The organism is Leptolyngbya sp. AS-A5 (assembly GCF_039962495.1).
GTDB lineage: Bacteria > Cyanobacteriota > Cyanobacteriia > Leptolyngbyales > Leptolyngbyaceae > Leptolyngbya.
The window spans coordinates 1-52506 of sequence record NZ_JAMPLL010000025.1 but is presented as its reverse complement, the minus strand read 5'-3'; the positions used below and the strand labels follow the sequence as shown (position 1 = coordinate 52506).

The following is a 52506-nucleotide window of genomic DNA, read 5'->3' as shown; positions in this document are numbered from 1 at the left end:
CGCTTTCGCATTGAAGATGGCTTCGACCTGAGTGCGCGTGTGGCTCCCGATCTGATCTGCCCAAGCCAGAAAGCGCTCTTTTGATTGACGTTTGTATGCCCAATGCTCTGGGGGCATATGGTCAGCGACCGTGGTGTGACGATATTGCACACGTGAGCGTTCGTGAACTGCAATCCGCTGATGATCATGAAACACCTCAATCAGATGCTCTGAAATCTTGACTTGCACTTCTCGTTGCACATACCAGTAAGGCACTGAATAGTAGTGCTTTTCAACTTCGAGATGATAGTCAAGATTCACCCTGGCAGTTTTCCAGCGGGCAAACACAAACGGCTGACCCGGTAACGGTTTGAGGGCAGGTTTGTCCACTTGCTCAAACAGAACGCGATGGGAGACTCCATAGCCGCTCATCACCCGGTCATTGAGATGCTGCAACCGCACCCGAATCGCTGCATTCAAATCCGTAAAACTGGTGAAGCGTTCATAGCGTAACGGGGCAAGAATTTGTCGTTCGACTTCTTGAACGGCTTTTTCGACTTTCGCTTTATCCTTGGGCTTGTTCGGACGAGCAGGGAGAATGACCAGATTGAAGTGCCGAGCGAACTCTTCGTAGCTGCGGTTGATTCCGGGTTCATAGCGGCAAGGGTCGGTCACGCCGGATTTGAGATTATCCGGGACAATACACTCTGGTACACCCCCAAAAAACTGTAAGGCGCGTTGATGGGCACCAATCCAGTGCGGCAATTCTTGACTCGGTGTCGCTTCGGCATAGGTGTAGTTCGAGGCACCCCAACAGGCAACAAAGATTTGGGCTTTCGTCACCGCGTGAGTCTCTGGATGAATCACCTCAACGGTCGGACCACAATAGTCTACAAATAGCTTCTCGCCTGCTTTGTAGACTTGTCGCATCGTCAATTGCTGGCGGATTTTCCATTTGTTGTAGCGCCGACAGAATGTACCATAGCTGCATTGCCATTGTTGTTTGTCGATGCCTTCCTGCCACAAGAGCGCGAGTGTCACTCCTTTGCGTTGCCGTTCTATCTCTAGCGTTGTAAAATCAATTGTCTCTGGCTGTTCTTTGGCTTTGCGTTTTCCTTTGCCTAATTGTTCTTTCGCTTCACTATCACTCAATTGTTGAATTTGTTCATAGCTTAATCCTTTTGCCGTTGCTCGACGAATGTAATCTTGTACTGTTGACCGGGCAACCGCACAACTTTGTGCAATCGAACATTGGCTATACCCCATCTCATGCAGACGGATGATCTCGCGAAACTTGTCCATCGACAGTAACTCTCCTTGTTGCGTTCCTTTGCTCACGTCGTTTACACCTTCAGGTCAACAGTGACCGCAGTGTAAAGCGTGGTGCCGAAGTTCGATGAGAATTACCTGCCGAAGATAACTGAGAATCGGGTGCCGAAGTTACGTGAGAATCACCTGCCGAAGTTTATGCAATTTTGCAAATCCATGAGTATTGGGTAGACTATATCCGTAAAGTTTACGAGCAAAGCTTGAAGGATAAGCATCCGCTCAAACCTGCCGATATCGTGCGTGAAGTCCAGCGACATGCGGTGATTGACCTGCGGCATGAAGAAGGCGATTATCCCCACCCAGCTACCGTTTATCGAATTCTAAAACCCCTAGTTGAACGCCAAAAACGGAAACAAAAAATCCGTAATCCCGGTGCGGGGTCTTGGCTAGCGGTGGAAACGCGGGATGGGAAATTGCTCAAAGCAGACTTCAGTAATCAAATTGTCCAGTGCGATCACACTAAGCTCGATATTCGGATTGTTGATAAGGAGGGCAAGCTTCTAGCATGGCGACCCTGGATCACTGCCGTTGTTGATACCTTCTCAGGTTGTGTCATTGGCTATCATTTGTGGCACAAACAGCCGGGAGCGCATGAAGTCGCACTGGCGCTCAGACATGCAATCTTGCCCAAGCAGTACCCACCCGAGTATGACCTTGAGAAAGTTTTGAATGAGTCGAATATTTATGGCGCACCGCTCCAGTACTTCTTCACCGATGGTGGTAAGGATTTGAGTTGGTCCAAACTTATTCAATCCATTGGGAAAAAGTTGGGATTTCAGTGTGAACTGCGGGATCGTCCGATTCAGGGGGGTATTGTCGAGCGGCTCTTCGGTACGATCAATACTAAGGTTTTGGCTCCCCTGCCGGGCTACATCTCCAAGGAGGAGGGCGGGGCAGAACGGGCAGAAAAGGAAGCCTGTCTCACTTTTGAGGATCTCGACCAGATATTAGCCGTGTACTTCTTTCGCGACTATAATCATGAGCCTTATCCGAAAGACCCACGCGATACTCGTCTTGAACGCTGGTTGAAGGGCATGGGTAAGAAACTGCCTGAACCGTTGAATGAACGCGACTTAGACCTCTGCTTGATGAAAGCGGAGCAACGTGTGGTGCAGGCGCATGGGTCGATGTACTTTGAAAATCTGACTTACCGCTGTGAAGAGCTACGAACCCTACAGGGCGAGTATGTGACCTTAAGGTACGACCCCGACCACATTTTGACCTTGTATGTCTATCGTCAAACAACGGATGATGATGAGGTAGAAGAGTTTATCGGCTATGCTCATGCCATCAATATGGACAGGCAAGATTTGAGCCTGGAGGAGCTAAAACAACTGAACAAACTGCGAAGCACTGCCAAGCGGGAACATTCCAACTATGGTGGGCTCTTAGCGCCGGATCAGCGGCAAAAACTTGTCGAGCAGCGTAAGCAGGAGAAGAAAGAGCGACAACGAGCCGAGCAGAAAAAACTGCGTGACAAAAGCAAGCAGAACTCGAAAATCGTCGAATTACGGCAAGAACGGGCAGGCAAATCTGTCAGCCCAGTTGAATCGATGGAACTGTTGCCAGAAAGGGTGTCTTCTGAGCAGAAGGAACCGGAGATGGGGGTTCCTGCTCCACAACCCGTTGAACCTGATATTTCTAACTCTCCATCCGAAGAACGACACCCTATTGTAGTTCCCAAAAATCAAACACTGAAGAGGATTTGGTAGGATATGGCACAATCCCAGCTTGCAACCCAAGTTCCGGTAGAGATTCTCGCAACTCAGCTTGATTTAACTGATGTGCTGATCAAAACGGCAGCGATCGAGGAGCTGTTTCAGACCGCTTTTATTCCGACAGATCGCGCCTCACAATGTTTCCGTTGGTTGGACGAATTGCGATTGCTGAAACAGTGTGGCCGGGTGATTGGACCGAGGGAGGTTGGCAAGAGTCGGTCTTCCAGGCACTACCGAGAAGAGGATAGAAAACGGGTCTCCTATGTGAAAGCCTGGTCAAATTCCAGTTCTAAACGGCTCTTTTCGCAAATTCTCAGGGACATCAACCACGCGGCTCCACGGGGAAAACGACAAGACTTACGGGCTCGATTAGCTGGATGCCTTGAACTCTTCGGAATTGAGCTTCTGCTGATTGATAATGCCGATAATCTGCAACGGGAAGCATTGATCGACCTGAAACAGCTGTATGAAGAGTCAGGTGTGCCGATCGTTCTCATCGGCAGTCAAGACCTCGACAACAGCTTGCAAAATTTCGATTTGTTGACCTGCTTTCCCACGCTGTTTGAATTTGATCGACTGGACTATGAAGACTTCCAGAAGACTTTAAGGACGATCGAGTTGGATATTCTGGCACTTCCGCAAGCTTCTAACTTGGCAGAGGGCACCCTTTTTGAAATTTTGGCAGCCAGCACCCAAGCTTAGATGGGAAGTTTGATTAAGATTTTGACGAAGGCGGTTTTGCATTCCCTTAAGAAGGGACACGGCAAGGTTGATGAAAGGATTTTGCAAAATATTGCTAACCGCTATGGAGCACGATACATTCCCCCAGAAGCAAGGAGGAATCCTAAGTAGAGTGAGGGCTAAATCGATATTCTTCACAAAGAGAGTCCGCCATGAGTCAGCCTGACGAGAATGTGCCTCGACTTGGCTATGTGGAACCCTTGGAGCATGAGAGTATTAGTCACTATCTGGGACGTTTGAGACGATTCAAGGCGAATCGTCTGCCTTCGGCTTATTCGTTAGGGCAAGCGGCAGGGATTGGAGCGGTTACTGCTCGGTGGGAGAAGCTCTATTTCAATCCAGTTCCAACGGATGAGGAGTTGGGCGCGATTGCCCGCCTCATCGATCTAGATCCCTCGCGCTTTCAAGCGATGTTGCCTCACCAGGGAATGACATTGCAGCCTCGCCCCATTCGGCTGTGTGGAGCCTGTTATGCTGAAGTACCCTGTCATCGGATGGTGTGGCAGCACAAGGACGTAGTTGCAGTTTGCACACGTCACAACTTGCGCTTGTTGGAGCGATGCCCCAGTTGTAAACGTCCCTTCCAGATTCCAGCATTATGGACAGATGGGAGATGTCATCACTGTGGGATGCGCTTTACGGCGATGGTGAAATATCAGGAGAGAAGCAAGAAAGCCAATTGAGTACAGCGATCGCAGGCAGCTAGTACTTCTTGCTGAATGCTGATCTGAACGATTGAGTGAGACAAAACCGAAGAACAGCATCTAAGAAGTTCGACCCTGAGCAGTTGGACGAGACTAGTTGGGACACACCTTCAGTTTGAAATGCGTTGTCATGGGTGAAATTAGAAACCAATTTGCAGTGAAATTTAGTGCTTTCTTGACAGCAGATGGGCACTCTCTGCAAGGACTGTCAATTCTGTCCCATAACTATGGTGCATCAACCGCCTAACACTTCGTTGAGTCTTGATCGTCGTCAATTTATCCAGCTTTTGCTTGCGGGTACGATCGGTATTTTGGGCAGGGAAATGCTCCTTCCCGAAGCTGCTCTTGCAGAGAGCGCCCCTGCTAATTCAGAAATCTCAAGGACCGAACTCTATCATATTTTTATTGGGGACAAACTTGCCCAGAAGGGTGGGCAGCAAAGGGTAACGTTTAAGTCCGGTCAGACAGAGTCTCTTAAGATTCCGGCTGGCTGTAGTGAGGGAGCCAAATTAATGGTCAAACAGGCGGCTTTGAATGGACGCAATGCTACCGTTGTTGTGCATACACTTTATGACTCATCAATCGACTTCGATACCGCAATCAGTGCTGCCCTGACATCCGCTTCTTTGAGGGCGGGAACCCGCGATCGTTGTCAGGCTGCTTATGCTCAAATCAAGGCAGGAAATTGGGTAACGGATACTCACGCTCAGGACATTCTAGATATTGTCGTGGGCGGCTCACCAGAACTTGGGAAAGATCCTAATGGTCAGGTCATCCGAGAGCGCTATCGCATTGCCAGCCAAAATTCACGCTTAATTGCCCTACAGAACCAACTTGAAGCAGCTGTCGCAGCTTCAGACTTACCGGATGAGAAGAAGCTACGCTTAAAGGGAATTTATCAATATGTGCGGGCAAATGAATCACTGCCCAGTCCTGACGATTTTGCTGATCTAACCGCAGTAGACGCGATCGTCCAAAACGCTCAACTGCCACTTGCCTTGAAACAGCGGTATGCGATCGCCAGTGCTCAGACGAGAGCCTTCACCGTGGATGAGGTGATTATGGCGCTGATTCGACGGAGTGATTATGTAGGAGAGGCTCAGCAGAAATATCTGACGGTGTAAACCAGGCGCGTTTAGGGCAAACCGTTGAGGATGAGTATACGCTTGGATCGCTAGATTCACTTGTCTATTTTTCGGACATTTCACCGGAATGCAAGACGATTTATCGGTTAGCTCGTAATCAGTTTTTTGAGAAAGACGAAGGTGCGGTTGAGGCGGATTTACAGAAGTATCTCAAGACTGGGAAGCAGGCAACGAAACTGGCGGCGAACTTTGTTCCGACATTAACACAGGCGCTGGGTGCGACAGGAGTGACAGCAGGTACGGGAACTGCAATCAGCTCGCTTACGGGAGCAGCAGCCACAAACGCAACACTGGCAACCCATGGTGGTGGATCAGTGGCAGCAGGTGGACTGGGGATGCTCGGCGGATTAGCGGTCGCAACTGGGGGAGCGGCATTGGTGGGTGCAGCCGCATTGGTTTCAATTAGTTTGGTTGCAAATCTAGATGGCACTGAATTGATGAACTTGGGAATCGCAGCTACAACGGGAACTGTTGCGAGTGCTGCTGCGGTTGGTGCGGCTTGGGCAGCGGTGAGTACCTTTGGGGCGGCAGGAAGTTTATCAGGTGCTGCTGCGATTAGTACTGCAATGGCAGCAATGGGTGGCATCGGCGTGATGACGGGTGGTGCAGCTTTAGTGGCATTTGGTGTGGGATTAGGGGTTTGGCAGTTTCTCGAGAGCCAGGATGCGATGCCGAAAATGCTTCGTCAGACCGAACCGCTGCTGTACACCGTCCTGGATCAGTCCGAGCATCCGCTCATTGCCACGTTTCAGCAATACCTCAGTGGTTATCGGCAAGAATTTAACGAGGCTTATATTGCTCCAGAGATTCCACTAGATAAATTGGCGAATGTTCTGTTTGACTTTGCGCCTGTGGATCGCGATGAAAGGATTCTTGCGATCGTCGATATGAGCCTGTGGGATAACGGCAAGGATGGCATTGCTTTTACCGATCGCGGCATCTGGTGGAAGCATTTGTTTGAGTCGAAATCTGTGAAGTATTCCGACCCAGAATATCTATTCAAGATCAAGCACTTGCCGGAGCCGATCTCTGAGAATGAAAGCCACCAGATTTATAATTTGGCGCTGGAGTTGGGGATGAATTCCGTCATGGCAGACTTGAAAACGCTGAAAGCTTGAACTGGCTTCAATGACACGCCGAAAACCTGATATCTTACGCCTCAGCGTAGAAATGACTGGATGGGGCAATCTGTCAAAAGCGTTGAATTCGGCTTCGGGACGACTATAATCTCTCTGCTGGCTTCTGCTGAACAACGAGGCGAAGCCAGTCGATGAGCATCGCAGGCTGTGGGTATGGCAAGATCGCGAACTAAAGAAACGAACGGTAAAAATGGCAACGGCGCAAATCTAGGGTTTGAGTAAACGCTGTGGGCTGCGGCAGATAAGATGCGCGGTCACATGGATGCTGCTGAATATAAGCACGTCGCTTTGGGGCTGATTTTTCTCAAGTACATTTCTGATGCCTTTCAGGAACTCTACGATGATTTGGAGGCGCGGCAGGAGACGGACTATACCGACCCGGAGGATCGAGATGAGTATCTGGGGATGAATGTCTTTTGGGTGCCGAAGGAGGCGCGGTGGTCGCATATTCAGGCGAACGCGAAGCAACCGACGATCGGGAAGCTGATTGATGAGGCGATGCTGGCGATCGAGAAGGAGAACCCACGACTCAAGGGCGTGTTGCCGATTCAGTATGCTCGACCGGATCTGGATAAGCAGCGGTTGGGAGAACTGATTGACCTGATCAGCAAGATTGGGTTAGGGGATGCTGCTAGTCGATCAAAGGATATTCTGGGGCGGGTGTATGAGTATTTCCTGGGGCAGTTTGCCGAGAAGGAAGGCAAGGGCGGGGGGGAATTCTATACGCCGCAGTCGGTCGTGAAGCTGCTGGTGGAGATGATTGAGCCGTACAAGGGGCGAATTTATGACCCCTGCTGCGGGTCGGGTGGGATGTTTGTGCAGTCGGAGAAATTTGTTGAGGCGCATGGCGGACGCAAGGGCGATATTGCCATTTATGGGCAGGAGTCGAACCCGACAACGCGCCGCTTGTGTTTGATGAATCTTGCAATTCGGGGGATTGATGGCAATATCGGCGATCGCCAAGCGGACAGTTTCACCAATGACCTACACAAGGACTTGAAGGCGGATTACATTCTGGCAAATCCACCGTTTAACATCAGCGATTGGTGGAATAATTCGCTCTCCGATGATGTGCGCTGGCAGCATGGCACGCCCCCGAAGGGGAACGCCAACTATGGCTGGGTGCAGCACATGATCCATCACCTCGCGCCAAATGGGATTGCGGGGTTTGTGTTGGCGAATGGCTCGATGAGTTCTAACCAGTCGGGGGAAGGGGAGATTCGCAGGGCGATCGTGGAGGCGGATCTGGTAGATTGCATGATTGCGCTGCCGGGGCAGTTGTTTTACACGACGCAGATTCCAGCGTGTTTGTGGTTTGTGACGCGCAATAAGAAGGGAATGGTGGGGTCGAAGGGCTTTACTACCTTGCGCGATCGCCGGGGTGAGACGCTGTTTATTGATGCCCGGAAGATGGGGTATCTGGTCGATCGAACGCACCGAGAATTGACGGAAGAGGAGATTGCCCGTATTGCGGCAACCTACCATGCGTGGCGTGGGGAGCCGGAGGCTGGCACCTATGCAGATATACCAGGGTTTTGTAAGAGTGCGACATTGGAGGATATTAAGTCGCATGGGTATGTGCTGACTCCAGGGCGCTATGTAGGAGCAGAGGAAGCGGAGGATGAGGATGAACCTTTTGAGGAGAAGATGCAGCGGTTGACTGCAGAGTTGGAGGAACAGTTTAAGGAATCGGCTCGATTGGAGAAAGAAATTCGAGAAAACTTAGAGCGGTTAGGGTTTTATGCTTGAGAACTTACCGGATAGGTGGGATGTTGTCAAAGCAGGAAAACTAGCTGCTCCAGGTAAACACTCCTGTGTCGGTGGACCTTTTGGTTCAAATCTAGTGCGTCAAGACTATGTTGAATACCCTGGTGTGCCTGTTATTCGTGGTGGGAATCTCGTTCTTGGATCTCGCGTATTCCAAGATTTTGACTTTGTCTTTGTCTCAGAAGAGAAAGCAGCCTCGCTCCAACAAAATACTGCACATCCAGGTGATCTAGTTTTTATGCAACGTGGAGCTTCAATTGGGCAGGTTAGTCTGATTCCGAAAAACGCGAAGTTTTCGAGATATATCCTGTCGCAGAATTTGATGAAATTGACTCCAGATCCGCAGAAAGCTGATGTTAAATTCCTGTGCTATTACTTCTTATCGCCTCTAGCCCAGGAGTTAATCCAAAGACATTCAGTTGGTAGCACAATTCCTGGATTCAACCTAACTCAACTTCGAGATTTTCCTGTACCTCTTCCACCACTTAATGAGCAGAAGGCGATCGCTCACATTCTCGGCACCCTCGACGACAAAATCGAACTCAACCGGCAGATGAACCAAACGCTCGAAGAGATCGCGCGTGCCCTCTTCAAATCCTGGTTTATCGACTTCGATCCCGTCCGCGCAAAAATGGATGGACGACAGCCCGCAGGCATGGATGCGGAAACGGCGGCTCTGTTTCCTAATGAGTTTGAGGATTCAGCGATCGGTAAGATCCCGAAGGGCTGGGTAGTTGGAACAGTCCAAGATATAGGTCACGTCATATGTGGTAAAACTCCATCCACACAAGATGCCGAAAACTACGGTGCTGACATACCCTTCATAACTATTCCAGATATGCATGGAAAAATCTTTTCCATTAAAACTAATAAGTATTTGTCAAGTAAGGGGGCTAAAACTCAGGCGAATAAAACTTTACCACCTTACTCAATTTGTGTAAGTTGCATTGCAACCCCAGGGCTAGTTGTGATGACAACGCACCCATCTCAGACAAATCAGCAAATCAATAGTGTCATCCCATACGAGGCTGACACAGCTTTCTACTACTACTTTGTCTTACGCGAAGTAGCGGACGAAATCAAAGCACGTGGTAGCGGTGGTTCTGTTTTTGCAAATCTCAATAAAGGTCATTTCTCAGTTCTCCCTGTTTTACTTGCACCAGCAGAACTCCGAGCTAGATATCACCTTATGGTAGAACCAATATTTGCAAAATTCCTCTCAAACGAACTGGAATCGTTTTCTCTGACAAAGGTTCGTGATGAACTCCTTCCAAAACTGCTATCCGGCGGAATCCGCATCAAGGATGCCAAAAAGGTTGTGGAGGCGGTAACATGAGCAATCTAAAACCTTGGGCTTATGGTCCCTTTGAACTCATTGTTCATGCAGAAGGGCATCGTAAGGGTGGCGGCGATTTTGATAAACGTATTGCACTTATTGGATTCGATAATTCGATCGAAGCCTCTATTACTACTTTTTTACAACTTCATCCTTCACAAAGACAGGGGATTCAATATTCTAGGCAACAAATTGAAAAATGGCTTGCCAATTACCATACTAAACTAGAATTTTTTGAAGACTTTATTTTAACCCTTAATGAAGCTATCGAAATAACAAGAGATGAAATTATTTGGTATCACCAACTTAGGAATGAGTTATATCATTCAGGCAATGGAATGGTACCCGAAGAACGTAGCATTAATGGTATAAGAAAAGCTGCTCTTTGGGTTTTCTCAAAACTCTTTAATGCAGATGCGGAGATTCTGCTAAAAATAGAAGTGCCACCTCCAGTTCCGGTAAACTGCAATCAGAGAGAAGAAATTCCAGGTCGAATGATTTTTCTTCAATCATTTATTGGGTTTGAGAAAGCTTTAACCTTATCGCTACATTCAATGGGGATTTTAGGGGAAAAGAAAGCGCTCTCTTTTACAAGAGCTTGGAAATTATTTCTGCTCCGATGCGATCAGATTTCTAAAGAACATATTAAACTCGTCGAACAAAGCCGAGAAATTAGAAATGTTCTTGCGCATGGAGGATCAAGCCAGTTTAATGATAAGTATTTGTCTACTCTCGCCGATCGACTCGAAAAAGTTACAGAGTTTATTACTCAGTATAAAAATGACTATTCTTACTCGCAAGATATATTACCTGATTTAAATGGTAAATATCCTAATTGCATACGCCCTGATATTATTTCAGTTCGTATTGTTCAGCATAACGGTGTTGTTTTCCTAGAAACTACTTCTAAAACTGGTATATCTCATTATGCTGATGAGACAGTGAACAGACTAGATTTAAGTTTCATATCCAATGACAGCGATCCAAGTAAGGATCCTGAAGATAATCTCTTCTTTTCTCCTAGTAGAACAGCACAAGAAAATGCAAAACGTTTCGTAGAGGAATTCTTTAATCCTACTTATGATGTTACTGACATATCTATTGATTAAGGGTGTAAGAAACTCAATGGTCAATATCAATAAAAATAGAAGAGCATGGGTATTAAATTTACAGAATCAGAAGTTGAAGAAGCTGCTCTCTATTACTTTGGGCAGTTAGGCTATACCGTTCTGGGTGGTTCTGATATTGCCCCTGGTGAACCTGGAGCAGAGCGCAATAGCCATGCCGATGTCGTGCTGGTCGATCGCCTCCGCTCCGCCCTGGTTCGACTCAACCCTCAAGTCCCACCCGACGAAATCCAATCGGCAATTCAGCAAGTCCTCCGCCCCGAAACTCAAAACCTCTACAACAACAACCAACGCTTCCATCGACTCCTGACCGAAGGCGTTCCCGTTTCCTACCCTGGCGCAGATGGACGCACTCAACATGACCAGGTATGGCTGATCGATTGGAAAAATCCTGACCATAACGACTGGCTCGTCGTCAACCAGTTCACTGTCATTGAAAACCAGAAAAACCATCGCCCTGATGTGGTGGTCTTTGTCAACGGACTCCCCCTCGCCGTCATCGAACTCAAAAACGCCGCAGACGAAAACGCCGACACCGACAAAGCCTTTAACCAACTCCAGACCTACAAACGCAACATTCCTAGCCTCTTCACCACCAACGAAGTGCTGCTCATCTCCGACGGTCGAGAAGCTCGTCTCGGTTCTCTCACCGCCGATCGCGATCGCTTCATGCCGTGGCGCACTATTGACGGAGCCGACCTTGCCCCTAAAGGAATGCCCGAACTCGAAGTCATGATTCGTGGCGTGTTTGAGCCATCCCGCTTCCTCGACCTGATCCGCTACTTCGTCGTGTTTGAAGTCGATGGCGAAACCCTGATCAAAAAGATGGCAGGCTACCACCAATACCACGCCGTCAACAAAGCCGTTGCCGAAACCGTCAAAGCCACCGCACCAGAAGGCGATAAGAAAGTTGGCATCATCTGGCATACCCAGGGATCTGGCAAGAGCCTGTCGATGGCATTCTATGCCGGAAAAATCATTCGGCATCCAGCAATGGCAAACCCCACCCTGGTTGTCCTCACCGATCGCAACGACCTCGACGAGCAGCTTTTCACCACCTTCTCCAAATGCCACGAATTACTGCGCCAGAAACCTGTCCAGGCAGCAGACCGCTCTGACCTCAAAGACTTGCTCAACGTCGCTTCCGGTGGAGTCGTCTTCACTACGATCCAGAAATTTGCCCCAGAGAAACCCGGTGGTGAATACGAAGCTATCTCTCCTCGCCGCAACATCGTCTTCATTGCCGACGAAGCCCACCGTTCGCAATATGGGCTATCGGCACGAGTCGTCAAAACCAAAGACAAAGAAACCGGGGAAGAAGGAGCCTACACCGCCTATGGTTTCGCCAAATACCTGCGCGATGCCCTGCCCAACGCCTCCTTCATCGGCTTCACTGGCACTCCGATCGAAGCCACCGACAAGAACACCAAACAAATCTTCGGCGACTACATCGACGTTTACGACATCCAACGGGCAGTAGACGACAAAGCCACCGTCAAAATCTTCTACGAAGCCCGCCTTGCCAAGATCAATCTAGAGGAGTCGGAAAAGCCCCATATCGACCCCGAATTTGAAGAAGTCACAGAAGGCGAGGAGCAGTCCACCAAAGAAAAGCTCAAGTCTAAGTGGGCACAGCTTGAAGCAATGGTGGGCACCGAGAAGCGATTAGCTCAGGTTGCCAACGACATCATCCACCACTTTGAGAACCGCCTCGCTGCAATGGACGGCAAAGGCATGATCGTCTGCATGAGTCGCCGCATTTGCGTAGACCTCTACGACCAGATCATCCAACTCCGCCCCGACTGGCACCACGAAGACGACAAACAGGGCAGCGTCAAAGTCATCATGACAGGTAGCGCCTCCGATCCAGAAAACTTCCATCCCCACATCCGCTCCAAAAAAGCACGAGATGCGATCGCTAACCGTCTGCGTGACCCCCAAGACCCGCTCAAACTGGTAATCGTCCGGGATATGTGGCTTACTGGCTTTGATGCGCCCTGCCTCCACACCATGTACATCGATAAGCCGATGAAAGGGCACAACCTGATGCAGGCGATCGCCCGTGTCAATCGCGTCTTTGGCTCCAAACCCGGTGGCTTAGTCGTAGACTACCTCGGCATTGCTGAAGACCTGAAGAATGCCTTGAGAGACTATACCGAAGGCGATCGCGGCGAAACGGGCATTCCGATCGGAGAAGCCGTTGCCCTCATGCAGGAGAAGTACGAAATCGTCCAGGCAATGTTTCACGGCTACGACTACTCCCGCTTCTTCACCGGCACCCCACCAGAACGCCTCACTACCCTCTGTGAAGCCACCGACTGGATTCTGCGCCCCGAATTCAAAGCCGATAACGGCGTGCAGCGCTACATCCAGGCTGTAACCGAACTCTCCAAAGCCTACGCTCTCTGCGCCACCGAAGAGGAAGCGATCGACATCCGAGAAGAAGTGGGCTTCTTCCAGGCAATCAAAGCCACCCTCTCCAAACACACGGTCGAGGGCGGCAAAAGTAAAGCCGAACTGGATGCAGCCGTGCGCCAAATCGTGACCCGTGCGGTTGCCTCGGATCAGGTGATCGACATTTTCGCCACTGCCGGACTGAGCAAACCAGAAATCTCCATCCTCTCCGACCAGTTCCTTGCCGAAGTGCGTGACCTGCCTCAAAAGAACCTAGCACTCGAAGTTCTCCGAAAACTACTCAACGACGAGATCAGAACCCGATCGCGCCGTAATGTCGTGCAGTCTCGCCACTTCTCCGAGATGCTGGAGAACACCATTAAGCGCTATCAGAACCGCTCGATCGAGTCCGCTCAAGTGATCCAAGAACTGATCAAACTCGCCGAAGAGATGCGAGAAGCCAACCGACGCGGCGAAGATCTGGGACTCGGCGAAGACGAACTTGCCTTCTACGATGCCTTGGAAGTTAACGACAGCGCCGTACAAGTGCTGGGAGATGAAACCCTGAGAACGATTGCCCGTGAACTGGTGGAGGCGGTTCGCCGTAACGTCAGCATTGATTGGACTGAGCGAGAAACTGTGAGAGCTAAGCTGAGGGCGATCGTCAAACGCCTTCTCAGAAAGTATGGCTATCCTCCCGACAAACAAGAGAAAGCAACCCAAACAGTTATTCAACAAGCCGAAACCCTGTGTCGAGACTGGGCAGCCTGAGCAGGGATGCTTCGAGCTTGTAAGGGGTTAGCGATCGCAGCCTTCAAGGAACACTAACTTGCAAGAACATTTTTCATGTTCCACACTGACGATTTCTTGAGGGTAAGACTATGGTGTTTCCAGGCTGGGAAGTCACTCGGATGATTCCACCAGATTTATGGACGGGAATAGCGACGGGGCAATACAAAATTTATGGTGGAGTGATTCGGTGGGCAGCCGGAACCGAACATGCCGGACAGATTGTACGACATCTGCTCCCAGCCACCCAATTTCTAAATTTTGTTCCAGGACTCAGCTTCATTCCAGGCATCGTCAACGGTTTGCAAATGGCGGATTTGAAGGATGCTGTGCAAAATAACGCCGTCTTACTCACACAACTCTCAACTCAAGTGGGGACCCTGTCCCAAACCACTCAACAAGTGCTTCAGGTTGCCGCAGGTACTGCCCTTCTCTCTGGCTTAAGCTTGGCTGTCAGCAGCGTTGGGTTTATCGCAATCAACAATAAGTTGAATAAGATTGACGACAAGCTCAAAAGTATTCAGAAAGACATCCAAGACATTCAGCATTTCCTCGCAAGCAACGAACGTGCGAGACTCTTTGCCGCACTTGATGCCTTAATGAAATTAGACAAAACTCCTGCTGAACATCGTCATACGATTCTGCATAACTCACGACAGTCGCTTTCGGAAATCAATATGCGGTATCGCGAGTTGTTGTCGAATGCTAAGACGATTGAGACAGCGATGGCATACGAAGAGTATTTTGCTCTAACAGCACTGGCTCAAATTCGCTGTACGGCTGAGTTAGGAATGTTCGATGTCGCCCAACACGAAGTCCAAGAAGCGAATCAGTTTTGGCAGACTCAGGGACGACGGATTGCCAAGGACATTTTGATTGGTGAGTATCCAGAGCGGTTCTTAGCGAGCGATTTTGTTGATGCCGTTACGGTGGCTGAATTAGTTAGCTGGCTCGATTTTGCAAATGAAGAGGTCAAGCGCTACGGTTGGATTGACGATTTGCGCCGTAAAGTGGATGAAACCTGGTACGCAAAGGGTTGGATTCCCGTGATTCACGGTGGTTCGGGGTTAAACAAGAATGTGGGAGTTGGACTGGAAAAAGAACAAACCATGATCATTCCATCTCTCAGAAAACTAGCTGCTCGTAGTAATGTCTTCGAGGGCTATGTGGCTCAATACGATATGCTCGTAACTCACAAGCTGACTCCCACTGAGTTTGAACAAAAAGTTGCAGCACTTCCAGAAGCCGCTGCGATCGAGGGATACTTCATCCTAGAACCAGCAAAGACAGCAGCGTTTGAGCCTCAACTTGCCTCAGTTGAAGTACTAGCGCATTAAGAATACAGCTAACCCAATTGCGCCAGAAGAATCATTTTCTGACTGGCGCAGCTCAAAACAAGTGATGCGCTGAAGCGTCTTCCGGAGAATGAGCATCTACCCGCTCCGGACAATACTGAGTCGAGATGTCACAGAATCGGCATTCTTGAAAACTGGGAACCTTGCGTGCAGGGCTTGTATTGCTGAGAGTTGCGATCGCAGCCCGAAATTGCGTCCTGAAATCCTCATTCACCTGAGCCGCCTGAATTTCCACAACTTCATCGCGGTAAATTAATCGACCTTGTAAGGGCAGTCCTTGACAGGGGGCTAAGCTTACGGGAAGCAACAGCAAGTAAATCAGCATCTGGTAGAAATCTGCGTTCTTCCGTTGCCCAGTCTTGCAATCTTCAACTCAAGCTTCACCGCCTTTAATCGCCACAATATCTGGTTTCCCTGCAACTCTAACCAAATGATCCCTGCCTAAGACTTCAAATCGATTCTCTCCTTCAACATAAACGGTGTAGCCCGCCGCCTCTAGAAGGTTTATGCGATCGTTCACTAAAGTCCGATGGTTAGCGTTCCATTTTGCAGAGTCAAAATTTGTCTTGAGCTTTTCATACTTAAAGTGCGTCCGAAACCAGATTGACCAAACACACTGCGTTTCATCTGCCATTAAGCGAGACAGCCAAGTGACCCAAATCGAGGGGATGGCTTTCTGTTCATAGATACTCACGGCTTCTCATTCAAGTGGATTACATCTCCCAATCAGCGATTCGCAAAGGATTGCTGTTTCGCAAACGTAGGCTATGTGTAAAAGTACACTTGAACTCAATAAACTGACAAGAAAAGCTTGCCATATGACAAGCTTCTATTTTTCCTGCCTTCGCTGCTGTTTCGTGTGATACATCTGCCGCAACGTCTTCAAATATTCTGGTTCAGACTCGATCGTCACCCAAATATGATGAGCGAGTGCCAGCTTCTGCTGATGCTTTTCACTCGGAAATCTGCGGTGCTCTCCCTGAGAAAACCAGTGATTGACGGTAGTGAGTGAGCAGTCGCAGATGAACGCTAACTCCTCGCGTGAGACATCCCAAATCCGCAAAAACTCCTCAAGTTCCATCAATTCGTCGTGCGCCCATTGCAGATACAGCTGTAACGCACACCAGTGTGTATGAGAGGGGATTCGGGGAGCAAGTGCCATATCAATTAGATTGCCATCCTGACAATTCTTCGGTATGATACCTCTACAGAAAACAGTACACAAGAACTATTTCGGAGTACTTCACATTTCCCAGCAACCTACTCAATGGAGTCGTGCGATCGATGAGCCTCAAAACGATTCACTGTCGCCTAATCGCTTCCGAGCCTGTACGCCGCCATCTCTGGCGGCTCATGGTTAGCAGCAATACCCCGCTCGTGAACGACCTGCTCCAGCGAGTCAGTCAGCATGAGGATTTTGAGACTTGGCAACGGAGGGGTACTGTCGCATCTGACCCTGTTAAAGAGCTTTGCGAACCGCTCAAAGCGGTTTACCCAGGTCAACCTGGACGCTTCTATGCTTCTGCCAACCAGATGGTGACATATATTTACCAATCATGGCTAGCACTTCAGAAGGCTCGGCGTAATCGTCTGGATGGCAAGCAGCGCTGGTTAGATGTAGTAAAGAGTGATGCAGAACTGCTTGAACTCAGCGGTTCCACGCTTGAAGTGATTCGGCATCAGGCGCAGGCGATTCTGGACCAGGTTAAGGCAGCCCCTGCTCCATCGAATCCAACCGCGAAGAAGCGCAAGCGGGCACAACGGCAAACCCAATCCCCCAACGATAGCGGTCTCATGGATCGATTGTTTCAGGCTTATAACGCTACAGACGATACGCTGTCCCGCTGTGCCATTGCCTATCTCCTCAAAAATGGCTGCGAAGTTTCCATTGCCAAAGAGGATCCAGAGCATTTTGCTCACCGCATTCATAGCAAACAGAAGGAAATTGAACAACTAGAGGCTCAACTCCAGGCTCGTCTTCCGAGAGGGCGGGATTTAACAGGGGAAGCCTTTCTGGACACATTGGCGATCGCGACGCAACAACTGCCTGAAACGGTCGCTCAAGCACAAGAGTGGCGAGCTAAACTGCTGACTCGCTCTGCATATCTCCCTTATCCCATCATTTACGGCAGTGCGACCGATGTTTATTGGGGCAAGACGGCAACAGGGAGAATAACTGTCACTTTTAATGGGATGGACAAGTATCTCAGCGCAGCTGATCCTGACATTAAGCAGTGGTTCAAGACCGATAAAGGGTTTCCATTCCGTTTATCTTGCGATCAACGGCAACTGCCAGCCTTCCAACGCCTCTTGGAAGACTGGCAGGCTTATCAAACAAATAAAGATACTTATCCAGCAGGCTTACTCACCCTCAGTTCAGCCTTTCTAGGCTGGAGAGAAGGCGAAGGCAAGGGTGACCCTTGGAACGTGAACCATCTTGTCCTTTTTTGCACCTTCGATACTCGTCTAATGACCGCAGAAGGCACGCTAGAAGTCCAGCAGGAGAAGGTTGCGAAAGCCCGTAAGAAACTGACCTATGCCAACCCAGATCCTCGCAATCATTCGACGCTTGATCGCTTGCAGAACTTACCCGAGCGCCCTAGCCGGACTCCCTACTCGGGCAATCCCGAAATTCTAGTTGGAATCAGTATTGGATTGGCTGACCCGATCTCAGTGGCAGTCGTCAATGGCAGAACTGGAGAGATACTCACCTACCGATTGCCTCGTGCATTGCTCGGTGAGCAATACCACTTGCTGAACCGTCACCGCAACCAGCAGCAGCAAAACCGCTTGCAACGCCACAAAAATCAACAGCGTGGAGACGCATCCCAACCCTCAGAATCAGAACTGGGTCAGTATGTGGACCAGCTATTAGCAAATTCCATCATTGAACTTGCTCAAACTTATCAAGCAGGTAGCATTGTATTGCCAAACCTGAAGCACATGCGAGAGCTGCTCGACAGTGAGATTCAAGCAAGAGCTGAACAGAAGTGCCCAGGATCAATTGCAGCTCAAAAGCAATACGCTAAAGCGTATCGTCAGGCGATACATCAATGGAGCTATAACAGGCTGATTCAAGCCATCCGTAGTCAAGCAACTAAACTGAGTATCATTGTTGAAGTCGGATTTCAGCCACTTAAGGGTAGCCCCCAAGAGCTGGCAAAAGATATTGCGATCGCGACCTATCATGCTCGTGCGATTGCAGCAAAATAGCCTGACTTTACAGTATGTCCGAACCAAGAAAAGTTAAGATATGAACATCGCGCCGCAGTTTAAGCTCTCTGAGCCGCTGAACTGTGAAAAATGAGGGTCAGTTTGGTCGTTGTGAGACGACTGTACTTTCCGACCCTGGTAGCTGTCCGCTCACTAACTGCCATCCTGGCGCAGATTTCGATTTGAGATTTGTGTGGGGATGGGAAAGCTGTAGTTGTGGAGTTCGTTCTTCAACTGTAGCGCAGGTGCGCACCCAGCAGAAGTGGGTCAAGCCTTCACAATGTGGGGGTACAGGGGCATTATTGCATCAAGTGATTGATAATGTGACTGAAGTGGCGGCTACTGAATCGCCTCCGAGCAAGGAGGAGTCCTCCAATTCTTTTTGGCAAACCGCAGCAAGAGCAAAATTGCTGGGAGGTTCGCCAAAACTCTAGGGTCCGCTACTGGTGATGCTTTCATTCAACTGCGGTGTGCCGAAGTAAGTTTTCCAGAAAGTTGAAAGAGTACTTTTTAGATGGGTTTGCCAAAAGGCAGCTTGGAGAGCTTGCAGGAAAAGGATTCTAGCGCTGGGAGTTGCGATCAGCCTCCCACGAATGGGTGGGCTGAAAGATCTGACTACCACATTGCACAACGCAGCAATGCTATCGTTGCGATCAGCCTCCCACGAATGGGTGGGCTGAAAGTGCCGATTCCCCTTGTTTGCTCGTGATCGACGAAATCAGAGAGTTGCGATCAGCCTCCCACGAATGGGTGGGCTGAAAGAGGGATTCCAGTAGAGTGTAAAGCTGAATTGCTTCAGTTGCGATCAGCCTCCCACGAATGGGTGGGCTGAAAGGCCTAGCGATCGTTGATGATCGGCTTCCTGCTTGGCATGTTGCGATCAGCCTCCCACGAATGGGTGGGCTGAAAGTTTGCAATGTCTTTTTCATTGAGATAATATCCTAGTGTTGCGATCAGCCTCCCACGAATGGGTGGGCTGAAAGTTCGCTTATTCAGATTTACCCGTAGACACTCACGGTAGTTGCGATCAGCCTCCCACGAATGGGTGGGCTGAAAGATTCTAAAAATGGTGACGACTTGCCGAATATGCAATCGTTGCGATCAGCCTCCCACGAATGGGTGGGCTGAAAGTTCTAAATCGATCGATGTCGGTTCTTTTATGTAAGGCGTGGTTGCGATCAGCCTCCCACGAATGGGTGGGCTGAAAGTTTAGTACCAATGCGTAGCAACCGTTATCGTAAGTCGGAAGTTGCGATCAGCCTCCCACGAATGGGTGGGCTGAAAGAACTAAAAACAGCAACACTGAGGGATCAACCAATGACGTTGCGATCAGCCTCCCACGAATGGGTGGGCTGAAAGACTGTATCAGGCTTATTCGTGCGGATCTTGCTCTTGCCAGTTGCGATCAGCCTCCCACGAATGGGTGGGCTGAAAGTTCTAAATAAGCAATCGGAAAATTTGCCCCCCCCAGTTGCGATCAGCCTCCCACGAATGGGTGGGCTGAAAGAATTGTCTTTCGACTCAGTTTCACCGGATCGCCCAAGGTTGCGATCAGCCTCCCACGAATGGGTGGGCTGAAAGAGATTAGTCGCGATGCTTCAGCGAGAAAGCGGCTGTTGCGATCAGCCTCCCACAAATGAGTGGGCTGAAAGTCTCGGTAATGCTTGTCCATGCCGTAGATCCTGAGCGTTGCGATCAGCCTCCCACGAATGGGTGGGCTGAAAGCCCAGAGCGAAAAGTACAGGCAAAACTATGTACTGAGTGGACTGTTCAAATTTGAGATGCAATTAGCATCAGCAAGATTTAATAAGTTGAATTTTATAGTCTACTTATTTGCTGGCGGCTTATAAACCCGCACTAAACTAGGGCACTAATATTTTCTATTGGAGGACTGAAAGGAGCACTCGATTCGTAATTCGTCAGCATTCGTCCTTAATTCTAAGCGACATTAATTTGCGAATTGCGTAATTAAAACGAAGAACGACGCTAATTTGCGAAAAGCAAGGATTGGCTAATTTGCGACACTAATTTGCGAAATTATGCTCAACTAATCAAGAATCGTCAAAAACGACATTAATTTGCGAATTGCGACGCTTAATTTGCGAATGTACATAAGCCGATGGCGGGATTTGAACCCGCGACCGCTCGATTACGAATCGAGTGCTCTACCCCTGAGCCACATCGGCATAAAACCTTAGTAAGTATAACAGGTTTTCGATCGCACTTTCACACAAATTGCACAAAATTCTATCTCATGCCACGATCGAGAAAACTTTGACTCTTCTAATGAATCAGCAATCTGAGCAACTTAAGCGATCTGACCCCAAAAAATATGCGCGTCTTAAAGCTGAAGCCGCTGCACCCTATCGCGGACTGCGGAAATTTATCTATGTTGCCTTTGGGGGATCAGGCGCGATCGGCGCAGTCGTGTTTCTCGCGCGAACCCTTGCAGGGCGAGATTTAGAAACGGCTGTGCCAAATCTTGCCCTGCAAATTGGGTTAGTCGCGCTCATGGTCTGGCTATTTCGCTTTGAGAGCCGCAAAACCCCTTAGAGAACGCGAGTCTCGGTCTAACTTAACGCGCTCCAACAACGTATGGAGACGGAATCGCTTGAGCTTTACCCTGATTCACCAGCGCTTGGTAAATAAAGGCGGCTACTTCTGCGCGAGTGGCTTCTCGATTAGGCGTGAGTTGCCCGACTGTTGGATAGTTCACCACAATCTGACGTTGGGTAGCAGCCGCGATCGGGCTTGCTGCCCAGCCGGGAATCGAATTCGCATCCTGGAAGCGAGAAAGCGCGCTCGGATCTCCAGCCCCGAACTGTAAGCCATTCGACAGCGCGACTAATGCCTGAACTTTCGGAATTCGCTGATCCGGTCGGAACGTGCCGCCTGGAAAACCTGCCATAAAGCCACCCCGTGAAGCCGATTGAATCGCCGCAAAGCCCCAGAAGTTACTGCGAACATCAGAGAAGTTGACTGCCGGATTTCTAGGAGCCGGATTAAAGGCTTTGGAAACGATCGTCGCAAACTGAGCGCGAGTCACTGGCTCGTTCGGCTTGAATGTGCCATCTGGGAAGCCTGTGATGATTGCTTGTGATGCTAACGCTTGGATGTACTGTTGTGCCCAATGCCCTTGAACGTCAGAAAACGCTGTGTTTGTTCCGCCAGCTACAAACGCTACTGGACCTGAGATGCGCTTCGGATCGATGTTGTTGCCGATCGCTTGAAACGTATTGTTTGTCGTGTTGTTCAGGTCAACACCTTTGCGGCTGGCATCTCGACCGTTGTTGCGAATCGTATTGTTTCCTAGGCTGTCCGCAGTTCCCAAATCAGGGAATGCGTTGTCTCTGGCAACAATACCATCGCCTTGGCTATCGGTGATTACATTGTTGCGGAGGATGGCTCTACTCGATCCATCCATATAGATGCCTGCTGTGTTCTGCGTAATCTGGTTGCCTTCGAGTCGAGGGATTGAGTTACCGCCGATCGCCAGCCCGAATCCGGTTGCATTAAAGACATTGTTTCTAATCACACCCCGCGCTCCGCCAGTGATCGAGATACCATTGCCGGAGTTTTTGGTAAACACATTGTCGGTGACAACAGGACTAGAGTTACCTACGATGAAAACGCCTTCCCGATTGCTATTGGTAAACGTGCTGTTGGCAATCATGCAGTCTGCATCTTCGACCCAAATTCCAGTGCCGCGTGTGACAATATTCGTCACGGTTACACCGCGAATTTCACTACTATTGGCGGCTCGAATCGCGGCGTTTTGGTTGCCAAAGGCTTTACTCGGCGTTAGTCCACTGCCTTGAATTAGGAAATTCGCGCCTTTACTGTTCTCGTCACCGCGTAGGACAACACCGGGTTTAAGCACGATCGGGAATTGTTCGCCGGTTTGTTCGGTGTAGTTACCGGGAGCGAGTTGAATTAGCGTTCCTGCGGTTGCTTGCTGGAGTGCGAACGTAATGGTGCGATAGGGTGCAGCATCGGTTTTTCCAGCCGTGGGCTGATCGCTGCCGGTTGTGGGATTGACGTATAAAACTGTTGTAATCGTGGGGCTAGTCACCGATGGGGTTGAAGTGGTTGGGAGCTGGCTATCGGTGGGCGCTTGAGCCATTAAGGGAGTACCCAAGCACAGTAAAGCGAGTAAGCTCAGTTGGGTGGGAACGATCGCGCGGGAAAAGGGAAATTTACCAATGCCTAGACGTACCATAAGTTCTCTCATCTCAGAGTCATAAGTGCATGCGTGTCTCTTATGGGGGATGACAAGCCAGAGTAGATGCAAGTTCCCCGAATTGTGAGCTACTGCACTATACACAACTTCTCAAGAAGTGGCGATCCGAAATGCAAAGCAGAGTTCAGCGTTGTGTAAGGAAAATATGAGCGCACTCCTTTAGAGCGTGGCAGGCGTTCGGTTTTCTCAGATACTAGAAGAGGCGACAGTCAGAAAGGGGTCAGCAATGTTATCGAAAGGATTTGAAATTGAAGTCTACACTGGGACTCCGCAAGGGGATGTGGTAGGACTGTCGGATCAGATTGTGGCGGCATTGGATGGATTCGTGCGTGAGCCAGATAGCCGCAATGTCGAGTACACGACACCGCCCGGCTTTCGGTATGAGCGATCGCTGTGTGATTTAGTCACACCTCGGTTGCGGCTGCGTCAATTTCTCAAGTCCAAGGGCGATTACACGCTGATTCCGGGCAGCACTTTGCCACTTAAAGGACAGGGCGATCGATTCTGGCGCTCTGATCCCACGAATCCTTATCACGATTACATCGAAAACACCTACGGTACAAAAGTTGTCACTGCTAGCGTTCATATTAATATTGGCATGAGTAATCCCGATGTATTGATGCGGGCTTGTCGATTAGTGCGCGTTGAAGCACCTCTATATCTAGCATTGAGCGCGGCATCTCCAATCTTTAACGGTGAGATCACTGGGTATCATTCCACGCGCTGGGGTTTGTTTCCAAAAACGCCTGCCCATGTGCCGCTGTTTGAAAGTCATGCTCACTATATTCGCTGGACAGAAGAACAGATTGCCATAGGGACAATGCAGAATGTGCGGCATCTTTGGTCTTCGGTGCGTCCGAATGGCGATCGTCGTCCTTACAGTTTAAATCGGCTGGAATTGCGAATTTGTGATTTGGTGTCTGATCCGATCGCGCTGCTGGCGATTACTGCGTTATTAGAGGCGCGATTGCATCAAGTGATGTCAGATCCGAGCTTAGATCCGCTGCAACTCAGCCAATTGAGCGCAGAGGATTTAATTGAGATTACCGATGCAAATGAGGCGGCGGCATCGCGATCGAGCTTAGATGCAGAATTAAGACATTGGAAAGATGGACAGCCGATCCGGGCGCGGGATTGGGTTGAGCAACTTTACGGGGAAATGTTCGGGATTGCAAAAGCACAGGGTTTTAGCTGTTTCTTGCTGCCGGTGAAGAAGATTTTACGCGAAGGCAATGAAGCCCAACGCTGGATTAAACTGAGCGAACAAGGATTCGACAATCGCGAGATTCTGATGCGATCGATTGAAGCAATGCAGGTTCGAGAAGGAGAGCTTCAAGGACAAATTTGTCAATCCCTGGTTGCTTAGGCATGATCTCCTCGTAAAGACGCGAATACCGTAGATGCAGTGAAGCTTCTAATCGCGTCTTTACGCCGTGAGTCGTCGCGTCCTTTTAAGCATCAAAAATCTTTTCTTGCATGGGCTGGCAAAAGGGCTGGACTCCCGTTTTAACCACATAAATTGCAACGGGAACAGCTAATCGCATCGGCAATTCTGTTTGTGCAACGATCGCATCAACCAACACCCCGGATAACCCGTCTTCGAGTCCTTCTTTAATCTGCGCTTCACACAGAATATGTCGCCATCGCTTAGCAAGTCCATCGATCCAGCGCTCATTTGCTTCTGGTAGCTGTCCTGATTTGATCGCAAGAGAGATTGCGGCATCTTCAAGATCTCCGTCACAATCTTCGATCACGTCTAAAGTTGCAAGTGCATTTGGATGATCTGAAAGTTGTTCGCGGAACAGTTCAAGATCTTCTAGTGAAACGATAATCGACATACAACAGTCCTACAACGGCATTCTGCCCCGATCGTATCACTCCGCGATTCTGTCGTAAGTTGGGACATGACACTTGATTCGATTGAAGAATTGACTGAAATATACCCTAGTGTGAGTTGAGACCTGTTTATAGAAGCGATATGAATATAAAAAAGATTAAATTTAAATACGGTTGATAACAATGTTGGAACAATCAAGAATGTCGCCTTCTACGAATACGATCGCTAATGGATGCTTGACGGTTGAGGTCAATGGCTTGAGAAACCAGAAAGGGATTGTGTGTTTCAGCTTGTTTTCAGGTGAGCAAGGCTTTCCGAACGAGAGCGATCGTGCCATTGCGTCTCGCTTTGTTGAGGCAAAGGAAGCTTCGGTTTCAGTCATATTTGATCAACTGTCTCCCGGTGAGTATGCTGTTGCTGTGATTCATGACGATAACGGGGATGGGAAGCTGAATACAGGCATATTCGGCATTCCCAAAGAAGGATTCGGTTTTTCACGCAATCCTAAGATCGGCATGAGCGCCCCGAAATTCGAGGAAACGGCGGTTCAGGTCTCCGGCGACGGTACGAAAATTCAGATTGATATGAACTATCTAATGTAGGGTTTGCACAATTCGGTGATGTCGCGATCGTGCTTTTCCCAAGAGGCACGATTTTTTGTTTGAAAGTTTGATGATTCTTAATAGAATCGGCTTCGATGATTAGGCTCGATGTCCCTAAATGCCAGGATGGAATCTTGAAAAAAGAGAGTTCTCGAATCTCCAGGATTCCCCAAACTTCAAAGTCCCCCATGAATGGGGGACTTAGGGGGCAAGAAGCACTTCACATCGAAGCGAATAACCGTATTCAAGCAGCAAAACTTTCACGAAAGTCACGTCTAAAAACCTATACAGCTATTTCGATTTGTTTTGTTTATTGTTCTGGATTTTATTAAATTTAGATAATAAAAACCAAAGAAACCTGAAATTTGAGTTTCACAGATAACCTGAGTCGATTAGCACATTTTCTTGATTTTTAGAAAAACCATACTTCTGCAATCAATGTAACTTCTTCTTTCGACTGCTAGGCAGAACTGCAAACATCAACAACAATGCAAATAGAGACGTACCCGCGCTCACCCCTTCACAAAAGACAGGAGACCCAGAGTGAAACTCGCAGTTTACGGAAAAGGCGGTATCGGCAAATCAACGACAAGCTGCAACATCTCCGTTGCGCTCGCAAAACGCGGCAAAAAGGTACTGCAAATCGGCTGTGACCCCAAACACGACAGCACCTTTACCCTGACTGGATTTCTCATCCCCACAATCATCGACACCCTTCAAGAAAAGGATTACCACTACGAAGATGTCTGGGCTGAAGATGTGATCTACAAAGGTTACGGAGGAGTCGATTGTGTAGAAGCAGGCGGTCCGCCAGCAGGTGCAGGCTGCGGTGGCTATGTCGTGGGCGAAACGGTAAAACTGCTCAAAGAACTGAATGCGTTTGATGAATACGATGTCATTCTATTTGATGTTCTTGGCGACGTAGTTTGTGGTGGATTTGCTGCACCCTTGAACTATGCAGATTACTGCATGATTGTGACTGATAACGGATTTGATGCCCTGTTTGCAGCCAATCGGATTGCAGCTTCAGTGCGCGAAAAAGCACGGACACATCAACTCCGATTGGCAGGACTGATTGGCAATCGAACTGCAAAGCGCGATTTGATTGATAAATACGTCGATGCCGTTCCCATGCCTGTGTTAGAAGTGCTACCGCTTATCGAAGATATTCGCGTATCGCGGGTGAAAGGAAAAACATTGTTCGAGATGGCAGAATCTGATCCCTCGCTGAACTATGTCTGCGACTACTATCTGAACATTGCTGATCAAATTTTGGCAAACCCAGAAGGCGTTGTGCCAAAAGATGCCCAAGATCGCGAATTGTTCTCGCTGCTGTCAGACTTCTACCTCAATCCAAAACAGCCCAAAACCGCCGAAGAAGAACTCGATTTAATGATGGTCTAAAGAAAGAATGAAGGGTAACGGATAGAGAAAGCAAATCGCGATATGTGATTAGATTGAGGCTGACTTTATCGTTATCTTGATTTGACTTGTGAACATTGATCAACTGCGGCGATCGCTCAAAGATCGCTGGCTCGACTACTACCAGGAAAACCGCGCTTGGATTACTCGATTATCGATTTGGGTGAGTTGCGACGGACAGCGGCGACCGTCATCCAGCTTCATCTTAGGTGCGCTTTCCAGTGTAGAACCGCGACTCGTTGACCTCCTGCCGCTGATTGTGGATTTGAGCAATCATCCCGATCGCATCATTGTTGCCCTGGGACTGAACTTCGACCCGGAGCAAGAACTGATCCATCTCAAGCAGCTTCAAGCCGAAAAGCCGAAATATCTACCTGCAAGTTCTGCCCCTGAAGTCAAGCCCCGCCGCCCTGCTGAAGTAGACGAAGCCTGTGAAGGACGGGATCGATCGCATCAATCGAATCGCGCTCCTCGATAAAACCCTCATTTAGAGAAATACTGTTATGACTCTCGCTGATCCTCAACCTCAAGCTCTGCAATTTGAGTGTGAAACCGGTAATTACCACACCTTTTGTCCGATTAGCTGTGTTGCATGGCTTTATCAAAAAATTGAAGATAGCTTTTTCCTAGTCATTGGGACAAAAACTTGCGGGTATTTTCTGCAAAACGCAATGGGTGTGATGATTTTTGCAGAACCCCGTTATGCAATGGCAGAACTTGAAGAAGGTGATATTTCAGCCCAGCTCAATGATTACGAGGAACTGAGACGACTGTGTGAACAAGTCAAGCGCGATCGTAATCCCAGTGTGATTGTGTTCATCGGAACCTGTACCACTGAGATTATCAAAATGGATTTAGAAGGACTAGCCCCAAAGCTTGAAGCAGAGATTGGAATTCCGATCGTCGTAGCTCGCGCTAACGGTCTAGACTATGCCTTTACTCAGGGCGAAGACACGGTGCTTGCAGCAATGGCGCAACGCTGTCCGACCAAAGCTCCTACGGGTGAAACAGAAAAAGAAGAGCGCAACGCCATTCAAAAGCTGATGAACTTTGGGCGCAAGCAGGAAGAGATCAAACAGCAGGATTCCGAGTATGTAGATCATCCGCCATTAGTGATGTTTGGATCAGTACCAGATCCGATCGTCACTCAGCTCACTTTGGAGCTGAAGAAGCAAGGCATTAAAGTCTCTGGATGGCTTCCTGCAAAGCGATACACAGAGCTTCCAGTGATCGAAGAAGGATACTATGTTTCGGGTGTGAATCCATTTCTATCGCGGACGGCTACAACGTTAATGCGGCGACGGAAAACGAAGCTCATTGGATCACCGTTTCCGATCGGGCCGGATGGCACCCGCGCTTGGATCGAAAAAATTTGTTCTGTGTTCAACATTGAACCCAAAGGCTTAGAAGAACGAGAAGCAAAGATTTGGGAAAGTGTTGAGGATTATCTGCAATTGGTTCGTGGAAAGTCAGTGTTCTTTATGGGGGATAACCTGCTGGAGATCTCGCTAGCGCGGTTTCTGATTCGCTGTGGCATGACTTGTCCAGAAATTGGTATTCCTTATATGGATAAGCGCTATCAAGCCGCAGAACTCGATTTTCTGGTAAAAACCTGCAATGAAATGGGAGTTCCAGTTCCCAAGATTATCGAAAAGCCCGATAACTACAATCAGCTTCAGCGCATCCATGCACTCAAGCCCGATCTGGTCATCACTGGAATGGCTCATGCCAATCCATTAGAGGCGCGAGGCATTAGTACGAAGTGGTCAGTTGAGTTTACCTTCGCTCAAATTCATGGATTTAGCAATACTCGCGATATCTTAGAGCTTGTCACTCGTCCGCTTCGTCGCAATAGTGCATTACAGAACATGGGCTGGGAGAAGCTGGTGCAGGAAGAAGCAAAAATTTAAGGACTGAGATAAACCTGACCCTCTAGAAGCGGATGATCGTTTCTAGAGGGTTTTTTAATCATCGCAGTTCAGGATGGTCATGATTTACTTAAGCTCCCTTGTCGGTTGCGATACTTGAGTCCAAGTTGCCAGCGAGACTCAAAAGTTTGGCAAAAGTTATCGATCGAGTAGAACAGTTCTTCTAGACTAAACATGAGGGCAAACATAGCAAGTGCAGGAGGACTAATGATCGAGTGGACATCTGAAGCCGAGGCAAAATTAAAAGAAATTCCCTTCTTTGTGCGTCCGGCAGCCCGAAAGAAGATTGAGAAATTCGCTCAAGAAATGGGCGCAACTCAAATTACTCTTGAGATTTACGACCAAGCAAAACAGAAGTTTGGTAATTAAGCGAGGACAGCAACATGACCATTTCTGCTCAATCCAAAATTTGGACAGATGAGGAGTTTATGGCATTGCCAGACAACGGCGATCGCTACGAAATTGTAGATGGGGAATTAAAGATCGTGGGCAATTCAGGAATGCTGCACGGGCATATTGCAAGCGTCCTCATCGTTTTTTTGGGGGGTTTAGTTCGATCTCAGAAATTAGGGGTTATTTGTGATTCCAGTACGGCTTTTAAGATGAAGTCGGGAAACAAGCGATCGCCTGACATTTCCTTTGTTGCAAAAGATCGACTAAAAGGCTTGAAAAAACTGCCTAGAGGATTCTTCGAGGGTGCACCAGACCTAGCCGTTGAAGTTATTTCTCCAAGCAATACCTTTGAAGAAATTCATCAGAAAATCGTGGAGTATTTCGAGAGCGGTTCTCGCTTAGTTTGGGTCATTAATCCTGACGAAGAATCGGTGATTGTTTATCGGAGTGCAACACCTGATCGCTTATTAAAAAAGGCTGACTTTCTTGACGGTGAAGAAGTAGTGGATGGATTTCGGTTAGCGATCGCGGAACTCTTCACCGATCTCGATTTTGATTAACTCAGCTTAGAGGTCGTCGCCATAAATCTCTCGATTAATCGCCTCATCGCCATCTCCACACCATCAAGGATTTTCTAATCATACTCTTCGGGTATTTGGACGGGTAAAGGGCGGTACTCCGATCTCGCCAAGGTCGATCGCTTCTCTACAATGTCTTTATCACGATCGATCTTATGAGGGGGAACGCGATGCAGCCAACCAATGCCGAAAAATTTACCGAAAAAGCCTGGGAAGCGATCGTCCGCACTCCAGAGATCGTAAAGCAGGTACAGCAACAGCAGATTGAAACCGAACACTTGATGAAGGCGCTGCTGGAACAAGATGGTTTAGCGATTAGCATTTTCAATAAATTGGCTGTTCCTGTCGATCGAGTGCGCGATCGAGCCGATGAATTTATCCGTCGTCAGCCGAAAGTATCGGGAAGCGGGACTTCTGTCTATTGGGGACGCAGTGCCGATTCGCTGCTTGATCGCGCTGAAGACTATCGCAAACAGTTCGAGGATGATTTTATTTCGATCGAACATTTGCTGTTAGGTTATGCCCAAGATAGTCGCTTCGGAAAGGCTCTACTGGCAGAATTTAGAGTTGATGAAGCGAAACTGAGAAACGCGATCGAACAAGTTCGGGGTAATCAAAAAGTGACTGACCAAACGCCAGAAAACAAATACGAAGCTCTAGAGAAATACGGGCGTGATTTGACTCAGTATGCTCGCGAAGGGAAGCTCGACCCCGTGATCGGACGAGACGACGAAATTCGCCGCACGATTCAAATTCTGTCTCGTCGAACGAAGAATAATCCGGTTTTAATTGGAGAACCGGGTGTGGGTAAGACTGCGATCGCTGAAGGTTTAGCACAGCGTATTTTGAGCGGAGATGTGCCGCAATCGCTGAAAGACCGCAAGCTAATTGCCTTGGATATGGGTGCGCTAATTGCAGGTGCGAAGTACAGGGGTGAGTTTGAAGAGCGATTGAAAGCTGTTCTGAAAGAAGTCACCGATTCTCGCGGCAATATCATCTTATTTATTGATGAAATTCATACGGTCGTCGGTGCGGGTGCCACTCAAGGCGCGATGGATGCGGGTAACTTACTGAAGCCGATGTTGGCGCGGGGTGAATTGCGCTGTATTGGTGCAACAACCTTAGATGAATATCGCAAGTACATCGAGAAAGATGCAGCCCTTGAGCGGCGATTCCAGCAGGTCTTTGTAGATCAGCCAACGGTTGAGGATACCATTTCGATTCTGCGCGGGCTGAAAGAACGTTACGAAGTTCACCACGGGGTTAAGATTTCGGACTCTGCTTTGATTGCAGCCGCAACGCTTTCGACTCGTTATATCAGCGATCGCTTCTTGCCTGACAAAGCGATCGACCTCGTAGACGAAGCTGCTGCGAAGTTGAAGATGGAGATTACCTCGAAACCAGAAGAGTTGGATGAGGTCGATCGCAAGATTCTCCAGCTTGAGATGGAGAAGCTGTCGTTTAAGGGAGAAAGTGATGCAGCTTCTCGAGATCGTTTAGAACGCCTCGATCGCGAACTGGCAGATCTCAAAGAAGACCAATCGAAGCTCAATGCTCAATGGCAAGCTGAAAAGGGCGTGATTGATGAGCTGAAGAAGCTAAAAGAAGAGATTGATCAAGTTAGCCTTGAAGTTCAGCAAGCTGAGCGCGATTATGACCTTAACAGAGCGGCTGAATTGAAGTACGGCAAGCTCAATGAATTGAACCGTAAAGTTGAAGAAGCGGAAGCCCGTCTGACTCAAGCCCAGAAATCTGGTACATCTCTGCTGCGTGAAGAAGTGATTGAGGCAGATATTGCTGAAATCATTTCTAAGTGGACGGGTATTCCAGTGAGCAAGCTGGTTGAATCTGAAATGCAGAAGCTCTTACAGCTTGAAGATGTTCTGCACAAACGAGTGATCGGACAAGATGAAGCGGTAACGGCGGTATCCGATGCGATTCAGCGATCGAGAGCCGGACTTGCTGATCCAAACCGTCCGACTGCCAGCTTTATCTTCTTAGGCCCAACCGGTGTCGGTAAGACCGAGCTTGCTAAAGCTCTTGCTGCTTACCTGTTTGATACCGAAGAAGCAATGGTGCGGATCGATATGTCCGAGTACATGGAGAAGCATTCCGTCTCCCGTTTGATCGGTGCGCCCCCTGGATATGTCGGTTACGAAGAAGGCGGACAGTTAACCGAAGCCGTGCGTCGTCGTCCGTACTCAGTGATTCTATTTGACGAAATCGAGAAAGCCCATCCCGATGTATTCAACGTGATGCTGCAAATTCTTGATGATGGTCGCGTCACTGATTCGCAAGGTCGCACGGTGGACTTCAAAAACACCATTATCATCATGACCTCGAACATCGGTTCACAGTACATCTTTGAATATGGTGGAGACGACGATCGCTACGAAGAGATGCGATCGCGGGTGATGGATGCAATGCGATCGAGCTTCCGTCCTGAGTTCTTGAACCGGATTGACGAAATCATCATCTTCCACAGCTTGCAAAAATCGCAACTGCGCGAAATCGTCAAGATTCAAGTCAAGCGCTTAGAGACTCGATTGGCAGAGCGCAAGATGTCGCTGAAGTTGTCCGAGGCTGCCTTAGATTTCTTAGCTGAAGTTGGCTTTGATCCAGTGTACGGAGCGCGTCCATTGAAGCGGGCGATTCAGCGAGAATTGGAAACGGCGATCGCGAAAGAAATCCTGCGTGGTAACTATACCGAAGGCGATACGATCTTTGTCGATGTCGGTGAGACCGAGCGATTAGAGTTCAAACGCTTGCCATCCGAAGTGTTGACAACTCAATAAATTTAGCCTTGGGGTGGGATTGTTCTCGCCCCATTTTTTTGCGCTCTACAGTGATTGACGAGGATTGGCAGAAAATTGAGCAGATCTTAGAGCATAATCAAACCGAGAAATCGATCAATTTGAATTGTTTCGTAGGTGTTTTGCGACAAGAATAAAAATTACTAAAAGTAGAGGAGGTAGAAATGGAAGGTCAGTGTCTTTGCGGTGCCATTACTGTTAGAACGCCAGACAAAAAGAGTATCGATGCTTGTCACTGTGGAATGTGCCGGCGATGGGGAGGGAGTCCAGCATTAGGCATATCCTGCAGTTCAGATGTGCAAATAGAGGGCACAGACAAACTGAAAGTATATCGATCGTCAGAATGGGCAGAACGATCGTTCTGTGGTGAATGCGGTACACATATCTTTTATAAGCTACTACCGACAAACGACTATTTTCTTCCGGCAGGCCTTTTTCAGGATGAAATCGAGTTCGAGTTTACAGAGCAGATCTTTATCGACAGAAAACCTAGTTATTACGAGTTTGCGAATCAAACCGTGAATCTAACAGAAGCAGAAGTATTTGCTAAATTTGCATCCACTGGAGAGAGTTAAATCACAACATAAAAAAGAAGGGTGTTGCACCCTTCTTCTCTCTTCTCTTTCTCAGTTCTCTTAGTCTTCGCGCTTATCGGATGGAGGATTGGAAATCTGTTCGGCTTCGGGGCAATCATCCGATACGAGCGGATCAACACATCCTTTCGGCACGGAGGAGAGTTTTTGAGTTACTGCTCCAATGCTTTCGAGCCGTACCATTTCTTCCCAAGAGCAGTTCTCGTCTTCTTCGTCGGTCTCATAACGCAACGTCACCAAATCTCCTTCGATATCTAGAATCTTGGCGCGTTCGATCCAGCGTTGTTGATCCCGCAAGAAGATCCAAACTTCACGACCATCACAACAGAGTTGATAGATCTTGCGGTGTAGCATATGCTTCTCCTGAGCGAATTACTCGAATATCACTAAATTAGACTGCAGCTTCGATTCTGCCGCCGTCTTTCATCAAACAGATTTGAGCGCAATGGCACGGGATGGGTAGGGTGCGATCGCAATTCGGTTGATCTGATCCAGGGGCAGAGTATTCATACAATCAAGCCTAGCGCTGGATCAGGCAAAAGCTTTCTCACCAAGGACAGGATTTGAAGCGCAACACGGTCGTAGCCTGGGAGTCGGGACTGGGGAGACACTCTTAAAGTCATTGTTGAGGCAGTAAAGGGACTTGGCGCAAAATCTGAATCAAGACAAGCTCAATTCAAATCGGTAGATAACGCTGGTAATCCGGAGTTAGCCAGAGGCTCGAAATCGCGTATCAAGGGTTCCCGAAGGCAGTAAACCAACAGGTACTTAATTCTACTTCCATTTTAACGAACCGATTGTCGATTGAATAGAACATCTCTACTAGATTTGAATTGTTCTGCGCGTTCCTATTAAAAAAATAAAAGGATGTGACAGCTTAGACACACCCTTTAAGAAAACTTAATCTTAACTGCGAGAAATTACGACTTTGGCGGGCCTGCTGTAACGATGATGACCTGTTCGGGTCGAAGTAGGTCTTGGGCAGCTTGATTCACTTGAGCCTGCGTCACCGCATCAATTTGATTCGGATACTGTCGCAGCTCGATCGCATTCAAGCCATACATCTCGTTCATTAAGAGAACGCTGGCAAGTTGATCGGGGTTTGCTAAGTCAACGGGGTAGCTGTTGGTGATGGATCGCTGTGCCGTCACTACTTCGGTTGTACTCACGCCCTTGGTGCGGATTTGGGCTAAGAGATTGACCGTGCTAGTGATCGCTTTATCAGCATTTTCGGGAGCCGTTTGCATCGAAATCACGAACGGGCCAGGACGGTTGCCTGCTTGAAAGAAACTGTAGATTCCGTAGGTGAGTCCTTGACGATCGCGCACTTCTGACCCCAGTCGACTCGATAGGGTGTCTCCGCCGAGAATTTGATTCATCACGGAGGCGTTATAGAAGCGTGGGTCGCGTCGATCGATTCCGGCTGAGCCAATTAGCGTCACGGATTGAGTTTTGCCGGGAATCGCAGCATAACGGCGAACGGTTGCACTGGGAGATGAAACGGGCGGGAAGGCCAGAGTTGGCGCTTTTCCAGTCGCTTTCCATCCGCCTAATTCTTTTTCGATCAGCGATTTGACTGCGATTGGATCAAAATCGCCTACCAACGCGACGATCGTCTTATCCGGTCGGTAGTGCGATCGGTAGAAGTTGACTAAATCCTGACGTTGAATCGCTGTTAGGCTGGCTTCGGTGGGGAAGCTGTAGAACGGATGATTTTCCGGGTAAACGGTTTGCTGAAAGACACGACGAGCAAGAACGGCAGGGTTATCGAGTTGAACTTTGAGCGTGGTCAGCGATCGGGCGCGAGAAAGTTCGAGTTCTCGATCGGGAAACGTTGCATTCTGCGCGATGTCTGATAAGGTTTGCAGCATGATCGGCAGGTGCTCGGATAGGGCGTTAGCATTCACTAGAACGCTTTCTCGGTTGGTGTCAACGCCAAAATTGATTCCCCGATCTTCAAGCGTTTTCGCCAGGGTTAGCGCGTCTTTGGTCGTTGTGCCGTTCGTTAAGTTGTCTGCCGTTAGTTTTGCCAGTCCTGCCTTTGTGTTGGAATCAAATTCTGAACCCGCTTGTATCGCAGCACTGAGCGAGATCGTTGGAGTGCTGGTATCGCGCATGAGTAGAACTCTCAAGCCGCTTGGCAGCACGTATTTTTCGGGTAGAGCTTGTGGAGTGCGATCGCCTTGTTGCACCGTAGGCAGGTATTTTGCCACCTGAGCCGGATCAACAGGCAGCCCTGCATTAAACTTCTCACTGGTTTGACCTGCATTCACAGCGCTGCCAGATTTGCCGTCGATCGTCGTCGGTTGAAACAATCCAATCGTCGCTTTATCCGGCGTGAAATAAGTTTTAGCAACTCGCTGTAAGTCAGCAGGAGTCACACGATCGACGTTTGCCAAAAAGCGATCGGTGTATTTGTAATCCCCGGTGGTGGTTTGATCGTCCCCAAGTTGAAACGCTTGGCTAGTGATGTCACGATTTCTTAGAAGCACTGAGGATTTTAGCTGGGTTTTAGCGCGGGTGAGTTCTTCTTGGGTCCCACCCTGCGATCGAACCTCTGCGAATACCGTTTGAATCGCTTCACTAACCTTGGTCAAGTCCTGATTTGGGGCAGCGGTAGCAGAAAGGTCATACCATCCGCCTGAAATCATGTTTGCGGGATAGCCACTGAAACCGCTAACCAATCCGGTTTCGACGAGGGCTTGATACAAACGAGAACTGCGACCTTGAGTGAGAACGAGATCTAGAACGTGCAGCGCGGGCACATCTGGATGAGTTGCATTGGGTAAAGGATAAACGGCACTGAGCAAAGGAGCACTACCTGGCTCTCGTAGCACGATCGGTTGAGTTTGCTTTGTCGGTTTCGCAGCCGTTGCAGTCGGTTTCGGGGTATTGGTCTTTTCCCGCTTCGGAACTTTGCCAAACAATTCCTTCACCGCTTGCAGAGTGGGTTCTGTCTTGAAGTCGCCCACTAGAATTAATGTGGCATTGTCCGGGCTGTAATAGTTGCTGTAGTAGTTACGAACTTGCTCGACTTCAAATTTCTCGACATCCGCTTTTGTGCCACCCACAGGCAATCCATACGGTGAATTTGGTAAAGCTGCTCTCATCACCGCACGATCGAGCCGATAGTCCGGGCTATTTTCATAGCCTTGCAATTCCGAGATTACTACTCGCTTTTCACTGGTCAATGAATCGGAGTTGATCAAACCATTCTGCATTCGATCGGCTTCAAGGGCAAGGAGCGATCGTAATTTATCTCGCTGAACCGTGCCGTAATATGCGGTCTGATCGTGGCTAGTGAATGCATTCGATTGACTGCCTAACGCATTGAACAAGCGACCAAACTGAATCGGTCGATCGGTCGTTCCTTTGAACATCAAATGCTCTAATTGGTGGGCAATGCCATTCACGCCTGCCGCTTCATCCCGCGATCCAATGCGATACCAAACTTGTACCGTGACGACTGGAGCGGTTGGAACTTCTTTGGTTAAGACCGTTAATCCGTTATCAAGAACAGTCTTACGAACAGTATCTGTCGTGGTGACGGAATCTGGAACCGCCGCCGATGCGGATTGTAGAAAAGGAACCGAGTTGGATAGCAGTACCGCGCTGAGACAGAGCATAAACAGAAAGCTGGCAAAGCGATATTGCTGAAGAAATTTTAGAAAAGACATCGGAAGATTAAAGCGCCTATGGTAGAAAATGCTTGGTCTGTAAAGCCTAGACCTTAGACCGTCGAGCAGGTTCCACTCTAGCGTTTGCAATCTAGCGTTTGCAGGTGTGAGCTTGCAGGATGATCGATCTAAGATCGATCATCCTGCAAGCTCAGTAAAGAAATATAAAGCAGTTGTAAACTGAGAGGAGCAGTTTCACAACGATCGCTATGACTACGCAAACATCGCCCTCTATCTACGATTTTTCAGCGAATAGTATCGAAGGTCAGCCTGTTTCACTTAGCGCCCACAAAGATAAAGTATTGCTGATCGTGAATACTGCAAGTCAATGCGGTTTTACACCTCAGTATCAGGGATTGCAATCGATTCACAATAAATATGAGAATCAAGGATTTGCAGTTTTGGGATTTCCCTGTAATCAGTTTGGACAACAAGAACCCGGAAGCGCTAACGAAATTCAATCCTTCTGTGAAATGCGGTTTGGCGTGACGTTTCCATTGTTTGAAAAAGTGGATGTCAACGGTGCAAATGCACATCCGCTGTTCAAATTCCTGACCAAAGCTGCACCCGGAATCTTTGGGACAGAAGGCATCAAATGGAACTTCACGAAGTTCTTAGTTGATCGCTCCGGTCAAGTCGTCAAACGCTATCCTTCGACCACCAAGCCTGAAGACATTGAAAAAGACATTCAAGCTTTGCTGTAAGCATCTTCAATCTGACAGTAAGGGCGACTGTAGCTTAAAGGTGGCTCTAAAGCATATTCAGCTAATAGTTCTGGATTGCTCATAATTCGCTCAGTTTCACCATCGAATACAATTCGCCCTTTGCTTAAAACGATCGTTCGATTGCACAGTTCTAACGCCAAATCTAAATCATGGGTTGCAATTAGCTGCGTCAACGGCAGCGTATCTAACAGTTCAATCAACTGACGACGCGATCGCGGATCAAGCTGTGCCGAGGGTTCATCGAGAACGAGAACTTGCGGCTGCATTGCCAGAACTCCTGCGATCGCGACTCTTTTTTTCTCTCCACCTGATAAACCGTTTGCACTGCGCGATCCAAACGCTTCGGGATCGAGTCCGACACAGCACATTGCATGAACAGATCGATCTCTGAGTTCTTGTCCAGCAATGCCTTGATTCATCGGGCCAAAGGTAATGTCTTCCCAAACCGTCGGCATGAACAGTTGATCATCCGGGTTCTGAAACACAAGCCCGACAAAATCGCGAATCCGTTTTAGATTCTGCGCCTCGACTGGCAGCGTCCCGACGAGCACTTGACCCACTTGCGGCGTAATCAAGCCATTAAAGTGCATGAGTAAGGTTGATTTTCCAGACCCGTTTGCACCGACTAAAGCCACTCGTTCTGTAGCAGCGATGGAAACAGTCACCCCATTGAGTGCTTGAGTGCCGTCTGGATAAGCATAGGAAAGATTGTAGATGTCGATCGGATTATGGTGCATGAAATAGATAAAGTGCTTGACCGGACAATAAGACTGCGATCGTAATCGTTAACGCTAAAATATCGCGCCGCCCCCCTTTCTGAACCTCTGCAATCGGAGGTAAACCCTGATAACCCCGCGCTAACATGGCTTGATGCACGCGTTCGCCGCGCTCATAAGTGCGGATGAACAATGAGCCGAACATATTCCCGATGACCGTGCGCTGACGTTTGGGATTGCCCAACAAGTTGCGCGATCGAGCTGCTTTGTGCATCGAGCTAAATTCATCACTCAACACGGAGATATACCGATACATCGACGCGAGAATCGCAACGAGCAACGGCGGCATCTTCAGTGCAGCCAACGCATGAAGTAATGCTGGGATCGAGGTTGTGAGAATTAAAGTATTCAGAATCAGTAATGATAAGAGTGCTTTAAGGGCAATACTTCCTAAAATAGTTAAGCCTTCAGTTGTAATTTGTATCCAACCCCATTGGAATAAAACATCACCGCCGCCTCGAAACAACGTTCCAAGAATGACTACGCCAATAAAAACAAACTCTACTGCAACTCGCTTCAATAAAACTGATAATTGAACACGGCTCGCTAGGACAATTAGCGCGATCGCGCTTCCATAAATTGCCCAAGTCCACCAGCGCCCGTTCGGGGTTAACGCGATCGCGAATACTAATAACAACACGCACAACACGCGCGATCGTGGTGTCAATCGATGCCAAACCGTTTTCTTTTCTTCAGCTTCAGCAAGATGCGGTGCGCCAATGTGCAATAAAATCATCGAGTCTAAATTGGATTACTTGAATCATTGAAGCTTTGGGGTTCGTTCTCTAAATCCCCCACAAGTGGGGGACTTTAAAGCAAATCCTAATCAATCATGCTCACGATTACGAACCAGAACTTTTCCAGCCCCCCAAGCTAATCCAAACGTAACTAACGTTCCGACTAAGCCTGCTGCGGGAGTGGCGATTTGCTCAGGAACACCCCGCAACTGATATTCCTCAAAGATTTGATAAAACGGTAACTTGTGTGCGATCGGTTCTTCTGCCGCTTTTTTCTCAAAGCCTTGATCTTGAGCGACGCGATCGAGTCCGTCTGGATCAGAGCTAGCAAACGGAGAAAGAAACACTGCAACCAACAAAGCAATTCCTAAACCGGAGATAATAAAAGCGCGATTTCGAGTTTGTGAAGCTTGAGTCATAGCACTACCTTTTTAACGTGAAGAGTACGATCGAGGAAGCTCTTGCATAGCAGCACGGGGTGCTCTGTAAACCATATCCGGGCGAGTTTTCAAGATATAGCTCAATGCCACGACGGTAATGATTGCTTCACCAATCCCAATCATGACGTGCCACAACAGCATTGCAACCAGCGCAACGACGAGCGGTACGGCTCCTGAAATCGCGAGCTGAACTGCACAAACCAGTGCCGCAATTACAACGCTTGTCCAAGCTGCGATCGCGGCTCCAATCAGCACAGATTTCGTAGAATCGCGCCCGATCATATTGCGAATTGATCGATATAAGTAGTAGCCACCAAACGTGCCAATCAATCCCATGTTAAAGATGTTGGCTCCCAGTGCAGTGATTCCACCATCTTGAAACAACAGGGACTGAACAATAAACACGACTGTCATGACTAGCGATCCCGCCCAAGGACCTAACAAGACACCCGCCAAAGTTCCACCAAGCAAGTGTCCTGAAGTTCCCCCCGGAATCGGAAAATTGATCATCTGAGCCGCAAAGATAAATGCCGCACACACCCCCATCAGGGGAACCACACGGTCTTGATACTCTGCCTGAACTCGGTTGAGACTGATTGCAATCAAAGCGATCGCAAATACCCAAGTCAGTAATGTGACAGGTAAATTTAAAAAGCCATCTGGAATGTGCAACGCCAAATGGTGCGGAAAAAATAGCACAGAAAGCATGAACTTATCTCCAACGAGACATCCTTGTGAGAAAACCTGTAGCGAGTTCTAAACGTTTAGTAGAGTTGATCGGTCTCTAAGAATTCAATCCTGCATGGGGGGATAATCGCCCGAATTTAAGCCTGACTTAAGATTCAAACCTCTTTTTCCAAAAAACTTCCGAAATTGCTATAGACGAAACGACAATTGATGCGCTAAGATACGCGATTGTGAGTTTTACACGCCCTTTATGAAAGCGCAAGAAATCATCCGCTCGATCGAAGCGGAACAAATGAAAGACAATATCCCCACGATCTATATCGGGGATACGGTTCGTGTCGGCGTGATCATTCAAGAGGGCGACAAGGAACGGACGCAGCCCTATGAAGGTGTCGTTATTGCAAAACGCAGTACGGGCATCACGCAAAACATCACGGTGCGGCGTGTGTTTCAAGGTGTTGGAGTTGAGCGAGTCTTCCTCATTCACTCTCCACGCATTGAAAGCATCAAAGTGATTCGTCGGGCGAAAGTGCGTCGGGCGAAACTGTACTACCTGCGCGATCGCGTGGGTAAGGCAACTCGCTTGAAGCAGCGTTTCGATCGTCCTTTAACCTAGTTTGTCCAATTGCTGGTAAACTAGATACAGAACGCAATCAGAGTCGTTCAGCATATGCGCTCTTAGTTCAGTTGGTAGAACGCAGGTCTCCAAAACCTGATGTCGGGGGTTCAAGTCCTCCAGGGCGCGCTGAATTACTCTGATTTTGCATGAGTAGCGATTTTGATCGGATCGTGTGCCGAGATCGAGAAAAGTCTTTATTATAGAAAGTCGGTCGAGCGCTAATGGAGCACCAGCGGTGGCAAAGAAAGAAGAGGTCTTAACTCCCCAAAAATCAGGATTTGACCCGAACGAGTTTGCTAAGGAAACGAAGGAAGAACTGGATAAGGTCGTTTGGCCCAGCCGTCAGCAACTGATCGGTGAGTCCATTTCAGTGATTTTGATGGTCACGCTCTCTGCAACCACAATTTATCTCGTCGATCAACTCTTTCATTGGGCACAAGTGAAGGTGTTCGGATGACATACACTTCAGACGAAACGCAAAACGATCGCGCTGACGACAACCAGGATGAGGTGTTGTCAAAAAGCGCCCGTTGGTATGCTGTGCAAGTGGCATCGGGCTGTGAAAAGCGCGTGAAGATGAACTTAGAGCAGCGCATCGAAACCCTTGATGTCGCGAACCGGATTTTGGAAGTTCAAATTCCTGAAACGCCGATTCTCAGACACCAGAAAGACGGACGAGCCAAGGAAGCCGCTGAGAAAGTTTTTCCAGGCTACGTTCTTGTGAAAATGGTGATGGATGATGAAACGTGGCAGGTGATTAAGAACACCCCCAACGTGATCAACTTCGTCGGTGCAGAACAAAAGCGACGGTACGGACGCGGGCGGGGTCACGTTAAACCAATGCCACTAGGACATGGAGAAGTCGAACGCATCTTCAAACAGTCCCAAGAGCAGGAGCCAGTCAGAAAAATCGACATGGCGACGGGCGACAAGATTACGGTACTTTCAGGGCCGTTTAAGGACTTTGAAGGAGAAGTAATCGAAGTTAGCCCAGAGCGAAACAAGCTCAAAGCACTTCTGTCAATCTTTGGGCGAGAAACCCCGGTTGAACTTGAAGTGAATCAAGTAGAGAAAATCTAATCGACTTCCAGAAAGTCAAGAATCGATGGCAAAAAAAGTAACCGCAGTGATTAAGCTGGCGATTAATGCTGGCAAAGCGAACCCTGCACCGCCGATCGGCCCTGCGCTCGGTCAGCACGGGGTGAATATCATGATGTTCTGCAAGGAATACAACGCCAGAACCGCAGATCAAGCGGGCATGGTCGTTCCTGTAGAAATCTCAGTTTACGAAGACCGTAGTTTTACGTTTGTTCTCAAGACCCCGCCCGCATCAAAACTGATTGCAAAAGCGGCAGGAATTGAGACCGGATCTGGCGAACCGAACAAAAAGAAAGTGGGCAAAATTTCCCGCGCTCAATTGGAAGACATCGCCAAAACCAAAATGCCCGACCTCAACGCAAATGATGTCGAAGCAGCAATGAAGATCATCGAAGGAACCGCTCGTAACATGGGCGTGACCATCACCGACTAACCTTTATTCGGGGGAGAGATTATCTCGCGATTACCCCAGGAGACACATGGTAAAGAAGCTATCAAAGCGCACGAGAGAACTGCGTGCCAAAGTCCAAGACAAGGCTTACACACCTTTAGAAGCCTTAGAGCTGCTGAAAGAGACGGCAACGGCGAAATTTCCCGAATCCGCAGAAGCGCACATCCGACTTGGTATTGATCCGAAGTACAGCGACCAACAGCTCAGAACCACAGTCGCACTACCGAAGGGAACTGGACAAGAAGTTCGAGTTGCGGTGATTGCACGAGGCGAGAACGTTACGGCAGCAACGAACGCGGGAGCAGACATTGCAGGTTCGGAAGAACTGATCGATGAAATCCAAAAAGGACGGATGGATTTCGATTTGTTGATTGCGACTCCGGATGTGATGCCGCAAGTGGCGAAGCTTGGTCGAGTATTAGGCCCGCGTGGCTTGATGCCGTCACCGAAGGGCGGTACGGTTACATTTGACCTGGCGCAAGCGATCGCAGAGTTCAAAGCGGGTAAGCTCGAATTCCGGGCAGATCGTACCGGAATTGTTCACGTTCTATTTGGTAAAGCTAACTTCTCGGCTGAAGATCTGTTAACGAACCTGAAAGCGCTGCAAGAAACGATCGATAGAAACAGACCTTCCGGTGCAAAAGGACGCTATTGGCGTACAATGTATGTGTCGTCCACGATGGGTCCTTCGATCGAGGTTGATATCAATAGCCTGCGCGACCTCAAAGTTGGAGATGCCGCTTAGACAAAAGTTTTTCAACTGAATATCCAAACCAAAGACAGCAGGTGGTTTACGCCTTAATGTCCTGCCGAGGTTTGATTTTTCGAGACACAATTCCTGTGTTCTAAAGAAATCATGCGAACTCGGCTCTAATCAAGTCGGGTTTTTTGTTTTTGGATATTCTCTACATCCCAAATCAGGAGGTGAGAAAGAGTGGGAAGAACGTTAGCAAACAAGAAAGAGATTGTTGCCGATCTGAAAGAAACGCTGAACGAATCACAGTTGATGTTTATCATCGGCTACAGTGGTTTGACCGTGGCGGAAATCTCAGATCTACGGAATCGTCTGCGTCCGAAAGGTGCGGTTTGTCAAGTGGCGAAAAACACCTTTATGGCGAAAGCAACCGAGGGTGACGACCGTTGGCAAGCGGTGAGCGAATTGCTGAAAGGTGATTCTGCGTTTGTGATGGTCAAAGACGATCTTGGTGGCGCAATCAAGGCTTACCAGGAGTTCCAGAAAGCTGCCAAGAAAACCGAAATGCGCGGCGGCGTGATGGATGGCAGAGTTCTGAAGGAAGCGGATCTTAAAGCGATCGCGGATCTGCCTTCAAAAGAACAACTCATTGCCCAAATTGCTGGTGCAATCAACGGAGTCGCAACCAAGCTGGCAGTCGGTATCAACGAAGTGCCGTCTGGTTTGGCAAGAGCGCTCCAGCAACTGTCCGAGAAAGACCAAGAAGCAGCGTAAGTTGCTGAACACAATTCAATTTAGGGAGTTAGTTCCATGTCTGCTGTAACAGATGAAATTATTGAGAAGTTAAAGGGTTTGACCCTGCTCGAAGCTTCTGAATTGGTGAAGCAAATCGAAGAAGCTTTCGGTGTTAGTGCTGCGGCTCCGGCCGGCGGCATGATGATGATGGCTCCGGGTGCTGGTGCTGCTCCGGCTGAAGAAGTTGAAGAGAAGACCGAATTCGATGCAGTTCTGGAAGAAGTTCCGGCTGATAAGAAGATTGCGGTTCTCAAGGTTGTTCGCGGTATCACTGGCTTGGGTCTGAAAGAAGCGAAAGACCTGGTTGAAGCTGCACCGAAGCCGATCAAAGAAGGTGTTGCGAAGGCTGAAGCTGAAGACATCAAGAAACAAATCGAAGAAGCTGGCGGTAAAGTGTCGGTCAAATAGTTTCTGCTTAATTCTGATGATGTTAGGAGTCTCGACAAGAGACTCCTTTTTTGTTGCAATGTTGGAATTTGGGCAATCTGAGCGCGAACGATTAAACTTGTGAATTTCTGCATGGATTTGTCACTAGCAGTCGCAGCCAATACCAACACGCCACCAAATCAGCTTCAGAAGATGGCAGAGACTGCGATCGAGATGCTCAAGCGTCGGTTTCCTGGAATTAATCTAATCGGGTTAGACGAGCAACTTAAACAGAGCTTACCGGAAAGCATAATTTGTCTTGCGATCGCACAAAATCCTAATACTTCGCCGGAAACATTGCTGAGGTTAGCTTGGGTGTTTCCGCTACAAGTTTTATATAGCCCTGTGATGCCCTTGTTGCTATTAGAAGAGGAAGATTTTTTATATCGGTTATATCAGTATTGTCCTGATGTTCTTCGCCTAGAACGGCTACCTAATTTTGTCTTGAACTGGGCTGCAAATCACCACAATGCAACGCTTCGAGTAAATCTTGCGAACAGTTGGTATACTTCTCAGGTGCTGCTTGAACGTCTGAGTCGAGATAGTTCTGTCTTAGTACGTTGTGCGGTTGCAGCTAACCCAAATACGCCGCTTCACTGTGTAGAAACGCTTTCTCAAGATCAATCAGTACAGGTTCGTCGAGCTATTTTTCGACAGCGGCTTTTACCTGATTTTCTTGCCAGATTCGCTAAGGATAAAAGCTATCAAGTTCGTCAGGATGTAGCAAGCCATTCCAACACACCAATTTATTGCTTAGAACAGCTTGCAGCAGATGCTAATTCGAGTGTTCGTGCAAGTGTCGCCAACAATCTACGGACTCCTATTCTTTGGGTCAGAAGACTTGCTCATGACGTTGCCACAAGAGTACGAATTCAAGTACTGCGGAGAAGAGGTTTACCAAGCGATATTTTAGAAATGCTTGCCCAGGATCATCATGAAGATGTTCGTGCAGTTGCAGCAGCAAATCCAGCAATTTCAGTTGAGCTTCTGGAAAAGCTATCTCGCGATCGCTACCCTCATGTTTGTGCCGCAGTTGCGAGTAATTCTAAAACTCCTATATCCATCCTGAATACTCTTGCTCAAAGGCAGCATCACCGAATTTGTGCAGCACTTGCAGGCAATCCAAACGCATCACCTGATATTTTGAGGCATCTCTCTCAGCACAAATCTAGTTGGGTTCGTGCAGAAGTGGCAAAAAATCTAAAGACTGACTTGGACATTCTTCAATCCTTAAGTCACGATCAAGACCATACTGTTCGTTACTACGCCCAGCACAGTTTGAGTGAAAAGCAGAAGAAATAACAGATTATCAAAACAATGTCCACGATCGCACGATCCGAATAAGTATCAATAACAATATCCCGACTGACTAGGGGACGATTTAGCTTCATAGCTTGCGCGACAAGAATACGATCGAAAGAGCCACGCTCCTGATATGTCTTATCTGCAAAAAGCTTGTTCTATAATCAGACTGAAAATCACTTCGTTACAATCATCATGCTCTCATCTGAGCTTAAAAGCCAAGTTCTGACTCTTCCAGTCAGAGATCGGCTCGAACTGATGCAAGTGATCGTAACCTCCTTGCAAAACCATCCGATGACTCAATTTGAATCCGGCGTACCTTACGAAGTTTGGACTCCGATCGACGCTCCAGAAGCAGAACAAGCACTTCTAGATTTATTAGCCGCCGCCAAAGCGCAGTCGCATGACTGACCTAATGCGCGTTTACTTCAGAGATCGATCGCTTCCTTGTCCGAAGCGGGTCGCTTACTTTTGTTACCAATTCACTTCCTAGTGGTGCAAGCCCGAATGCGTTTGGCTCAGTCATTAATTTCACCACACCTTATACCTACACTGGTAGGCCACTGCTGATCACTCACACGAGCAATGGAAGTGGTCTCTCTTCTCTCATCGATGTGGATAGCACTTTTGGAGGTCAATCTCTTACTGCTAGTGGTAGCTTTAGTGCAACAACAAGTAATCCCAACGCTGCAGCTCCGATCGCTCAATATCATCAGCGACAATTTGATCAATTTTTCGCTACTTTATCGATCGCGCTAACAACATCTCAATCTTGCTTAATAGGCGCGGTAGGTCGATCGGTTTGATGTCGTATTCATCGCATCCTGCTGCAAGGCACTTTTCGCGATCGTCTGCCATTGCATGTGCGGTAAGCGCAATCACCGGAATTCGCTGGGTTTCGGGGATTGCTTTGAGTTGCTGGGTGGCTTCCCAACCATCGAGAAGCGGTAAGCTCATGTCCATGAGGATAATGTCCGGCAGGTATGTTTTTGCTTGATCAATTGCTTCAACGCCGTTGATTGCGATCGCAAGTTCAAAACCCCGTCGTATTAATCTGCGCGATAGCATTTCGCGATTGACTTCGTTATCTTCTACTAGCAAAATTCTTGTCATAGGTTATGGTTGGCGAATTCGTTCAACGACCAGGCTTCGGACTTCCGCGAGCAATTGCTCGCGGCTGTAGGCTGCTTTTTGGAGGATTTGCTCAACGGATTGATGAAGGCTCAAGTATTCCGAAGTTGTGAGCGTTGTTGCTGTGACCACCACAATGGGAATCGATCGCCACGCTTCGACGCGGTGTAACTCGGTGATGAACTGAAAGCCGTCCATTTCTGGCATCATCAGATCTAGCAGAATCAAATCTGGCTGCTGTGCTGCAACCTCTAATAAGGCAAGTTTGCCATTTCGAGCCGTGATTGCGTTCCAGCCTTCTCTTTCAAGCGTTCGCTTGAATAGCTCGCGAGTTGCGTCATCATCTTCAACGATTAGGATTCGTTCCTGCTGAGTAGTGAGATACTTTTTGAGGACTTGATTGAGGCGCTTGTAGTCGATCGGCTTCGTGAGATAGTCAGATGCTCCTAGCGCAAAGCCGAGATTTTTCTGATCAACGATCGTGAGAATTACGACCGGGATGTCTGCTAGTTGCGGGTTGGCTTTCAGAGCTTTCAGCACCGACCAGCCGTCCGTCTTCGGCATCAAGATATCGAGTGTGATGGCAGCGGGCCGATGTTCGATCGCCATTGCAATTCCTTGTTCGCCGGATGAGGCGGTGAGGACTTGAAAGCCTTCTTTGGCGAGAGCGCGATGTATGAGTTCTTGGGCTGAGGGGTCGTCGTCGATTATGAGAATTTTGGCAGCGTTGGGGTTGGGGGTTGGGGAGTGGGGGGTGGGCGATGTTTCTGAGAGGGAGGGTGAGACTTGTAGCGGTAATCGAACTGTAAAGGTTGAACCTTTTCCAATTTCGCTTTCTACGGTGATATCGCCGCCCATCGTTTGACAGAACCTGCGACTAATCGCAAGTCCGAGTCCTGTGCCACCATATTTACGAGTGGTAGACGCATCTGCTTGCGTAAAGGCTTCAAACAGATGGCTGATTTGTTCGGCCGTCATGCCAATGCCTGTATCGGCGATCGCAAGCTCTACCCATCCGTCTGAACGATGCTCTTGAATCGATAGTGTGATCGTCCCGTTTTCTGCAAATTTCGCGGCATTACTCAGTAGATTTAGTAATACTTGTCGGACTTTGGTTAAATCTGCACAGATGTCACCTAAGCTATTAACTTTTATAATCTTAAGAGTGTTGTTATTTTGGGTAATTAACGGCTGAATTGTGGCTTCAATTTCATCGACTAGAAGTTCGATCGCGAATGTCTCTAGATATAATTCCATCTTGCCTGCTTCAATTTTGGAAATGTCGAGAATGTCGTTGATCAAATCCAGTAGATGTTTGCCTGCATTGCGAATCTTTTGTAAATCCGGTTGAATGTCGTCATAGCCTAGATCGATCGCATCTTCCTGGAGAATTTCGCTGTAGCCAATAATCGCATTCAGCGGAGTGCGGAGTTCATGGCTCATGTTGGCAAGAAACTGACTTTTTGATCGATTTGCAGCTTCAGCGGCTTCTTTTGCAACGTAAAGTGCTTCGGAAATGCGGTTGCGTTCTTCTTCGTTGCGAATCCGATCGCTAATATCTTGAACAATGCCGACGTAATTCAGTAACTGACCCTTCGCATCACGCACGGCTGCCGCACTTTCGGAAATCCAAATCACGCTGCCATCTTTGCGGTAAACCTGCGACTCAAACTCAGACACGCGATCGTACTCTTCAACCCATTGCACAAAGTGATCGCGCACTGTTGGATCGACATAAAGCTGCTCTTTGATATTGCTGAGACGGTGCATTAACTCTTCTGCTGAATCATAGCCATATATGCGAACCAATGCCGGATTCGCGCTGAGAAATCGCCCGTCTGGAGAGGTTTGAAAGATGCCTTCTGTGGAATTTTCAAAGATGCTGCGATATTGTTCCTCTGCTCGCTGCACGGCGACTTCTGCTCGTTTTCGTTGTGCAAAGTTTCGCGCTAGTGCGGCATAGATGCCGACGATCGCCCCTAAAACCAAAACGGTAAATCCAATTGCCCGATGCTTGCGCTCGTTGTAGTGATTGAGGCGCACTTGGAGTAGACGATCCACTGTGGGCACGATCGCATCGTAAAGCTGAAAGTGGGACTTGATCGCGTCTTCTCCGGGGGGTGGAAACGAACTCGATTGAAAGCTGACGCTAGAAAATGCTTGGATATTGATGAGTTCGATGAATTCACGGGCACGATTCAGGCTGGTTCGGGCTGGAGCTTGAAGCGGTGCTTGAATGGATGAATTGTAATTAAAAACCGTGCGTCTGGCTCTTGCGATCGTGTCGATTTGACTGTTGAGCGCACTGTACAAATACATTAACTTTGCTTTGTCATCTAGCTCAAATTTTTGGGTCTGAGTTGACAATCCGATCGCTTGAATTTGGGCGGTGTGTTCGATCGTCGCTGGTAGTTGAGGAATTAGAGTGTTGAGCAGGTAATAAGTATCCAGTTCTGGATCGAGAATCATGTTTGAGGTATCTCCAACATGAATCATCTGTGCCAGAATTTTTTCAACTAAGTCAGAGTGCAGTTTAAAGCTTGCGTTCGGGTCAGAGGTTGCGGGTTGATTGAGAATGTCTTGCCAATCGCGTTTGATAAATTTCCAGTTGTCCTCGGTTCTCAAGGTGTTTTTGGCACGGGATTGGAGTGTGTCAACTTCCTTGATCGTGCGTTGAATGGCGGTTTGCGTGGCTTTAATTTTGGCGCGATCGCGCTTGGCTGTAGAGGACTGGGACTGCGATCGATGCGCTATCACTTGTTCGAGCAGTTTTCGCAGCGCATAATTGTACTCTAGCCCCAGCTTCTCCTGACGAGTAAAGGTGATGCCAGTGTCAATTTCAGCGACAAGCTGCTGGACAACGACGGTCAGTGGCAGTGTAAATACCGCCAGTAATCCAACCAGTGAGATCGGACGTGCCCAGTGCTTGATAATGCGTTTCACGTTGTTTGAGCCTTGGCGATGAAGCAGGGAGACGATCGTGCGTTTCAGAGAGATTACTGGGCTGAGTGCGAAACTTCAGTAAACTAAGTTACTTTGATCGCACGATGTACAGCAAAACTGCTGGTCATTATGCGAAAACTCTTGCTGAAGTTGCTTAACCACGGTGTAGAGTTACACATTCTTACGCAATGTAAGTTTACATCCAAACCTAGACTGCCCAACTTTTTCCAGCGGGTTACTGAGGTTTAGATAATCATGTCATGAAACGCGATCGTTACCCACTTGATTTGTGAACGCTGTATATAAGCGATCGTTGCGGTATTACACCCCTGATCGAATCGATATTATTGCCCTGCACGTCGCTTTCGGGACTCCTTGCTCTTGGTCATAACTAGACAAAGCGCGTTAGTTGAACCCGGTAGCGATCTTTTTTCGTCACCATGACTTCTCCCACTTCAACTCGCCCCTTGCCGCGAATTGCAATGAGATCTCCGGCTTTTACCGAGTAGCTCGTTGAAGTTGTTTCTTTCCAGTTCACGCGCACATCGCCTGCTGAAATTAAATCTGCCATCTTACTGCGCGACATGCCAAAGCCTGCGGACGCGATCGCATCTAACCGCATGGATGCTTCAACGGTAGTCAGTTCTTTCTTTTTGGGTTCGCGGATTTTCAATTCCTCGAATGGAATTGGCTCGATTTGTACGGGCACTGATCGCACTTGTTTCAAATTGGTTTGCAGAAATTCCACCAGTTCGGGAATGACGATGGCTTGTGCGCCGCGCTCTCCTAAAACAATGATGTCACCGACTTTTTCCCGCACGATGCCTGTGCCGAGAATTGCGCCTAAAAAATCTCGATGAGTTGCTGAGTCAAACAGGAAATTTCCAGCAATATCAAGGGCAGCAAGTTGAACTTGCGCTGGCTCGAGCGGTATTTCAGCACGAGCGATCGCTACTCTTTGACGTTCGGCTTGCGGGTAGCCACCCCAGACGATGAGTTGAATTTCGGTGAGGCGGGAAAACGATCGCTGAACTTCTGCGAGTTCTGGGGGTGAGAGAAAGTCGCTGATGACCACTTCCCAGGTTTTGATTGCTTGTTCTGCTTGGTCGATCACACGTGCGATCGTGTCTCGGTTTTCTACGCCTTTGAGGAGGTCTTCCCTTGGTAACATAACAAATAGAGATTAAAACTATATTTTATCGAACTTACAGCATGACCCAAACGAAACGAAGATTTACCAGTATTGAGGAATATTTAGACTATGACGCCGGGACTGACACCCGATATGAGTTAGTGGATGGGGTGTTAGTTGAGATGCCGAGTGAGAGCTATCTAAATCTCCAGATTGCAATGTTCCTGTTATCGAAGCTGATCGAAATTGGAGTACCGTACTATCTATTGAACCTAAAAGCAGAGATTGAGGTCAAAAGCCGTGCTGCGACTGTTCGATATGCAAATGTTCGATATGCAAATTTGCTAGTGCTAACCGCAGAACTCGATGCAGCGATGGCAGGAAAACCTCGATCGATTATTACCCTCGATCTTCCTGCTCCTGTACTGGTTGTAGAAGTCGTGTCACCTGGAAGTCCTGGAACTGAGAACTATGACCGAGACTACATCGAGAAGCGCAGGGAATATGCAGAACGTGGCATTCCTGAGTATTGGTTAATTGATCCTGAACGAGAAGTTGTCATCGTTCTTCAGCTAGAGGCAGAGCACTATGTTGAAGTTGGACAGTTTAGACGGAGTGAGATGGTGATTTCCCCGACGTTTTCTCGATTGCAATTGACGGCTGAAGCAGTTTTGAGGGCTGGAAGATGAGTTATTTAGTGGCAGTTTTAAGCGATCGGATTCAAGCAGAAGCAGCGTATTCGGCATTGGAAAAAGAAGGCTTGCCGATGGATAAGGTTGCGATTTTGGGGCGGGGCTATAAGAGTGCCGATGAATATGGCTTGATTGATCCGAATGAAACGGCGAGAAAACAGGTGCGCTTGATGGCTTCGTGGTTGGTGCCGTTTGGGTTTGTGGGCGGTGCGGCATTTAATGTGATTACTGGATTGGATACGTTTGCGTGGGCGGGTGAAATTGGGAGTCCGCTGATCGCAGGTATTCTTGGCGGACTGTCGGGATTGATGGGCAGTGTGTTTGTGGGTGGTGGTGTGGGTATGGTGGTTGGTGGTGGGGATGCTCTGCCTTATCGGAATCGGCTCAATGCTGGGAAATACTTGATTGTGGTTAACGGTTCGGATACGCTGATTCGGCAAGCGACTCGGAGTTTGAGAGCGTTTGATCCTGAAAGCTTGCAGGGATATGCGGAACCTGGTGTGACTTAGGATGAGTCTCGATCGGAGTTCACAAGAAGCGAGACAGCGATCGCTTCTTGTCTCACTCTCTCACGTTTGTTTTATTAATAGACTTACTTCAAGTCTCAAACGAGAATATGCGATTATAATAATTAATCCCAATTCTTTGGTGAGACAAGGTATTGGAAGTCAGGGGGTTTGGCAATTTCTTATCCTGAACTTAGGTTATTAAAGCTCTCAAACGAAAATATGGGATAGAGAAGAGGAGCGATCGTTCTTGTCTCACTCTCTCACGTTTGTTTTATTAATAGACTTACTTCAAGTCTCAAACGAGAATATGTGATTATAACAATTAATCCCAAATCTCTAAAGACTCACGACATATTCTCGTGAAGACGCGATTAGAAGCTTGCAGGCTGAGGAAGTACAAGCTCATCTTCTTGAATTAACCTGAGTTCGGGATAAGGAATGGGACAAGAAAGGGGCAAACTCGATAGGCTGAAATTGCTAAAAATCCCGCCCAATTTGCCCTCATGTCTAGTCTAGAAGAACTCTTTTGC

47 protein-coding genes, 2 tRNA genes, 1 CRISPR repeat array and 1 other annotated feature are annotated in these 52506 nt (G+C 48.3%); of the genes, 33 read left to right on the top strand and 16 right to left on the bottom strand.

Features of this window, described 5'->3' with window-relative positions:
* Nucleotides 1-1281 (bottom strand): IS21 family transposase (gene istA, locus NC980_RS20850; RefSeq protein ID WP_199298491.1); only part of this gene is annotated, 1281 nt, incomplete at its 3' end.
* A gap of 227 nt (nt 1282-1508) precedes the next feature.
* Between istA and NC980_RS20845 the strand changes: the two genes are divergently transcribed.
* The 10 genes from NC980_RS20845 to NC980_RS20800 all read left to right on the top strand — a co-directional run bounded on the left by NC980_RS20845 (nt 1509) and on the right by NC980_RS20800 (nt 15505).
* Complete coding sequence (locus tag NC980_RS20845) at nt 1509-3020, top strand: Mu transposase C-terminal domain-containing protein (RefSeq protein WP_206753818.1); 1512 nt, start codon at nt 1509-1511, stop codon at nt 3018-3020.
* Between the two features lie 3 nt (nt 3021-3023).
* Complete coding sequence (locus tag NC980_RS20840; RefSeq protein ID WP_199298488.1) at nt 3024-3728, top strand: ATP-binding protein; 705 nt, start codon at nt 3024-3026, stop codon at nt 3726-3728.
* A 191-nt stretch (nt 3729-3919) separates the two neighbouring features.
* On the top strand, nt 3920-4450 hold the full coding sequence (locus NC980_RS20835; protein ID WP_190376557.1) for a TniQ family protein: 531 nt from the start codon (nt 3920-3922) through the stop codon (nt 4448-4450).
* Between the two features lie 248 nt (nt 4451-4698).
* Nucleotides 4699-5595 carry a hypothetical protein gene (locus NC980_RS20830; protein WP_190376556.1) on the top strand — a complete coding sequence of 299 codons (897 nt, stop codon included), beginning with the start codon at nt 4699-4701 and terminating at the stop codon, nt 5593-5595.
* Nucleotides 5596-5843: 248 nt separating this feature from the next.
* A complete protein-coding gene (locus NC980_RS20825) occupies nt 5844-6734 on the top strand; it encodes a hypothetical protein (RefSeq protein WP_190376562.1) in 891 nt (296 codons plus the stop codon).
* Nucleotides 6735-6980: 246 nt separating this feature from the next.
* Nucleotides 6981-8504, top strand: a complete 1524-nt coding sequence (locus NC980_RS20820; RefSeq protein WP_277881352.1) for a class I SAM-dependent DNA methyltransferase — start codon at nt 6981-6983, stop codon at nt 8502-8504.
* Nucleotides 8497-9858, top strand: coding sequence for a restriction endonuclease subunit S (locus NC980_RS20815; protein ID WP_190376555.1), 1362 nt, complete (start codon nt 8497-8499; stop codon nt 9856-9858). The genes NC980_RS20820 and NC980_RS20815 overlap by 8 nt, the downstream gene beginning before the upstream one ends.
* Nucleotides 9855-10967 carry a hypothetical protein gene (locus NC980_RS20810; RefSeq protein WP_190376554.1) on the top strand — a complete coding sequence of 371 codons (1113 nt, stop codon included), beginning with the start codon at nt 9855-9857 and terminating at the stop codon, nt 10965-10967. Before NC980_RS20815 ends, NC980_RS20810 begins: the two co-directional genes overlap by 4 nt.
* A gap of 45 nt (nt 10968-11012) precedes the next feature.
* Nucleotides 11013-14150: a type I restriction endonuclease subunit R gene (locus NC980_RS20805; RefSeq protein ID WP_190376553.1), complete on the top strand. Its 3138-nt coding sequence runs from the start codon at nt 11013-11015 to the stop codon at nt 14148-14150.
* 110 nt (nt 14151-14260) lie between these two features.
* A complete protein-coding gene (locus tag NC980_RS20800) occupies nt 14261-15505 on the top strand; it encodes a hypothetical protein (RefSeq protein ID WP_190376552.1) in 1245 nt (414 codons plus the stop codon).
* A 52-nt stretch (nt 15506-15557) separates the two neighbouring features.
* Here NC980_RS20800 and NC980_RS20795 read toward each other — a convergent pair whose 3' ends face one another.
* The 3 genes from NC980_RS20795 to NC980_RS20785 form a co-directional block, all read right to left on the bottom strand.
* Nucleotides 15558-15848, bottom strand: coding sequence for a hypothetical protein (locus NC980_RS20795; protein ID WP_190376551.1), 291 nt, complete (start codon nt 15846-15848; stop codon nt 15558-15560).
* A 48-nt stretch (nt 15849-15896) separates the two neighbouring features.
* Nucleotides 15897-16217, bottom strand: a complete 321-nt coding sequence (locus NC980_RS20790; RefSeq protein WP_190376550.1) for a hypothetical protein — start codon at nt 16215-16217, stop codon at nt 15897-15899.
* Between the two features lie 135 nt (nt 16218-16352).
* Nucleotides 16353-16685 (bottom strand): hypothetical protein, encoded by a 333-nt coding sequence (locus NC980_RS20785; protein WP_199298487.1) that lies wholly within the window; start codon nt 16683-16685, stop codon nt 16353-16355.
* A 122-nt stretch (nt 16686-16807) separates the two neighbouring features.
* Between NC980_RS20785 and cas12k the strand changes: the two genes are divergently transcribed.
* Complete coding sequence (gene cas12k, locus NC980_RS20780; protein WP_190376549.1) at nt 16808-18736, top strand: type V CRISPR-associated protein Cas12k; 1929 nt, start codon at nt 16808-16810, stop codon at nt 18734-18736.
* A gap of 572 nt (nt 18737-19308) precedes the next feature.
* Nucleotides 19309-20461: a CRISPR direct-repeat array (repeat unit 37 nt; unit sequence GTTGCGATCAGCCTCCCACGAATGGGTGGGCTGAAAG).
* A gap of 389 nt (nt 20462-20850) precedes the next feature.
* On the opposite strand, the gene NC980_RS20775 is transcribed toward cas12k, so the two are convergent.
* Nucleotides 20851-20922 (bottom strand) — tRNA-Thr (locus tag NC980_RS20775).
* Between the two features lie 100 nt (nt 20923-21022).
* On the opposite strand from NC980_RS20775, the gene NC980_RS20770 reads away from it, so the two are divergent.
* On the top strand, nt 21023-21289 hold the full coding sequence (locus NC980_RS20770; protein ID WP_190376547.1) for a DUF3493 domain-containing protein: 267 nt from the start codon (nt 21023-21025) through the stop codon (nt 21287-21289).
* Between the two features lie 22 nt (nt 21290-21311).
* Here NC980_RS20770 and NC980_RS20765 read toward each other — a convergent pair whose 3' ends face one another.
* Nucleotides 21312-22955 carry a DUF1565 domain-containing protein gene (locus tag NC980_RS20765; protein WP_199298486.1) on the bottom strand — a complete coding sequence of 548 codons (1644 nt, stop codon included), beginning with the start codon at nt 22953-22955 and terminating at the stop codon, nt 21312-21314.
* Nucleotides 22956-23202: 247 nt separating this feature from the next.
* Between NC980_RS20765 and gshA the strand changes: the two genes are divergently transcribed.
* Nucleotides 23203-24342 (top strand): glutamate--cysteine ligase, encoded by a 1140-nt coding sequence (gene gshA / locus NC980_RS20760; RefSeq protein WP_190376545.1) that lies wholly within the window; start codon nt 23203-23205, stop codon nt 24340-24342.
* Between the two features lie 85 nt (nt 24343-24427).
* Here gshA and NC980_RS20755 read toward each other — a convergent pair whose 3' ends face one another.
* Nucleotides 24428-24814: a hypothetical protein gene (locus NC980_RS20755; protein WP_190376544.1), complete on the bottom strand. Its 387-nt coding sequence runs from the start codon at nt 24812-24814 to the stop codon at nt 24428-24430.
* Between the two features lie 199 nt (nt 24815-25013).
* Between NC980_RS20755 and NC980_RS20750 the strand changes: the two genes are divergently transcribed.
* From NC980_RS20750 to NC980_RS20715, 8 genes are all read left to right on the top strand, one after another.
* Entirely contained in the window at nt 25014-25415 is a 402-nt protein-coding gene (locus NC980_RS20750) for a DUF2141 domain-containing protein (protein ID WP_242026791.1), read from the top strand.
* Nucleotides 25416-25958: 543 nt separating this feature from the next.
* Entirely contained in the window at nt 25959-26819 is an 861-nt protein-coding gene (gene bchL, locus NC980_RS20745; RefSeq protein WP_068393180.1) for a ferredoxin:protochlorophyllide reductase (ATP-dependent) iron-sulfur ATP-binding protein, read from the top strand.
* A gap of 88 nt (nt 26820-26907) precedes the next feature.
* Nucleotides 26908-27315 (top strand): DUF5331 domain-containing protein, encoded by a 408-nt coding sequence (locus NC980_RS20740; RefSeq protein ID WP_190376542.1) that lies wholly within the window; start codon nt 26908-26910, stop codon nt 27313-27315.
* 25 nt (nt 27316-27340) lie between these two features.
* Nucleotides 27341-28747 carry a ferredoxin:protochlorophyllide reductase (ATP-dependent) subunit N gene (locus NC980_RS20735; protein WP_190376541.1) on the top strand — a complete coding sequence of 469 codons (1407 nt, stop codon included), beginning with the start codon at nt 27341-27343 and terminating at the stop codon, nt 28745-28747.
* Between the two features lie 228 nt (nt 28748-28975).
* Nucleotides 28976-29134, top strand: a complete 159-nt coding sequence (locus NC980_RS20730) for a PCP reductase family protein (protein ID WP_190376560.1) — start codon at nt 28976-28978, stop codon at nt 29132-29134.
* A gap of 14 nt (nt 29135-29148) precedes the next feature.
* Entirely contained in the window at nt 29149-29718 is a 570-nt protein-coding gene (locus tag NC980_RS20725) for a Uma2 family endonuclease (protein WP_190376540.1), read from the top strand.
* A gap of 188 nt (nt 29719-29906) precedes the next feature.
* Nucleotides 29907-32531: an ATP-dependent chaperone ClpB gene (clpB, locus tag NC980_RS20720; protein ID WP_190376539.1), complete on the top strand. Its 2625-nt coding sequence runs from the start codon at nt 29907-29909 to the stop codon at nt 32529-32531.
* Between the two features lie 182 nt (nt 32532-32713).
* The gene (locus NC980_RS20715; protein ID WP_190376538.1) at nt 32714-33124 is read left to right on the top strand and encodes a GFA family protein; all 411 of its coding nucleotides are present in this window, start codon (nt 32714-32716) and stop codon (nt 33122-33124) included.
* 60 nt (nt 33125-33184) lie between these two features.
* Here NC980_RS20715 and NC980_RS20710 read toward each other — a convergent pair whose 3' ends face one another.
* Nucleotides 33185-33496: a DUF6679 family protein gene (locus tag NC980_RS20710; RefSeq protein ID WP_190376537.1), complete on the bottom strand. Its 312-nt coding sequence runs from the start codon at nt 33494-33496 to the stop codon at nt 33185-33187.
* A gap of 566 nt (nt 33497-34062) precedes the next feature.
* Nucleotides 34063-36819 carry a pitrilysin family protein gene (locus NC980_RS20705; protein ID WP_190376536.1) on the bottom strand — a complete coding sequence of 919 codons (2757 nt, stop codon included), beginning with the start codon at nt 36817-36819 and terminating at the stop codon, nt 34063-34065.
* A gap of 209 nt (nt 36820-37028) precedes the next feature.
* Between NC980_RS20705 and NC980_RS20700 the strand changes: the two genes are divergently transcribed.
* Nucleotides 37029-37523: a glutathione peroxidase gene (locus NC980_RS20700; RefSeq protein WP_190376535.1), complete on the top strand. Its 495-nt coding sequence runs from the start codon at nt 37029-37031 to the stop codon at nt 37521-37523.
* Here NC980_RS20700 and NC980_RS20695 read toward each other — a convergent pair.
* The 4 genes from NC980_RS20695 to cbiM all read right to left on the bottom strand — a co-directional run bounded on the left by NC980_RS20695 (nt 37508) and on the right by cbiM (nt 40205).
* Nucleotides 37508-38281: an ATP-binding cassette domain-containing protein gene (locus NC980_RS20695; RefSeq protein ID WP_190376534.1), complete on the bottom strand. Its 774-nt coding sequence runs from the start codon at nt 38279-38281 to the stop codon at nt 37508-37510. The two genes, NC980_RS20700 and NC980_RS20695, sit on opposite strands and share 16 nt — an antisense overlap.
* The gene (cbiQ, locus tag NC980_RS20690; RefSeq protein WP_190376533.1) at nt 38271-39056 is read right to left on the bottom strand and encodes a cobalt ECF transporter T component CbiQ; all 786 of its coding nucleotides are present in this window, start codon (nt 39054-39056) and stop codon (nt 38271-38273) included. The genes NC980_RS20695 and cbiQ overlap by 11 nt, the downstream gene beginning before the upstream one ends.
* Before the next feature lie 90 nt (nt 39057-39146).
* Nucleotides 39147-39476 carry a PDGLE domain-containing protein gene (locus NC980_RS20685; RefSeq protein WP_190376532.1) on the bottom strand — a complete coding sequence of 110 codons (330 nt, stop codon included), beginning with the start codon at nt 39474-39476 and terminating at the stop codon, nt 39147-39149.
* A gap of 12 nt (nt 39477-39488) precedes the next feature.
* Complete coding sequence (gene cbiM, locus NC980_RS20680) at nt 39489-40205, bottom strand: cobalt transporter CbiM (protein WP_190376531.1); 717 nt, start codon at nt 40203-40205, stop codon at nt 39489-39491.
* A gap of 229 nt (nt 40206-40434) precedes the next feature.
* Here cbiM and rplS point away from each other — a divergent pair, with 229 nt between their 5' ends.
* The 9 genes from rplS (at nt 40435) to NC980_RS20635 (ending at nt 45569) form a co-directional block, all read left to right on the top strand.
* Nucleotides 40435-40800, top strand: a complete 366-nt coding sequence (rplS, locus tag NC980_RS20675) for a 50S ribosomal protein L19 (RefSeq protein WP_190376530.1) — start codon at nt 40435-40437, stop codon at nt 40798-40800.
* A 56-nt stretch (nt 40801-40856) separates the two neighbouring features.
* Nucleotides 40857-40929, top strand: a tRNA-Trp gene (locus NC980_RS20670).
* Nucleotides 40930-41038: 109 nt separating this feature from the next.
* Nucleotides 41039-41260 carry a preprotein translocase subunit SecE gene (gene secE / locus NC980_RS20665; protein WP_190376529.1) on the top strand — a complete coding sequence of 74 codons (222 nt, stop codon included), beginning with the start codon at nt 41039-41041 and terminating at the stop codon, nt 41258-41260.
* Nucleotides 41257-41883, top strand: a complete 627-nt coding sequence (nusG, locus tag NC980_RS20660) for a transcription termination/antitermination protein NusG (RefSeq protein ID WP_190376528.1) — start codon at nt 41257-41259, stop codon at nt 41881-41883. Before secE ends, nusG begins: the two co-directional genes overlap by 4 nt.
* A gap of 25 nt (nt 41884-41908) precedes the next feature.
* Nucleotides 41909-42334, top strand: coding sequence for a 50S ribosomal protein L11 (gene rplK / locus NC980_RS20655; RefSeq protein WP_190376527.1), 426 nt, complete (start codon nt 41909-41911; stop codon nt 42332-42334).
* A 46-nt stretch (nt 42335-42380) separates the two neighbouring features.
* Nucleotides 42381-43097, top strand: a complete 717-nt coding sequence (gene rplA, locus NC980_RS20650) for a 50S ribosomal protein L1 (protein ID WP_190376526.1) — start codon at nt 42381-42383, stop codon at nt 43095-43097.
* Nucleotides 43098-43107: 10 nt separating this feature from the next.
* Nucleotides 43108-43252 (top strand) — a sequence feature (ribosomal protein L10 leader region).
* Between the two features lie 34 nt (nt 43253-43286).
* Nucleotides 43287-43820, top strand: a complete 534-nt coding sequence (gene rplJ / locus NC980_RS20645; RefSeq protein WP_190376525.1) for a 50S ribosomal protein L10 — start codon at nt 43287-43289, stop codon at nt 43818-43820.
* 36 nt (nt 43821-43856) lie between these two features.
* Complete coding sequence (gene rplL, locus NC980_RS20640; RefSeq protein ID WP_190376524.1) at nt 43857-44249, top strand: 50S ribosomal protein L7/L12; 393 nt, start codon at nt 43857-43859, stop codon at nt 44247-44249.
* Nucleotides 44250-44360: 111 nt separating this feature from the next.
* Nucleotides 44361-45569: a hypothetical protein gene (locus NC980_RS20635; protein WP_190376523.1), complete on the top strand. Its 1209-nt coding sequence runs from the start codon at nt 44361-44363 to the stop codon at nt 45567-45569.
* Between the two features lie 738 nt (nt 45570-46307).
* Here NC980_RS20635 and NC980_RS20630 read toward each other — a convergent pair.
* From NC980_RS20630 to NC980_RS20620, 3 genes are all read right to left on the bottom strand, one after another.
* On the bottom strand, nt 46308-46682 hold the full coding sequence (locus NC980_RS20630) for a response regulator (RefSeq protein ID WP_190376521.1): 375 nt from the start codon (nt 46680-46682) through the stop codon (nt 46308-46310).
* A gap of 3 nt (nt 46683-46685) precedes the next feature.
* The gene (locus tag NC980_RS20625; protein WP_190376520.1) at nt 46686-49643 is read right to left on the bottom strand and encodes a response regulator; all 2958 of its coding nucleotides are present in this window, start codon (nt 49641-49643) and stop codon (nt 46686-46688) included.
* Between the two features lie 391 nt (nt 49644-50034).
* A complete protein-coding gene (locus NC980_RS20620) occupies nt 50035-50814 on the bottom strand; it encodes a photosystem II S4 domain protein (protein ID WP_190376519.1) in 780 nt (259 codons plus the stop codon).
* A gap of 41 nt (nt 50815-50855) precedes the next feature.
* On the opposite strand from NC980_RS20620, the gene NC980_RS20615 reads away from it, so the two are divergent.
* A complete protein-coding gene (locus NC980_RS20615) occupies nt 50856-51464 on the top strand; it encodes a Uma2 family endonuclease (protein WP_190376518.1) in 609 nt (202 codons plus the stop codon).
* Nucleotides 51461-51976: a hypothetical protein gene (locus NC980_RS20610; RefSeq protein WP_190376517.1), complete on the top strand. Its 516-nt coding sequence runs from the start codon at nt 51461-51463 to the stop codon at nt 51974-51976. The genes NC980_RS20615 and NC980_RS20610 overlap by 4 nt, the downstream gene beginning before the upstream one ends.
* The last annotated feature ends 530 nt before the right edge of the window (nt 51977-52506 follow it).

What these genes read in the sequence shown, in the direction of transcription:
- clpB (WP_190376539.1), top strand. Translation starts at nt 29,907, where the DNA reads ATGCAGCCAACCAATGCCGAAAAATTTACCGAAAAAGCCTGGGAAGCG.
- NC980_RS20710 (WP_190376537.1), bottom strand. Translation starts at nt 33,496, where the DNA reads ATGCTACACCGCAAGATCTATCAACTCTGTTGTGATGGTCGTGAAGTT.
- NC980_RS20610 (WP_190376517.1), top strand. Translation starts at nt 51,461, where the DNA reads ATGAGTTATTTAGTGGCAGTTTTAAGCGATCGGATTCAAGCAGAAGCA.
- NC980_RS20785 (WP_199298487.1), bottom strand. Translation starts at nt 16,685, where the DNA reads ATGGCACTTGCTCCCCGAATCCCCTCTCATACACACTGGTGTGCGTTA.
- NC980_RS20700 (WP_190376535.1), top strand. Translation starts at nt 37,029, where the DNA reads ATGACTACGCAAACATCGCCCTCTATCTACGATTTTTCAGCGAATAGT.
- NC980_RS20750 (WP_242026791.1), top strand. Translation starts at nt 25,014, where the DNA reads ATGTCGCCTTCTACGAATACGATCGCTAATGGATGCTTGACGGTTGAG.
- NC980_RS20800 (WP_190376552.1), top strand. Translation starts at nt 14,261, where the DNA reads ATGGTGTTTCCAGGCTGGGAAGTCACTCGGATGATTCCACCAGATTTA.
- rplS (WP_190376530.1), top strand. Translation starts at nt 40,435, where the DNA reads ATGAAAGCGCAAGAAATCATCCGCTCGATCGAAGCGGAACAAATGAAA.
- gshA (WP_190376545.1), top strand. Translation starts at nt 23,203, where the DNA reads ATGTTATCGAAAGGATTTGAAATTGAAGTCTACACTGGGACTCCGCAA.
- NC980_RS20770 (WP_190376547.1), top strand. Translation starts at nt 21,023, where the DNA reads ATGAATCAGCAATCTGAGCAACTTAAGCGATCTGACCCCAAAAAATAT.
- NC980_RS20810 (WP_190376554.1), top strand. Translation starts at nt 9,855, where the DNA reads ATGAGCAATCTAAAACCTTGGGCTTATGGTCCCTTTGAACTCATTGTT.
- rplL (WP_190376524.1), top strand. Translation starts at nt 43,857, where the DNA reads ATGTCTGCTGTAACAGATGAAATTATTGAGAAGTTAAAGGGTTTGACC.
- cbiQ (WP_190376533.1), bottom strand. Translation starts at nt 39,056, where the DNA reads ATGATTTTATTGCACATTGGCGCACCGCATCTTGCTGAAGCTGAAGAA.
- NC980_RS20835 (WP_190376557.1), top strand. Translation starts at nt 3,920, where the DNA reads ATGAGTCAGCCTGACGAGAATGTGCCTCGACTTGGCTATGTGGAACCC.
- NC980_RS20815 (WP_190376555.1), top strand. Translation starts at nt 8,497, where the DNA reads ATGCTTGAGAACTTACCGGATAGGTGGGATGTTGTCAAAGCAGGAAAA.
- NC980_RS20620 (WP_190376519.1), bottom strand. Translation starts at nt 50,814, where the DNA reads ATGTTACCAAGGGAAGACCTCCTCAAAGGCGTAGAAAACCGAGACACG.
- cas12k (WP_190376549.1), top strand. Translation starts at nt 16,808, where the DNA reads ATGAGCCTCAAAACGATTCACTGTCGCCTAATCGCTTCCGAGCCTGTA.
- NC980_RS20765 (WP_199298486.1), bottom strand. Translation starts at nt 22,955, where the DNA reads ATGGTACGTCTAGGCATTGGTAAATTTCCCTTTTCCCGCGCGATCGTT.
- rplA (WP_190376526.1), top strand. Translation starts at nt 42,381, where the DNA reads ATGGTAAAGAAGCTATCAAAGCGCACGAGAGAACTGCGTGCCAAAGTC.
- NC980_RS20795 (WP_190376551.1), bottom strand. Translation starts at nt 15,848, where the DNA reads ATGCTGATTTACTTGCTGTTGCTTCCCGTAAGCTTAGCCCCCTGTCAA.
- cbiM (WP_190376531.1), bottom strand. Translation starts at nt 40,205, where the DNA reads ATGCTTTCTGTGCTATTTTTTCCGCACCATTTGGCGTTGCACATTCCA.
- NC980_RS20840 (WP_199298488.1), top strand. Translation starts at nt 3,024, where the DNA reads ATGGCACAATCCCAGCTTGCAACCCAAGTTCCGGTAGAGATTCTCGCA.
- rplK (WP_190376527.1), top strand. Translation starts at nt 41,909, where the DNA reads ATGGCAAAAAAAGTAACCGCAGTGATTAAGCTGGCGATTAATGCTGGC.
- NC980_RS20830 (WP_190376556.1), top strand. Translation starts at nt 4,699, where the DNA reads ATGGTGCATCAACCGCCTAACACTTCGTTGAGTCTTGATCGTCGTCAA.
- NC980_RS20635 (WP_190376523.1), top strand. Translation starts at nt 44,361, where the DNA reads ATGGATTTGTCACTAGCAGTCGCAGCCAATACCAACACGCCACCAAAT.
- NC980_RS20715 (WP_190376538.1), top strand. Translation starts at nt 32,714, where the DNA reads ATGGAAGGTCAGTGTCTTTGCGGTGCCATTACTGTTAGAACGCCAGAC.
- NC980_RS20685 (WP_190376532.1), bottom strand. Translation starts at nt 39,476, where the DNA reads ATGACTCAAGCTTCACAAACTCGAAATCGCGCTTTTATTATCTCCGGT.
- nusG (WP_190376528.1), top strand. Translation starts at nt 41,257, where the DNA reads ATGACATACACTTCAGACGAAACGCAAAACGATCGCGCTGACGACAAC.
- NC980_RS20615 (WP_190376518.1), top strand. Translation starts at nt 50,856, where the DNA reads ATGACCCAAACGAAACGAAGATTTACCAGTATTGAGGAATATTTAGAC.
- NC980_RS20755 (WP_190376544.1), bottom strand. Translation starts at nt 24,814, where the DNA reads ATGTCGATTATCGTTTCACTAGAAGATCTTGAACTGTTCCGCGAACAA.
- NC980_RS20705 (WP_190376536.1), bottom strand. Translation starts at nt 36,819, where the DNA reads ATGTCTTTTCTAAAATTTCTTCAGCAATATCGCTTTGCCAGCTTTCTG.
- NC980_RS20735 (WP_190376541.1), top strand. Translation starts at nt 27,341, where the DNA reads ATGACTCTCGCTGATCCTCAACCTCAAGCTCTGCAATTTGAGTGTGAA.
- NC980_RS20695 (WP_190376534.1), bottom strand. Translation starts at nt 38,281, where the DNA reads ATGCACCATAATCCGATCGACATCTACAATCTTTCCTATGCTTATCCA.
- NC980_RS20630 (WP_190376521.1), bottom strand. Translation starts at nt 46,682, where the DNA reads ATGACAAGAATTTTGCTAGTAGAAGATAACGAAGTCAATCGCGAAATG.
- NC980_RS20805 (WP_190376553.1), top strand. Translation starts at nt 11,013, where the DNA reads ATGGGTATTAAATTTACAGAATCAGAAGTTGAAGAAGCTGCTCTCTAT.
- NC980_RS20725 (WP_190376540.1), top strand. Translation starts at nt 29,149, where the DNA reads ATGACCATTTCTGCTCAATCCAAAATTTGGACAGATGAGGAGTTTATG.